The sequence below is a fragment of the Rhizobium sp. CG5 genome (assembly GCF_023701945.1).
Classification (GTDB): domain Bacteria; phylum Pseudomonadota; class Alphaproteobacteria; order Rhizobiales; family Rhizobiaceae; genus Allorhizobium.
Genome location: NZ_JABAEF010000017.1, coordinates 57672 through 114271 on the forward strand (window position 1 = coordinate 57672; position 56600 = coordinate 114271).

At 59.5% G+C, this 56600-nt stretch carries 56 protein-coding genes and 4 pseudogenes (2 of these 60 cut by a window edge); 40 read left to right on the plus strand and 20 right to left on the minus strand.

What is annotated here, in order from left to right; all coding sequences use genetic code 11:
- The 9 genes from HGO38_RS23490 to HGO38_RS23530 form a co-directional block, all read left to right on the plus strand.
- On the plus strand, nucleotides 1–837 hold the 3' end of the coding sequence (locus tag HGO38_RS23490; RefSeq protein WP_250958246.1) for a methyl-accepting chemotaxis protein. The gene continues 972 nt to the left of window position 1, outside the view; 837 of the gene's 1809 nt are visible here — the last part of the coding sequence; the start codon falls outside the window, past its left edge; it ends in the stop codon at nucleotides 835–837.
- Between the two features lie 4 nt (nucleotides 838–841).
- Complete coding sequence (locus HGO38_RS23495) at nucleotides 842–2263, plus strand: chemotaxis protein CheW (RefSeq protein WP_250958247.1); 1422 nt, start codon at nucleotides 842–844, stop codon at nucleotides 2261–2263.
- Nucleotides 2260–3345 (plus strand): chemotaxis-specific protein-glutamate methyltransferase CheB, encoded by a 1086-nt coding sequence (cheB, locus tag HGO38_RS23500; RefSeq protein WP_250958248.1) that lies wholly within the window; start codon nucleotides 2260–2262, stop codon nucleotides 3343–3345. Before HGO38_RS23495 ends, cheB begins: the two co-directional genes overlap by 4 nt.
- Nucleotides 3345–4211, plus strand: coding sequence for a CheR family methyltransferase (locus tag HGO38_RS23505; protein ID WP_250958249.1), 867 nt, complete (start codon nucleotides 3345–3347; stop codon nucleotides 4209–4211). Before cheB ends, HGO38_RS23505 begins: the two co-directional genes overlap by 1 nt.
- Nucleotides 4212–6173 (plus strand): chemotaxis protein CheA, encoded by a 1962-nt coding sequence (locus HGO38_RS23510; protein WP_250958250.1) that lies wholly within the window; start codon nucleotides 4212–4214, stop codon nucleotides 6171–6173. It begins immediately after the preceding gene.
- Entirely contained in the window at nucleotides 6170–6430 is a 261-nt protein-coding gene (locus HGO38_RS23515; protein ID WP_250958251.1) for a hypothetical protein, read from the plus strand. Before HGO38_RS23510 ends, HGO38_RS23515 begins: the two co-directional genes overlap by 4 nt.
- Before the next feature lie 89 nt (nucleotides 6431–6519).
- Complete coding sequence (locus HGO38_RS23520) at nucleotides 6520–6903, plus strand: response regulator (protein ID WP_250958252.1); 384 nt, start codon at nucleotides 6520–6522, stop codon at nucleotides 6901–6903.
- A complete protein-coding gene (locus HGO38_RS23525) occupies nucleotides 6900–7529 on the plus strand; it encodes a chemotaxis protein CheX (RefSeq protein WP_250958253.1) in 630 nt (209 codons plus the stop codon). The genes HGO38_RS23520 and HGO38_RS23525 overlap by 4 nt, the downstream gene beginning before the upstream one ends.
- A 14-nt stretch (nucleotides 7530–7543) precedes the next feature.
- Nucleotides 7544–9064 carry a sensor histidine kinase gene (locus HGO38_RS23530; protein ID WP_250958254.1) on the plus strand — a complete coding sequence of 507 codons (1521 nt, stop codon included), beginning with the start codon at nucleotides 7544–7546 and terminating at the stop codon, nucleotides 9062–9064.
- Nucleotides 9065–9218: 154 nt separating this feature from the next.
- Here the strand turns inward: HGO38_RS23530 and HGO38_RS23535 are convergent, their stop codons facing one another.
- From HGO38_RS23535 to HGO38_RS23555, 5 genes are all read right to left on the minus strand, one after another.
- Nucleotides 9219–9695: an EAL domain-containing protein gene (locus HGO38_RS23535; protein ID WP_250958255.1), complete on the minus strand. Its 477-nt coding sequence runs from the start codon at nucleotides 9693–9695 to the stop codon at nucleotides 9219–9221.
- Nucleotides 9661–10914, minus strand: coding sequence for a sensor domain-containing protein (locus HGO38_RS23540; RefSeq protein ID WP_250958256.1), 1254 nt, complete (start codon nucleotides 10912–10914; stop codon nucleotides 9661–9663). Before HGO38_RS23540 ends, HGO38_RS23535 begins: the two co-directional genes overlap by 35 nt.
- A 251-nt stretch (nucleotides 10915–11165) precedes the next feature.
- Nucleotides 11166–12080, minus strand: a complete 915-nt coding sequence (locus tag HGO38_RS23545; RefSeq protein ID WP_250958257.1) for a PhnA-like protein — start codon at nucleotides 12078–12080, stop codon at nucleotides 11166–11168.
- A gap of 142 nt (nucleotides 12081–12222) precedes the next feature.
- On the minus strand, nucleotides 12223–13104 hold the full coding sequence (locus HGO38_RS23550) for a YsnF/AvaK domain-containing protein (RefSeq protein ID WP_250958258.1): 882 nt from the start codon (nucleotides 13102–13104) through the stop codon (nucleotides 12223–12225).
- On the minus strand, nucleotides 13101–13502 hold the full coding sequence (locus HGO38_RS23555; RefSeq protein WP_250958259.1) for a YsnF/AvaK domain-containing protein: 402 nt from the start codon (nucleotides 13500–13502) through the stop codon (nucleotides 13101–13103). Before HGO38_RS23555 ends, HGO38_RS23550 begins: the two co-directional genes overlap by 4 nt.
- A gap of 158 nt (nucleotides 13503–13660) precedes the next feature.
- On the opposite strand from HGO38_RS23555, the gene HGO38_RS23560 reads away from it, so the two are divergent.
- The gene (locus HGO38_RS23560; protein WP_250958260.1) at nucleotides 13661–13939 is read left to right on the plus strand and encodes a hypothetical protein; all 279 of its coding nucleotides are present in this window, start codon (nucleotides 13661–13663) and stop codon (nucleotides 13937–13939) included.
- Between the two features lie 41 nt (nucleotides 13940–13980).
- On the opposite strand, the gene HGO38_RS23565 is transcribed toward HGO38_RS23560, so the two are convergent.
- On the minus strand, nucleotides 13981–14493 hold the full coding sequence (locus HGO38_RS23565; protein WP_284739531.1) for a divalent metal cation transporter: 513 nt from the start codon (nucleotides 14491–14493) through the stop codon (nucleotides 13981–13983).
- Between HGO38_RS23565 and HGO38_RS31065 the strand changes: the two genes are divergently transcribed.
- Entirely contained in the window at nucleotides 14477–14545 is a 69-nt protein-coding gene (locus tag HGO38_RS31065; RefSeq protein WP_502941624.1) for a DUF2274 domain-containing protein, read from the plus strand. The two genes, HGO38_RS23565 and HGO38_RS31065, sit on opposite strands and share 17 nt — an antisense overlap.
- Before the next feature lie 2 nt (nucleotides 14546–14547).
- Here HGO38_RS31065 and HGO38_RS23575 read toward each other — a convergent pair whose 3' ends face one another.
- Nucleotides 14548–15462, minus strand: a complete 915-nt coding sequence (locus HGO38_RS23575) for a LysR family transcriptional regulator (RefSeq protein WP_250958262.1) — start codon at nucleotides 15460–15462, stop codon at nucleotides 14548–14550.
- 229 nt (nucleotides 15463–15691) lie between these two features.
- Between HGO38_RS23575 and HGO38_RS23580 the strand changes: the two genes are divergently transcribed.
- The 4 genes and pseudogenes from HGO38_RS23580 to HGO38_RS23595 all read left to right on the plus strand — a co-directional run.
- Complete coding sequence (locus HGO38_RS23580) at nucleotides 15692–16723, plus strand: IS110 family RNA-guided transposase (protein WP_250958263.1); 1032 nt, start codon at nucleotides 15692–15694, stop codon at nucleotides 16721–16723.
- Nucleotides 16724–17050: 327 nt separating this feature from the next.
- Nucleotides 17051–17284 (plus strand): annotated as a pseudogene (locus tag HGO38_RS23585) (transposase); the annotation flags it as partial.
- A gap of 229 nt (nucleotides 17285–17513) precedes the next feature.
- Nucleotides 17514–18875, plus strand: a complete 1362-nt coding sequence (locus tag HGO38_RS23590; RefSeq protein ID WP_250958264.1) for an IS110 family RNA-guided transposase — start codon at nucleotides 17514–17516, stop codon at nucleotides 18873–18875.
- Nucleotides 18876–18883: 8 nt separating this feature from the next.
- Nucleotides 18884–19768, plus strand: a pseudogene (locus HGO38_RS23595) (IS3 family transposase); the annotation flags it as partial.
- A gap of 216 nt (nucleotides 19769–19984) precedes the next feature.
- On the opposite strand, the gene HGO38_RS23600 reads toward HGO38_RS23595, so the two are convergent.
- Entirely contained in the window at nucleotides 19985–21040 is a 1056-nt protein-coding gene (locus tag HGO38_RS23600; RefSeq protein WP_250958265.1) for a LacI family DNA-binding transcriptional regulator, read from the minus strand.
- Between the two features lie 276 nt (nucleotides 21041–21316).
- On the opposite strand from HGO38_RS23600, the gene HGO38_RS23605 reads away from it, so the two are divergent.
- The 6 genes from HGO38_RS23605 to HGO38_RS23630 all read left to right on the plus strand — a co-directional run bounded on the left by HGO38_RS23605 (nucleotide 21317) and on the right by HGO38_RS23630 (nucleotide 28256).
- Nucleotides 21317–22270: a sugar phosphate isomerase/epimerase family protein gene (locus HGO38_RS23605; RefSeq protein WP_250958266.1), complete on the plus strand. Its 954-nt coding sequence runs from the start codon at nucleotides 21317–21319 to the stop codon at nucleotides 22268–22270.
- 54 nt (nucleotides 22271–22324) lie between these two features.
- On the plus strand, nucleotides 22325–23554 hold the full coding sequence (locus HGO38_RS23610) for an ABC transporter substrate-binding protein (protein WP_250958267.1): 1230 nt from the start codon (nucleotides 22325–22327) through the stop codon (nucleotides 23552–23554).
- A gap of 72 nt (nucleotides 23555–23626) precedes the next feature.
- Complete coding sequence (locus HGO38_RS23615; protein WP_250958268.1) at nucleotides 23627–24517, plus strand: carbohydrate ABC transporter permease; 891 nt, start codon at nucleotides 23627–23629, stop codon at nucleotides 24515–24517.
- Complete coding sequence (locus HGO38_RS23620; protein WP_250958269.1) at nucleotides 24514–25392, plus strand: carbohydrate ABC transporter permease; 879 nt, start codon at nucleotides 24514–24516, stop codon at nucleotides 25390–25392. The genes HGO38_RS23615 and HGO38_RS23620 overlap by 4 nt, the downstream gene beginning before the upstream one ends.
- Nucleotides 25393–25397: 5 nt before the next feature.
- Nucleotides 25398–26477, plus strand: a complete 1080-nt coding sequence (locus HGO38_RS23625; protein ID WP_250958270.1) for an ABC transporter ATP-binding protein — start codon at nucleotides 25398–25400, stop codon at nucleotides 26475–26477.
- 72 nt (nucleotides 26478–26549) lie between these two features.
- On the plus strand, nucleotides 26550–28256 hold the full coding sequence (locus HGO38_RS23630) for a GMC oxidoreductase (protein ID WP_250958271.1): 1707 nt from the start codon (nucleotides 26550–26552) through the stop codon (nucleotides 28254–28256).
- Between the two features lie 79 nt (nucleotides 28257–28335).
- On the opposite strand, the pseudogene HGO38_RS23635 reads toward HGO38_RS23630, so the two are convergent.
- From HGO38_RS23635 to HGO38_RS23645, 3 genes and pseudogenes are all read right to left on the minus strand, one after another.
- Nucleotides 28336–28905: pseudogene (locus tag HGO38_RS23635) on the minus strand (alpha/beta hydrolase); the annotation flags it as partial.
- A 154-nt stretch (nucleotides 28906–29059) separates the two neighbouring features.
- Nucleotides 29060–30145, minus strand: a pseudogene (locus tag HGO38_RS23640) (alpha/beta hydrolase).
- A 121-nt stretch (nucleotides 30146–30266) separates the two neighbouring features.
- Nucleotides 30267–31160 (minus strand): LysR family transcriptional regulator, encoded by an 894-nt coding sequence (locus tag HGO38_RS23645; RefSeq protein WP_250958272.1) that lies wholly within the window; start codon nucleotides 31158–31160, stop codon nucleotides 30267–30269.
- 132 nt (nucleotides 31161–31292) lie between these two features.
- Here HGO38_RS23645 and HGO38_RS23650 point away from each other — a divergent pair, with 132 nt between their 5' ends.
- Genes HGO38_RS23650 through HGO38_RS23695 form a run of 10 tightly spaced genes read left to right on the plus strand, consistent with a single transcriptional unit; the run spans nucleotide 31293 to nucleotide 38158 of the window.
- A complete protein-coding gene (locus HGO38_RS23650; protein ID WP_250958273.1) occupies nucleotides 31293–32711 on the plus strand; it encodes an MFS transporter in 1419 nt (472 codons plus the stop codon).
- Between the two features lie 32 nt (nucleotides 32712–32743).
- Nucleotides 32744–33730, plus strand: coding sequence for an aldo/keto reductase (locus HGO38_RS23655; RefSeq protein WP_250958274.1), 987 nt, complete (start codon nucleotides 32744–32746; stop codon nucleotides 33728–33730).
- Nucleotides 33731–33777: 47 nt separating this feature from the next.
- The gene (locus HGO38_RS23660; protein ID WP_250958275.1) at nucleotides 33778–34443 is read left to right on the plus strand and encodes an aldo/keto reductase; all 666 of its coding nucleotides are present in this window, start codon (nucleotides 33778–33780) and stop codon (nucleotides 34441–34443) included.
- Nucleotides 34383–34634 carry an aldo/keto reductase gene (locus HGO38_RS23665; protein ID WP_250958276.1) on the plus strand — a complete coding sequence of 84 codons (252 nt, stop codon included), beginning with the start codon at nucleotides 34383–34385 and terminating at the stop codon, nucleotides 34632–34634. Before HGO38_RS23660 ends, HGO38_RS23665 begins: the two co-directional genes overlap by 61 nt.
- A 4-nt stretch (nucleotides 34635–34638) precedes the next feature.
- Nucleotides 34639–35001, plus strand: a complete 363-nt coding sequence (locus HGO38_RS23670; RefSeq protein ID WP_250958277.1) for an FAD:protein FMN transferase — start codon at nucleotides 34639–34641, stop codon at nucleotides 34999–35001.
- Nucleotides 35001–35522 (plus strand): FAD:protein FMN transferase, encoded by a 522-nt coding sequence (locus HGO38_RS23675; RefSeq protein WP_250958278.1) that lies wholly within the window; start codon nucleotides 35001–35003, stop codon nucleotides 35520–35522. The genes HGO38_RS23670 and HGO38_RS23675 overlap by 1 nt, the downstream gene beginning before the upstream one ends.
- Before the next feature lie 14 nt (nucleotides 35523–35536).
- The gene (locus tag HGO38_RS23680; RefSeq protein ID WP_250958279.1) at nucleotides 35537–35920 is read left to right on the plus strand and encodes a hypothetical protein; all 384 of its coding nucleotides are present in this window, start codon (nucleotides 35537–35539) and stop codon (nucleotides 35918–35920) included.
- Nucleotides 35921–35959: 39 nt separating this feature from the next.
- The gene (locus HGO38_RS23685) at nucleotides 35960–36748 is read left to right on the plus strand and encodes an alpha/beta hydrolase (RefSeq protein ID WP_250958280.1); all 789 of its coding nucleotides are present in this window, start codon (nucleotides 35960–35962) and stop codon (nucleotides 36746–36748) included.
- Nucleotides 36711–36956 carry a prolyl oligopeptidase family serine peptidase gene (locus HGO38_RS23690; protein WP_250958281.1) on the plus strand — a complete coding sequence of 82 codons (246 nt, stop codon included), beginning with the start codon at nucleotides 36711–36713 and terminating at the stop codon, nucleotides 36954–36956. The genes HGO38_RS23685 and HGO38_RS23690 overlap by 38 nt, the downstream gene beginning before the upstream one ends.
- A gap of 47 nt (nucleotides 36957–37003) precedes the next feature.
- Nucleotides 37004–38158, plus strand: a complete 1155-nt coding sequence (locus HGO38_RS23695; protein WP_250958282.1) for an aldo/keto reductase — start codon at nucleotides 37004–37006, stop codon at nucleotides 38156–38158.
- Nucleotides 38159–38449: 291 nt separating this feature from the next.
- Here the strand turns inward: HGO38_RS23695 and HGO38_RS23700 are convergent, their stop codons facing one another.
- The 4 genes from HGO38_RS23700 to HGO38_RS23715 form a co-directional block, all read right to left on the minus strand.
- Entirely contained in the window at nucleotides 38450–39955 is a 1506-nt protein-coding gene (locus HGO38_RS23700) for a tripartite tricarboxylate transporter permease (RefSeq protein ID WP_250958322.1), read from the minus strand.
- A 13-nt stretch (nucleotides 39956–39968) separates the two neighbouring features.
- A complete protein-coding gene (locus HGO38_RS23705) occupies nucleotides 39969–40436 on the minus strand; it encodes a tripartite tricarboxylate transporter TctB family protein (RefSeq protein ID WP_250958283.1) in 468 nt (155 codons plus the stop codon).
- Between the two features lie 39 nt (nucleotides 40437–40475).
- Nucleotides 40476–41552 (minus strand): tartrate dehydrogenase, encoded by a 1077-nt coding sequence (locus HGO38_RS23710; RefSeq protein WP_250958284.1) that lies wholly within the window; start codon nucleotides 41550–41552, stop codon nucleotides 40476–40478.
- 113 nt (nucleotides 41553–41665) lie between these two features.
- Complete coding sequence (locus HGO38_RS23715) at nucleotides 41666–42634, minus strand: tripartite tricarboxylate transporter substrate binding protein BugD (protein WP_250958285.1); 969 nt, start codon at nucleotides 42632–42634, stop codon at nucleotides 41666–41668.
- A 148-nt stretch (nucleotides 42635–42782) separates the two neighbouring features.
- Here HGO38_RS23715 and HGO38_RS23720 point away from each other — a divergent pair, with 148 nt between their 5' ends.
- Entirely contained in the window at nucleotides 42783–43526 is a 744-nt protein-coding gene (locus HGO38_RS23720) for a GntR family transcriptional regulator (RefSeq protein ID WP_250958286.1), read from the plus strand.
- Here HGO38_RS23720 and pyk read toward each other — a convergent pair.
- From pyk to HGO38_RS23740, 4 genes are read right to left on the minus strand one after another with little or no spacing between them, the layout of a single operon-like run.
- Entirely contained in the window at nucleotides 43512–44960 is a 1449-nt protein-coding gene (pyk, locus tag HGO38_RS23725; RefSeq protein WP_250958287.1) for a pyruvate kinase, read from the minus strand. The genes HGO38_RS23720 and pyk overlap by 15 nt on opposite strands.
- A gap of 8 nt (nucleotides 44961–44968) precedes the next feature.
- Nucleotides 44969–46237 carry a glycerate kinase type-2 family protein gene (locus HGO38_RS23730; RefSeq protein ID WP_250958288.1) on the minus strand — a complete coding sequence of 423 codons (1269 nt, stop codon included), beginning with the start codon at nucleotides 46235–46237 and terminating at the stop codon, nucleotides 44969–44971.
- Nucleotides 46237–47328: a tartrate dehydrogenase gene (locus tag HGO38_RS23735; protein ID WP_250958289.1), complete on the minus strand. Its 1092-nt coding sequence runs from the start codon at nucleotides 47326–47328 to the stop codon at nucleotides 46237–46239. Before HGO38_RS23735 ends, HGO38_RS23730 begins: the two co-directional genes overlap by 1 nt.
- Nucleotides 47329–47349: 21 nt before the next feature.
- Entirely contained in the window at nucleotides 47350–48651 is a 1302-nt protein-coding gene (locus HGO38_RS23740; RefSeq protein ID WP_250958290.1) for an MFS transporter, read from the minus strand.
- Nucleotides 48652–48773: 122 nt separating this feature from the next.
- Here HGO38_RS23740 and HGO38_RS23745 point away from each other — a divergent pair, with 122 nt between their 5' ends.
- Entirely contained in the window at nucleotides 48774–49688 is a 915-nt protein-coding gene (locus HGO38_RS23745) for a LysR family transcriptional regulator (RefSeq protein WP_250958291.1), read from the plus strand.
- A 245-nt stretch (nucleotides 49689–49933) separates the two neighbouring features.
- Here the strand turns inward: HGO38_RS23745 and HGO38_RS23750 are convergent, their stop codons facing one another.
- Nucleotides 49934–50431 (minus strand): MarR family winged helix-turn-helix transcriptional regulator, encoded by a 498-nt coding sequence (locus HGO38_RS23750; RefSeq protein WP_250958292.1) that lies wholly within the window; start codon nucleotides 50429–50431, stop codon nucleotides 49934–49936.
- 203 nt (nucleotides 50432–50634) lie between these two features.
- Here HGO38_RS23750 and HGO38_RS23755 point away from each other — a divergent pair, with 203 nt between their 5' ends.
- The 7 genes from HGO38_RS23755 to HGO38_RS23785 form a co-directional block, all read left to right on the plus strand.
- Nucleotides 50635–51165, plus strand: a complete 531-nt coding sequence (locus HGO38_RS23755; RefSeq protein ID WP_250958293.1) for a flavin reductase family protein — start codon at nucleotides 50635–50637, stop codon at nucleotides 51163–51165.
- A gap of 47 nt (nucleotides 51166–51212) precedes the next feature.
- Nucleotides 51213–52508 carry an acyl-CoA dehydrogenase family protein gene (locus HGO38_RS23760; protein WP_250958294.1) on the plus strand — a complete coding sequence of 432 codons (1296 nt, stop codon included), beginning with the start codon at nucleotides 51213–51215 and terminating at the stop codon, nucleotides 52506–52508.
- Between the two features lie 60 nt (nucleotides 52509–52568).
- Nucleotides 52569–53900 (plus strand): MFS transporter, encoded by a 1332-nt coding sequence (locus HGO38_RS23765; RefSeq protein ID WP_250958295.1) that lies wholly within the window; start codon nucleotides 52569–52571, stop codon nucleotides 53898–53900.
- A 30-nt stretch (nucleotides 53901–53930) separates the two neighbouring features.
- Nucleotides 53931–55307, plus strand: coding sequence for a carbohydrate porin (locus HGO38_RS23770; protein ID WP_250958296.1), 1377 nt, complete (start codon nucleotides 53931–53933; stop codon nucleotides 55305–55307).
- A gap of 36 nt (nucleotides 55308–55343) precedes the next feature.
- Nucleotides 55344–55757: a nuclear transport factor 2 family protein gene (locus HGO38_RS23775; protein WP_250958297.1), complete on the plus strand. Its 414-nt coding sequence runs from the start codon at nucleotides 55344–55346 to the stop codon at nucleotides 55755–55757.
- Between the two features lie 77 nt (nucleotides 55758–55834).
- Nucleotides 55835–56425, plus strand: coding sequence for a glutathione transferase GstA (gene gstA / locus HGO38_RS23780; RefSeq protein WP_250958298.1), 591 nt, complete (start codon nucleotides 55835–55837; stop codon nucleotides 56423–56425).
- An 11-nt stretch (nucleotides 56426–56436) separates the two neighbouring features.
- Nucleotides 56437–56600: the 5' end (the start) of a VOC family protein gene (locus HGO38_RS23785; RefSeq protein WP_250958299.1), read on the plus strand. It continues 736 nt past the right edge of the window; only the first 164 of its 900 coding nucleotides appear in the window; it begins with the start codon at nucleotides 56437–56439; its stop codon lies beyond the right edge, outside the window.

Genomic DNA, 56600 nt, shown 5'->3' on the forward strand with positions numbered 1-56600 from the left:
TCCGGTGCGGCTGGTGAAATTCTCATTGCGATCGAGCAGATCAGCCGCGGGGCGGAAGCGCAGGCAGCTGCCACGCAGCAGGCCAATGCGGCCATGACTCAGATCGAAAAGAGCGCTTCCCAGACGCAGGAGAGTGCCGAGCAGGCAAGCCAGCGCGCCGAGGAGATCAAGACGTTCCTCGGCAGAAACAAGGCCGGCCTGGATGCGATCGCGGCGGGTGTTTCCGATGCTCTCGGCGAAACGCGGAACGCTTTGACGGATCTGAATTCGCTCGGCGAGATCGGTTTTCAGATCGAGCGCACGGTGGACCGGATCGTGCTCGTCGCGGTGCAGACCAGCATGCTCGCGGTCAGCGGTTCGGTGGAAGCGGCAAGGGCCGGCGAGGCGGGCCGTGGTTTTGCGATCGTTTCGACCGATATCCGCAAACTCGCCCAGGATGCCGCCGAGAATATCGACGGCGTCAAGGACATCGTGCGGCAGATCCAAGTGCAGATCGCCGCCGTGCAGCGGGAACTGGAAATGATCGTCGTGGCCTCCGAGGCCGAGATCGCCAAGAACAAGCAGATCGTCGATCGGCTGATCGCGGCGGAAGCCGATGTGGACCTGATGGTGCGCGGCAACGCATCGATCCTCAATGCGACGCAGGCGATCCTCGTCGCCGCCAAGCAGGTTCAGGCCGGAACGCAGCAGATTGCCTCTGTGGCGCAGGAGGCGAGTGCCGCCTCCGAGCAGGCGGCGACCGCGGCAAGGCAGCAGTCCCGCGGGGCGGAGGACCTAGCGGCGGCGGTCGAGGAAATCGCATCGCTGGCCGACGAACTCCAGATGTCCGGAAACTGAAGCCATGGCAGGGTTACCCTCCCCGGCGGATGTCGATCGGCGGCGGCTGGTATTCCGGGTCGGAGAGCAGAGCCACGAGATCGACGCGGGCCTTGTGATCGAGGTCGTGAGGGTGCCGTATATCACCCGAGTTCCGCATGGGCCCGAGGCGCTGGCCGGCATCGCCAATCTCCGCGGTAAGCCGGTCCCGGTCCTGTCAATGGGCAAGGTCCTGAACGGCAGCCACAATGCGCGCCCGGATGGCAAGATCATCGTTTACGATCACGGTGGCGCCGTCGGCCTTCTCGTCGATGACGTGTTGCGACTTTCGGCGGATGCGACGGCCGCACCGCTTCAGGATCTGAATGGCCTGCTGGATGCCGCGTTCAAGGTGACGAGGCGCGCGCCGTCTGAACGGACCGCCCATGGCGACCGTGGTAAAGAGGTGGAGGCGAGCGCTCAGCTCATCGCCTTGCTGTCGTTTCGCGTCGCCGGGCAGCTCTATGGCCTGCCGCTCGACGATATCCGCGAGGTCGCGATGTTGACCGGCGATATCGCGGTCATTCCGAATGCGGCGTCGGCGGTGGTCGGTCTCATTCCGATGCGCGACAGTGTTCTGCCCTTGGTGTCGCTGGCATCGCTTCTCGGCCTCGAAGGCGTGCATTCGGCGGTCGAGGGCTCCCGGATCATCGTCGTCGAGCACGAGGGTGATCTGGTGGGTCTGGTCGTCGATGGCATGGATGTGATCCGCCGACTGCCCGAGGATGCCATCGGTACGGTCCCAGCCGTTCTGCAGCGCGGGCGCGGCGATGCGCACATCGAGGCGATCGGCCGGATTGCCGATGGCGGACTGCTGATTTCCATCCTGTCGCCGCAAAAACTGTTTGGTCACCACGCCGTCACCCAGGCGATCGGCCAGAATACAGGAGCCAAACCGATGGGAACGACACGTGAGAGGCAAGAGACGGTCGAACAGTTCCTGATTTTCCAGCTCGGCGACGAGAATTACGGTCTGCCCATCGGTTCGGTCGACGAAGTCGTGCGGGTTCCAAGCGAAGTCACCCGCATGCCCCGCGCGCCAGCCTTCGTGATGGGCGTCATCAACCTGCGCGGCAAGGCTATCCCGCTGATAGACCAGCGCACCCGTTTCGACACGTTGGCTTTGGCGCAGACGGCCAAGGCGCGCGCCATCATCGTGACGCTCGGCACGTTGCAGGCCGGTTTTGTGGTGGATGGCGTATCGGAAGTGAAGGCTGTTTCCTCGGCCGCATTGTCGGCCGCACCCGAGTTTTCTTCCGACCGGACGGAGGTCTTCGATCGCATCGCCCATATCGAATCCGACGGCCGGATGATCCTGCTCGTCGATCCAAAGGAGCTTCTGAGCCGGGCGGAGCGGGATATCGTGGCGGCGATCACCGAAGACAAGCCGGCGGTGGCTGTTCCGTGATCCGTCTTCTCATCGTTGAGGATTCTGCGTTGATGCGGAAGGTTCTGGGCCAGATTTTCAGCGCGGAAGGGGATTTCGAGATCGAATTCGCCCGCGACGGTGTCGAGGCTCTGAAGGCTGTTTCGAGCTTCCAGCCCCATGTGGTGACCCTCGATATCCACATGCCTTTGATGGATGGGCTCGCCTGTCTCGATCGCATCATGCTCGAACATCCGTGCCCAGTGGTGATGGTGTCGTCACTAACGGAGGAGGGCGCGGAGGAGACGTTGACTGCGCTGGAGATCGGCGCGGTCGATTTCATCGCCAAGCCTGGCGGCGCGATTTCACTTTCGATCAATGAACTGACCCCACGTCTTGTCGAAAAGGTGCGGATGGCAGCGACAGTGCGGATCCGTCGCAGCCGGCGGCTCGCCGAGCGCGTCCGGCTGACGCAGGTCGTTCCATCGCAAACCATAATCCCGTCTCGCGGTCGCGGGGCCGCCCCCCAACGACCGGTCCGGGATTCAAGTCGAGCCGGTCTCGTGCTGATCGGCACATCCACCGGCGGGCCGCCGGCGCTCGACGCGGTGCTCGCCCATCTGCCCGCGAACTTTGGCTGGCCGGTGGTCGTGGCGCAGCACATGCCGGCCTCGTTTACCGGACCTCTGGCCCGGCGGCTGGACAAGCTCTGCGCTTTGACCGTCAGCGAGGTCAGCCAGCAGACCAAACTGGAGCCGGGCAACATCTATATCGCCAAGGGGGATGCGGATATCGTCATCTCCTCGCGCGCCGGATCGCTGGTGGCGATGGCCGCTCCGAGCGCTCAGGCCTATCGGTGGCATCCGAGCGTCGACCGGATGGTGCGCTCGGCGATGAAACATGCGCCGGCAACCGATCTCGTCGGCATCCTGATGACCGGCATGGGGAATGACGGCGCCGCCGCCATGGCCGAGCTGCAGGCCGCCGGCGGTTACACGATCGCCGAATCCGAAGAGACGGCCGTCGTTTGGGGCATGCCGGGAGAGCTGGTGCGCCTGAATGGCGCGAGCGAGATTAGACGCGTCGAAGACATCGGGGCTTCATTGCTGGATCGGGTCTGCTGATGGTGATCCCTCCGGCCAATTCGGGAAATTTTGGTGCGGACCCGCTTTCGGGCGCCGATCTCGAGGAGATCTGCGCGATCATCTATCAGCGCAGCGGCATGGTGTTCGGCGAGACCAAGCGTTATTATATCGAGCGTCGCGTCACCGACCTGATCAGCCAGCGCAAGGCCCAATCGGCCAAAAACTACATTTCTATCCTGCGCGGTGACCTGCGCGAGACCGAGTTGCTGATCAACAGCTTCACCGTCAACGAGACCTATTTCTATCGCGAGCAGCACCAGCTCGCCTGCCTCAGCAATTCCATCCTGCCCGATGTGATCAAAGCAAAAGGTCCGGGCGATCGTATCCGTATCTGGTCCATGCCCTGTTCGAGCGGCGAGGAGCCCTATTCTATCGCCATCTGGCTGCTCGAAAACTGGCCTCTGGTGGATGCCTATAATATCGAGATTACCGGCTCGGATATCGATACCGCCATCCTGCGGCAGGCGGTGGACGGATACTACGGGCAGCGATCGCTTTCGAAGATCCCGAAAGATATCCTTGACCGGTATTTCGAACCGGAAAAGGATCAGCAACGTCGGCTGATCGGCGATTTGCGGGAATCCGTCACCTTTGCTAAGGGCAATATCGTCGATCGGCCAAGCCTAGCGTCACTCGGGCGTTTCGATGTGATATTCTGCCGCAACCTGCTGATCTATTTTGACGAGGCGGCCCGCGAAATCGCCGCCCGCAATATTCATGAACTGCTCTATCCCGGCGGCTATATCTGCCTCGGCCATACGGAATCCATGTCACGCATTTCGGAGACTTTCGAGCCGGTCCGCTTTTCCGACGCCATCGTCTACCGAGAGGCGGGAGACAAATGAATGGATGAATTGATCGCCCAATTCGCCATCGAGGCGCGCGAACTGGTCCAGCAGGCCTCGGAAGACCTGCTGTCGCTGGAGGCCAATCCGCGCCAACGGGAAAGCCTGGAAAGCGCCTTCCGGGCGATCCACACGCTGAAGGGCTCGGTCGGCCTTTTCGACTTCGGTCCGATGCTCAAAATATTGCACCAGGCGGAAGATCTTCTGTCGCAAGCACGCGCCGGCAAGATCGTCGTGGACGCGACGCTCATCGATCCGCTTTTCGCGGTGATCGAATGGGTTGACAGCAGCATAGAAGGCATCACCGAGACAGGGCGTCTTTCCGAAGCGCAGGAGAAGCAGGCGCCGAGGTTGGTGAGGCTGGTGAGCGGCGAAATGACCGAGCGCAACGCCGGGGAGACTGCCCTTGCACCCACGGCAGTTCCGGACTGGGCGCTGTCTCTGCATCACAAGGTTCCCACGACGGATGCGGCAGGAACCTTGATTGCCATCCGTTACGAGCCGCATCCCGAATGTTTCTTCAATGGCGACGATCCGCTGGCGACGATATCGCGGCTTTCTGACCTCAGGCATCTGGCTCTTTCGCTCAAGGAACCCCGGCCGGCGCCGCAGGATTACGATCCGTTCCGTTGCCATCTGCTGATCGAAGCCGTTTCGGGCGGTTCGCTGGCGGAGGCGGAAGGCGTGTTCCGCCTGATCCCCGATCAGGTCAAGCTTTTCACCTTGCCCGGATCAGCCGGTGAACGGGCAACCGCCCAGCCGGAGGTCGCGGCATACCGCTCGACGGATCGTCAATCGACCACCATGCGGGTCGATTCCGCGCGTATCGACAAGCTGGTCGAGATTGCCGGCGAGCTGATCACCGCCAAGAACGGCCTCGTGCCGCTGGCGGATGAAGCACGAAGCCACGGCAATGTCCAGCTCGCGAGACGCATCCTTTCTAACCACCACGCGATCGATCGTCTGGTCGCCTCGCTCTATAGCGCCGTCACCCAGGCGCGGATGATCCCGCTCGAACACACGTTTCGCCGTTTTCCGCGGCTGGTGCGGGAGACATCGGCAACTCTCGGCAAGGCGCTCGACCTGATTATCGAGGGAGAGGCCGTCGAGGCCGATCGGGAAATCGTCGAGAACCTGTTCGAACCCCTACTGCATCTCATACGAAACGGTCTCGACCATGGCATCGAGCCGGAAGCCGACCGGCTGCAGCAGTCCAAGCCCGCCAGAGGTCGTCTCCTGTTGCGCGCCCGGCAGCGTGGCGACCAGATCGAGATCGAAGTGGCCGATGATGGCCGCGGCATAGATCCGCAACGCATCCGGGCGACAACGATGGATCGCGGTCTAATATCGGAAGGCCAGGCGTCGGCTCTCTCCGACCGGGACGTTCTGCAATTCGTCTTCGCGCCCGGCTTTTCCACCGCATCCTCGGTCTCCGACCTGTCCGGCCGCGGGGTCGGCCTCGACGCTGTTCAGAGTTCCGTCAAAAGGCTTGGCGGGACGCTCGAGCTGCAAAGCACGGTCGGACGCGGCACATCCTTCGTCCTGAAGCTGCCGATCAGCTTTTCGATGACGCAGCTCATGGTCGTTCAGGTCGGCGATGAGCGTTATGGCATCCCCATTTCGGATGTCATCGAGACACACAAGCTGCCGGCGAGCGCCGTCCAGTCCGTGCGGGCGGGCAAGGCCTTCGTGCGGCGCAACCGGACGATCCCTTTGCTGCATCTCGGCGAACTCCTGCAGGTGCAATCGCCGAGCGCGCATTCCAGCGATCTCAAGGTGCTGATCGTGCAGGCTGGGGAAGACGAGATCGGGGTCGCCGTCGATGAGATTGCCGAGCGTGCCGAGACAATGACGCGGCCGCTGGTGGGCCTGCTGCAGGGCGTGCCCGGGATTGCAGGAACGACTCTGCTGGGGGATGGAAAGGTCCTGCTGGTCGTGAATATAGAGGAGTTGGTGCCATGACAGTGGCCCTTGGCAATGGTACAATCGTCCTCTCTGGAAAATGTGGTATCGAAGAAGCGGAGACGCTCGTCAGCTATCTGGAAAATCACCGCGACCTTGCCGTCGATGTGGCGGCAGCAACCGAAATTCACACGGCTCTATGGCAAGCACTACTATTATACAGCCCACAGCTCACCGGCACCCCTCAAGGGTCTACTATGGCCGACCTGTTGGTTCCCGTAATAAAAGCTTCGCTCGTGGACGCGTCAAAAACCTAGTGGCAAACTTGCGGAGTTCCCATAGGCCCTTTAAAAGAGAGGTTTATGTTGGCGTCCAAGTGGATCGCAGCCCATTGGTGGAGTTTTAGATGACGGTCATAGTCCTTATGGTTGACGACAGCAAATTAGCCAGGATCGTAGCCGGTAAGGCGATCGCGGCATTACAGCCCGATTGGACGCGCATTGAGGCAGGAAGCGCCGCCGATGCTTTGGCTGTCGTTAACTCCCAGAAGATTGACGTGGCCGTTCTGGACTTCAACATGCCTGATAAGGATGGGCTTGAACTCGCTAGAGAACTACGCGGTTTATATCCCAACATGCCGATCGCCGTCGTTACTGCCAATGTTCAGGATGAAATCATTGCAGGAGTCCGCGCGCTGAACGCGACCTTCGTGGCCAAGCCTGTCACGGAAGAAGCTTTGAGCGGCTTCATCTCCGGCGCCGCACTTCGCCTGAGGAAGGCCGCCATATGAGCAGTGGTTCGTTAGCGCTGGACGATCTCGAACGCGATGCCCTGACAGAACTCGTCAATATCGGCGTCAGCCGTGCCGCGGCGAGTTTGCGAAAGATGGTCAACAGGCAAGTCATCCTGTCTGTCCCCTCTGTCGAGGTCGTTACACGAAAGTCTGCGGCTGCCTTGATTGGTCAGCGAGAGAACGAAGATCTCATCGCCGTGCATCAGCAGTTCGAGGGCCCGTTTTCCGGGCGCGCGCTTCTCATTTTTCCTGAAAGCAATGGCCTGTCGCTCGTCCGTGCCATCATCGGCGAGGACATGGACGACGCGGGCGTCGCTGAAATTGAGGATGAAGCTCTCGCCGAAACCGGGAACGTTATCTTGAACGGCTGTCTCGGCTCGATGGCGAACATGTTGCAGCACACGTTGAAAATGTCGCTTCCCAGTGTTCGCCGCGGTAACAGCGCCGCTTTGTTCGACGTATTCGACAACACCAGTGACCAAAGCTTCGTATTGTTCCTCTACATTAACTTTTCCGTCCAAGATCGAAAGGTACGCGGGTACATCGCCATGCTGATGGACCTGCCGTCTCTGGAGAAACTGAAAAGACTTATCGCCGATTTCATCGACCGGGTGATTGCATAAACGGGGGAAACGCATTGTCGATCATCAACAGCCCTGACAATAGCGCGAAGTCCGAGCTTGAGCGTGCGCGTCGTGATATTGCAGTGGCACGTGGGCAACTTGAGCTCGCGCTCGATGTCGCGGGAGCGTCATGTACCTGGGAATGGGATATTCGAAGCGGCAGGCTTGTGGCCGACGCCCGGTTTGCGGCAATTACACGGCAGGATCCGGCTGTCCTTGCGGACGGCGCCTCTACAAACTGTTTCTTCAACTCGATCTATCCCGATGACCTGAAGCGGGTGAAGCTCGCTGTCGCAGGGATCATGGCCGGCTCGGAACTCTTCTCCAAAGACTACAGGCTGTTGAAAGACGATGGCGGGTATCGGTGGGTGCACGCCAGGGGCCGCGCGATATTCGATCAGGACGACGAGCCGACCATGTTCGTCGGTTATCTGGTCGACATTACGGAGCAAAAGCGGATCACCGAAGAGCTTCGTATTGCTCAGTCGGCGGGGGGCATTGGTACGTTCGAACACAGAGTGGGGTGGGCGACGATCACTGTTTCGGAACAGTTCTGCCGTCTGTTCGGCCTTCATCCCGCTCGGGTAATCGCGGTCACCACCTTGAACGAGCTCATCCATCCAGACGATAGAAAGCTAATCGACCTCAGCTTTCCCGATGAACACCAGGACGTCAGCAGCATCGAATTCCGCATAAGACGGGCGGATAACGACCAAGAACGGTGGCTGACGCGTCGTGGCGAATACGTCGATGATGTTGATTCCGGAGGGCATCGCTATGTCGGGGTCATTTTTGACGTGACCGAGGCCAAACAGATCCAAGAAAGATTGCAGGAGGCTAACGAGGAACTGGCCGGCATTGCCCACGAACGAGAACAGTTCATTGCTGTGCTCGGCCACGATTTGCGCAATCCTCTCTCGTCAATGTCCGCTGGTTTGCGAGTGATTTCGAAAGACGTGACCGATCAGCGTACGATACGGATCCTGCGCCTTATGGGCGAAAGCGTACAGCGTATGAGCAGCCTGATAGACGATCTACTGGACCTCGCCCGCGGCCGTCTCGGAGACGGTATCTCTCTTAGTATAACGAAGGCAGAGCCTATCGAACCGCTTCTCGCAAGGATCGTCAACGAAATTCTGGTCGCGCATCCCGAGCGTATCATCGAAACCGACTTTGATGTGCATCGGCCTGTCGATGTGGATCACGCACGGCTGGAGCAATTGGTTTCCAATCTCCTCGGGAACGCGATTACGCATGGCGCGAGCGACAGGCCTATAACGCTTTCTGCAAAAGTAGAGGGTAACCTGTTTCAGCTTGCGATTAGAAATGGTGGCACGAAAATTTCAGAGGTCACCATGAAGCGCTTGTTTCAGCCGTTCTCTCGAGGTGAAGGAAACGCGAGCAAGCAGGGTCTTGGGCTCGGACTCTACATCGCAAGTGAAATCGCAAAAGCTCACGGTGGAACCCTCAGTGCGACATCCGACGACACATCGACCTGCTTTATCTTCCGAATGCCACTAAACACCGCAAGGTAAAACTCGCGTTGTCGGGGTCAGATCTCTATTGAGGCGTTATCATCTGCTCCAAGTATTGCTTGTTGAGCCAGTTTGCTCGGTTGTTCCGAACTGTGCTTGGGCAAACGCCGTGGGCATTCCGGCGCAGGGAATGATATCCGAACAGACGTAACCATCATTCGAGCGATCGCACAAGTAGCCGAGGCAAATCAGCGACCCCGCTCTCATAGTGGCCGCGGTCGTGGCTACTCTCAATAACCTTGGCCGACTGGACAGCCCATCGCGCGCAGGGCTGCTTCCTGCTCCGGGGTTTCGATCCCTCAGCGATCGTCTGCAAACCGAGATCCTGGCTCATTGCGATCAATGCTCTGGTGATGGCCGCGTCCGAAGGGTTGGTATCTATGTCCCGTATGAACGCGCGGTCGATCTTGAGGGTCGTCAGCGGGAAGCGCTGCAGGGAACTCAGAGAAGCGTAGCCAGTCCCGAAGTCGTCGAAGACGACACCGACGCCAAGGTCGCGCAATTGCAGGAGTGTGCGCATCGATCGCTCGTCGTCGCCCAAGGCCACCTCCTCGGTGATTTCAAGCTCGATTGATGCGGGCCTGATGGCGTGCCTTCTAAGAGCGTCGAGGACTTTGTCCGGGAAGTTCAATGCTCGGAACTGAGTCGGAAACAGGTTTCACGCCGATCTTGTATGTGTCGCCGCGCGAATTCAGCCAGGCGCTCACCCGGCAGGCCTCGTCCAGTGTCCACCAACCGATGTCCAGGGCGAGCGTGCTCTGCTCGAGCGCGGGAAGGAACGCACCAGGGGCAAGGACGCCTCTTTCCGGATGATGCCATCTGATCAGCGCCTCAAAGCCGATTGGCTGAGCGGTATCCAGTCGCACCTGCGGCTGATAGTAGAGCCGGAGTTGTCCATCCTGAAGCGCCTGGCGCAATTCGTCTCTTATCGCTCGGCGCGCCTGGGCCTCGCTGCGCATCGAATGATAGAACAGGCGACAGCATCCACCTCCGGAAGCCTTGGCGCGATAGAGAGCGAAGTCGGCGCTCGCGACGAGCTCGTCGGCGTCTGCGCCATGCTGCGGAGCGATCGCGATGCCAATGCTTGCGCCGAGATCCAGCACAAGACCGCCGAGATGAAATGGCTTTCTGAAAGCCCCCAGTATTTCAGTTGCTTCCGCATGTGCTTTCAGCGGGTCGACGCTCCCCGGAAGGAGCACTGCAAATTCGTCCCCGCCCAACCGCGCCACAATAGCGTCTTGCCGCAGCAGGTATTGCAGGCGGACACCAACCGCTTGCAGGAGCGCATCACCGGTCGCATGACCATGCGTGTCGTTGACTTCCTTGAAGCCGTCGAGATCCACAAATATGACGGTCGCGGGTTCACGCGAGGACAGGTGGTCGCCGACATGGCTCAAGAACTGGTGTCTGTTGTGCAGGCCGGTCAACGTGTCCTGCGAGGCCAAACGCATCAACTTGTTGTCGCGTTCGCGCCGTTCGGAAATATCCTTGATGATGGCGCCGGCGCAGAACCCGCGCGGGCCGGACCAAACCGAGAGCGTTATTTCAATCGGGAATTCGCTCCCATCCTTCTTAACTGCAGGGACTTCCACGGTTTTGCCAGCCAAGTTTGGCTTTTCTCCCGCGGCGACCCTGGCAAGGCCCGCCATGTGAGCGCCCCGCATGCGTTCCGGAATAATGATCGTGATCGGTTGACCAACCATTTCGTCAGAGTCATATCCAAACAGGGTACACACGGAGGGATTGGCAAATTCGATGTTGCCATCACTGCCGACGGAGATCAATGTCAGGTTCGCGGCCTTGGCAAAGTGGCTTAGCGCGACGGATTGATAGTTTGCGTCAATCACCATGTGTTCCAATTGTTCGAACCTCTCAGTTCTCCCAACTCTATCGTAGGTGTATTAGTAAAAAATAAAAGTTGAATCCTCGAGAAACCATTTTTGGCAAAGATGATGCCCGCAAAGTCCTTGGGATTGAATTGACAAAGCGCATTGAGCCCCACAGCTCCTCGCTAGAGACACCGGCTGTCAAATCTTCGTTTGGTAGCGTTGGTGCGTCCGCGACTTTTGACTAGAAATGTCGCACACGTGGGCGGGCAATGTCAGTGGACGTGGCGAACGGAGGTCTCGGTGGCATAAAGGTTATGCTTGGTGCCGTAGACCCCACCGAACCAGGCGGCGATCGCACCGATCAGCAGAGCGATAAAGCCGAGGATCGCGCCAGCTGACACGGCTTTTGTTGCGGTCTGCGCCGCTTCGAGCGCCTGCGCCTTGGCGGCTTGCACATTGTCATTATAAGCCTTCATGTACTGATCGACCTGCGTGCGGGCCTGATCGACCGGGATGTTCTGGGCTTTGGCGATCGCATCCGCAGCGCGGTTACGGGCATCGTCGGCCTTTGCTTTGTCGCCGGTGACCGCGGCCTGAACGGCGGAAATGGCAGCATTGCGCAACGCTTCCGGATCATTGCCGCCCGAGGCGTCGCGGATCTGCTGTTCGATGCCCGCCATCGGGTTTGCCGAGTTGGCCATCGCTGGTGCTGCGGCCGTCACTGCTGTCGCCGCCGTGCTGCCAACGCCGCTGACAATGCTCGACAGACCGCTGAACGCACCGCCGACAAGGGCGCCGACGGACGTGGTCAGCAGGTAGAGAATAACCAGCGTGGTGACAGCCCAGGTGGTCAGGCCCTGGTAGCCGCCGGTCGAATTGCTGGGACGGCCGGAAAGACGGCTGGCGATGTAGCCACCGACAAACGAGGCGATCAGACCGGCGACAACAAACCACAGGCCGCCGGCGATGGAGAATGTACTCGCATCGGGATTATCGTAACGCGCCGGGTCGATAACCGCTGCGCCGATACCGACGCCAAGGAGGTTGAAAAGAAACTGGACAGCCAATCCAACGAAAACGCCGGCAAAGATAGCGCCCCACGAGACTGTGTAGAGAGCAGCGGTCGATCCGCCATCGACGCCATAGGCGACATCGCGCGGGAGGTGAGTAGAAACAGGTTCGGTCATGGTGGCCCCTTAGGTGTTCACGGGATCGTGAGTGCCACAATAACTCGCAGTAGCCGTCGATGTTCCGCCTGTGCTGCCGCGTGCCGGAAATGAGAACGGCGATGTCGATGACACCGCCGTTCGCATGCAACTAATGGATAGATCAGTCCCGACGGATGCCGAGAGTTCCGTCCTTGCGGGCAGTGCCTTCGCCGCGTTCGTCCTCGATCTCGACGTCGGTCTTGCGGACCGTATCGGACACTGTTTCATCGCGCTGCTCGGATGTCTTGCGAAGAGAGATTTCCTCGACGACGCGGGCCTCCTTGGAGACGACAGCTTCTTCGTGATGCTCTTCGGCCTCGATGGTGCGATCGACGAACGCATTCTCGGTTCCAGTCAGCGGACGATCGACAGTGCGGCGCGTGACCTCGACACTCTCGTCGCGAAGCGAGAGATTTTCGCTCACAGGAGTCTCGGTCACGTAGGAACGAACCCGGACACGACCGTTGTTGACGTCACGCTTACCGACGCGAAGCTCTTCCTGGACCACCGGGATGACTTCCTCGCCATCGGCGCCGAGACGCGAGGGCTGCGCAGCCGCAGTCTGGGCGCTGTCGAGGCGCGTTGCGGCAGGCGTTTCGATGTTGCCGGTGCGCGACCAGCCCTCGGATTCCCAGGCCTGTGCGCGTTCATCAAGGTCGATGCTGCCCTCGTCGTCGAGAATATCGAGGGCGATATCGTGCATGTCGAAGGCGTAGCCAGACACCGTGACGAGATAGCCGCCGCGACGAAGGCCCTCGGCATATGTGTGGCGATCTTCGTCGGGGAAGAAGAAGTTTTCCAGCGACGCCCAGAAGCCAGTGGATTCCGATGTCGACGAGGAAGCCGTGGGGGCGGATCCACCTTCGATCACACTGACAGAGCTTCTGGAGATGCCCGCTTCCACCAGCCGCTCGACGGCGCTGTCGGCGTCCGCGCGGCTGTCGAAGAAAGCTGTGATGGTGTTGGAGTTGGTCGTCGTGGCAGTCTGGTCTGTATAGGTCATGGCAGTTTCTCCTCGTTGGGGATGTTGTTTCCAAGTCTTTCGACCGTGGCACTTTGCTTGCGGAGCGTGACCGGAATGGATACCTCGTCCGTAGTGGCAATTTTGCGGATGCGGATCTCTTCGACCAGCATCAGCCGCTTCTCGACCACGACGATTTCTTCCAGCACCAGGATGATTGTGACGTCACCCTCGATCCGCATTGGCGGCGCCTCGCTGACTTCGCGGCCGATTGCCTCGCGTGTCACCTCGACCCGTTCACCGGCAAGTGAAGTGTGGGCAACTTCTGCGGTGAGGTCGCTACGCGTTGTGACCCGCACGCGTTCAGTGACGACCCGTTCGGCCTCCACGCGGAGGCTCTCTTCGACGAGCTCAAGTTTGTGTTCGTCACTTGCGACCATCTTCACCGTTTCCTAGATTGGACTGGGAACGCCAACGCCGATGGAATGTTCCGCCGATGGAGTGTTGACGCCAGGGTATCCCCACAAAACGCTTCTCGGGCGTTAAGAACTTATTCACCACATCGCGTCACACTCGCTCCCGGGTGAAGGGCGAACGGATGCGCAAGATCGAAATCATCGACGACCTGAGAATGCGGTTTCCTTGCCGCGAGGCGGAATTTGACATTGGCGTCGAGGTCGGAGCCATAAGCGTCCTTCTTGCGCAAGGCGCGCCGACGATCGAACGTCAAATCTCGAAGGATGCGCTCGAGCAACTGAGACCAATCGCGGAACGATTTGGATACGTCGTCATCGCTAAGGAAGATGAAGACAGCCTGATGAGCGTCTGCCTCTCACGCTGGCCTCAAAGGCCCCAGCTTTGGGTCGTAAAGGGCTGAGGACGGCGACCGCTGCTTCGTGAACAAATAAAGCCCTATGCTTAGACGACGAGCATGGCAACCGCCGCGACGCCCATCACTGCCGTTGCCCCCCAGCCGAAGATGCGCATCGACATCGGCGCGGTAAATTCCTTCATATGCTTCTTGCTGCTGACGATCATCATCACCGCCACCATGATCGGCACCGCCACGAAGCCATTGATCACCGCGCTCCAGAAGAGGGCCTTGACCGGGTCGAGCGGCACGAACTCGAGAGTGAGGCCGAACGTGGTCGCTGCGGCAATCACCCCGTAGAAGCCGACAGCTTCCCAGGGCTTATGATCGAGCCCTGCTTTCCAATCCTGGGTCTCGTTGAAGGCGTAGGCCGCCGATCCGGCCAGGACCGGTATCGACAAAAGCCCGGTGCCGACAATCCCGAGACTGAAGAGCGCGAAGGCAAAGTTGCCGGCGATCGGCTTGAGGGCTTCGGCGACGTCGGCGGCGGAGTTGATGTCGGTCTTGCCGCTCGCATGTAAACCAGCGAGACTTATAGTGCCGATGCTGACGCGCTTCATTGCGACCGATCGAGGATTTGCCAAATTGCGGCGTGTCGATCCGAACACATAATACTATTGCCGTTTGTCGCGGTCGGTGGACATTTTTCGTGCCATACTCGAAAAGCGACGAAATGCAGGATTGTCGTTCTCTGCCTTCCAGACGCCGTAAAAGTCTAAGACGTAATCCTTTATCGGAATCATTGCTACGCCGGCAAATGGGCTACCCAGTGCTGCTTCATTCGCGAACGTCACGCCCCTGCCGATACGAACAGGGTCCATCAGCGTTTCCCGGCTTACATCCTGGGTCTCAATTTCGAGCGGATACCCTAGGTTTGAAAAGAGTGCCGACAGTTCTGCAGCAATCTGAGGCCCTGATCCTGTTGATCGCACGACAAAGTGTTGTTGCTGAATATCTGCCCAGCTCACTTCCATGCGTCGTGCCAATTGGTTCTGCTCTGGAGCACATAAAAGAAGCCGTTCCGTCCATAACTGGCGGACCTCGCAATCGCTAAATTCGTGCTTCTGAACAATGAACGCGACGTCCAATTCCCTTTTGCGAATTCGACTAATAAGCCCACCAACATCGGCTTCAAAGAGTTCGATAGATACTCCTGAATTTTCCTTCGAGAAACTCTCGAGGAGGTCATGGAGAAATCCTTCTGCCAGAAAAATATAGAGTCCTATCCTAATCAGACCGACTTTTGCGCGCCCCGCTGCCGCCGCGCCGGCGGTCGCGTCCTTAAGGATTTCAAGGGCCGTCTTGGCTTGACCGATAAATACCTGGCCTGCCCGAGTCGGCTGCGCCCCATTCGATGTCCGCTCGAACAGAGAGACGCCCACCTCATCCTCAAAATCTCTGATCCTTCTGCTGGCAACGGATGGATCGAGCCCAGAGGTGTGCACCGCCTTCCGAAAGCTTCGGAGGTCTGCCGCTTTAATGAGCAAGTCAACATCGCAAAGAAAGGTGTGAAAGCTATTTCTAACCATTGTGCAGTCGACATCCGCTTGTAGACAAATGGTCGGATTGCGGTCTCAGCACCTCACATGAAACCTGACGATCCAAGGGCTCTTGCGAAGACCGCGGCCCGGTCGCTTCCGGTTCGAGGAGATGACAATCTATCCCACTGAATAGATGGCGTGGTTGCCGCCCTACCGACCCGGCATGTTTTGTCAGAGGATGGTCGGGTTAAAATCCAACGGGTGGAAGGATGGCGGCATGACACACAACACGATGATTGGGGTGGATCTGGCGAAAAACGTTTTCCAGGTCCATGGAGCGTCTCTTTCCGGAGAGGTTAAGTTCCGTCGGAAGCTATCCCGGCAGCATTTTCGCAAATTCATGGCCGAGCAGGTTCCTTCGATCGTCGTGATGGAGGCTTGCGGCAGTGCTCACTACTGGGCGCGTGAGATGATCAAGCTGGGCCATCAAGTAAGGCTGATCGCACCACAGTACGTGCGCCCATTCGTGAAGCGCCAGAAGAACGACGCGGCGGATGCCGAAGCGATTGTCATCGCCGCGCAGCGACCCGAGATGCGCTTCATCACGCCGAAGCTGGAGGAGCAGCAGGCACAGGCGCTTCTCTTCCGCGGAAGAGAACGGCTTGTACGTCAGCGTACTGAGTTGGTGAACGCATTGCGATCCGCCCTCTACGAGTTCGGGCATCCAATTCCTCCGGGCATTGGGCACCTAAAGCGGATTGAGGCGATGGTTGAGGCTGAGAACAGCGATCTGCCAGAACTGTTTCGCGACGAATGCCGTGATCTTCTGCTGCAGATCGCCGAGAAGACGCAACGGATCGAGGGGAAGACAAAACAGATCGGCGCTCTGGCATCACTGACTGACACAGCGCGCCGTTTGCAAACGATGCCGGGCGTTGGACCAATGAGCGCGTTGGCCGTTGAAGCGTTTGCTCCACCCATGGGGAGTTTTCGGCGTGGACGAGACTTCGCGGCTTGGTTAGGCCTGGTGCCGCGGCAGCATTCGTCAGGAGGAAAAGAGCGGCTCGGACGAATATCAAAGGCCGGGCAAGCCGACATACGCCGGCTCTTGATCATGGGAGCGATGTCGCGCTTGAACTGGCTCGGGCGGAGGACGATCCCGGAAAGGTCTTGGCTATCTGGAATGTTGGCCAGGAAACCGAGAATGCTTGTGGCTATCGCGCTTGCGAACAAAATGGCCAGAGCAATCTGGGCGATGCTGACAACAGGCAAGGATTATGAGGACCCGGCAAAGACTGTCGCTGCATGACAGAGGTGCGGCGCGAGGTAGTTTAGAGCCGGTGACGGAGGTGTGAGAACGTCGACGACCCATATGGGCAAAATGATCGAACAGATCTGGATCAGGAAAACCAGTTAGGGGCATAGAGCCATTCAGCTCGCTGAATAGATTTGGACCTGATCCGCTGATCACCATATCGGCCCGCGGCTTCCAAAGTGCCGCATTTGAAGGCCTGACAGAAGACCGCACTCGATCACGCCCAATGGTTCAGAAACTTCTTGCATTATGAGCGGCAACCACAGAAGCCCCGAGATTTGTAGACGCCTTCTTTCCTAATTTTGAGGCAAGAAGAGCATCATGAGCAAATCGAATTTCAGTGAAGAGTTTAAGCGTGACGCGGTGCGCCAGATCACGGAGCGAGGCTATCCGGTTGCTGAGGTTTCGCAGCGGCTCGGGGTCAGCCAGCATTCGCTCTACGAATGGAAGAAGAAGTTTGCTGCGTCGAACGCCAAGGGCAACGACGAGGCCGAGGAGATCAGGCGACTGAAGAAGGAGCTGGCTCGCGTTACCGAGGAGCGAGACATCCTAAAAAACGATCACGGGCTTTGGTCCGCCTGTGCGCGGTAGAAACAGGCTGTGCTACGCTGACCGCCGGAGGGGAGTTGCCGACTGCTTATTGGAGGCATTCGACCCCGTTAAAAAACGTGGCACATGGGCTGTTGCGGACTTGAGAGTGGTGACGCCGTCTTGGCGGCGATCCCGGTTAGGAAAATGACGAACTTGCGCGGCCCAGCCCCTCCCATCGATAGGAGGAGAAGGTATGCCGACATCAATCCCCACCAACGCTAAAAACCTCACCCGCATCAACCCCGGAGCAGCGGCCATCGACATCGGGTCCACGATGCACATGGCCGCAGTCAATCCGGACAGTGACGATTTGCCGATACGCGCCTTCGGCACCTTCACGCACGATCTGCATGATTTAGCCGCCTGGTTCAGATCTTGTGGCGTCACAAGCGTGGCGATGGAGTCGACCGGCGTCTACTGGATACCGGCTTACGAGATTCTGGAGCAGCACGGTTTTGAGGTGATCCTGGTCAACGCACGTTATGCGAAGAACGTCCCAGGCCGGAAGACCGACGTCAGCGATGCGGCGTGGCTTCGTCAGTTGCATTCCTATGGCCTGCTGCGCGGGAGCTTTCGCCCGAATGCACAGGTCGCAACATTGCGTGCTTATCTGCGGCAACGAGAACGGCTGGTCGAGTATGCGGCAGCTCATATCCAGCACATGCAGAAAGCTCTGATGGAGATGAACCTGCAGCTCCACCATGTGGTCTCCGACATCATCGGCGTGACAGGCATGAAGATCATCCGGGCGATTGTCTCCGGCGAGCGTGACCCCGACGTCCTGGCATCAATGCGCGATGTTCGCTGCCACTCGTCTGTCGAGACAATCAGAGCATCCCTGATCGGCAACGATCGTGATGAGCACGTGTTTGCGCTTTCCCAATCACTGGAGCTTTACGACTTCTACCAAGTGAAGATGATCGAATGCGACCGCAAGCTTGAGGCGTCTATTGCATCCATGACGGCCGATCTTGAAGCGCCGCTCGCGCCGCTACCAAAGGTCCGGACTAAGACCAAGCAGACGAATGCGCCGTCGTTTAATGTACGGTCTGCACTATACGGTCTCACGGGGACAGACTTGACCCAGATTCACGGCCTCGGCTCCTCGCTCGCCCTCAAGCTCATTGGCGAGTGCGGAACGGATCTGCAGGCATGGCCGACCGCCAAGCACTTTACATCGTGGCTCTGCCTCGCACCTGGCAACAAGATCTCGGGAGGCAAAGTGCTATCATCGCGAACTCGTCGGTCGTCCAGTCGAGCGGCAGCATTGTTGCGATTGGCCGCAACCACGATTGGGCGAAGTGACACTGCCCTTGGCGCGTTTTACCGGCGGTTGGCCGGGCGCATCGGAAAGCAGAAAGCAGTGACAGCGACAGCGCGGAAGATTGCAGTCCTCTTCTACAATGCACTGCGGTTTGGGATGGTCTACCGGGACCCAGGTGCTGCTGCCTACGACGAACGGCATCGTGGCCGCGTCATAGCCAACCTCCAGCGGCGGGTTCGGTCTATGGGCTACGAGCTGGCAGCCATGACTGCTGGAGAATGTGTTTCTTAGGAAGCGGCCGCGTACTTCGCCAGGGATGCAAAGTGAAGTACGCGTTCATTGCCCTGCATCGCCTGCGGTTTTCAGTGCGGACGATGTGCCGCCTTCTGCAGGTTCATCCGAGCGGGTTTTACGCCTGGCTGAAGAATCCGCTGAGCAGGCGAGCCAACGACGACCAGCGACAGACCGATCTGCTCCTGAAGGCTTGGGAGGAAAGCGGCAAGGTCTACGGCTATCGAAAGCTGCATGACGACCTTCTCGATCAGGGAGAGATGTGCTGCTCGAACCGGGTTGCGCGTCTGACCCGCCTTGCCGGGATCAAGGCGCAAATTGGCTACAAACGCCGTCCCGGCATCTATGGCGGCAGGCCTGCCGTCGCTATCGACAACACGCTCGACCGGCAATTTAACGTGGCGGCTCCGGACAAGGCCTGGGTGACAGACATCACCTACATCCGAACCTGCGAGGGCTTCGCCTATCTCGCCGTCGTCATCGATCTTTATTCCCGCCGGGTGATCGGTTGGGCAATGCAGAGCCGCCAGACGACCGATGTCGTATTGCAGGCTCTGCTCATGGCCGTGTGGCGACGCAAGCCGAAGGAAAAGGTGCTGATCCACTCGGACCAGGGCTCGCAGTTCACCAGCATGGACTGGGCATCGTTCCTGAACCACCACAATCTGGTTCACTCGATGAGCCGAAGGGGCAACTGCCACGACAATGCGGTCGCCGAAAGCTTCTTCAATCTTCTGAAGCGAGAGAGGATACGCCGCAGGCTCTACCGTTCACGCGATGAAGCTCGCCAGGACGTGTTCGATTACATCGAAATGTTCTACAATCCGAAACGCAAGCATGTCAGGAACGGCATGCTGTCGCCCGTCGAGTTCGAAAAGCAGAAGAAAATCTAACCCGAGGGTGTCTACGAAACTCGGGGCTATTCACAGATTCACCGCGTTGGAAAGGCCAAAGAGTCGAAATCAGCAAGGATGCGTATAATTGCCAATTGAACCAGAAACCTCTTGCATCACGGGCGGCAACCAAGACGAATCATCGCTACGTTAAGCTCAAAAATTTGAGAAAGGTCCTGGTCGCACACAAGCAGTGACGAGGTGTATAAGCAATTTCTATGACGAGGGCGTTCGACGTGGCATCGGCGCATTTGGCCTTTGATCGCCGATGCTTTCGCGGCGAATAAGCCGGCTCGGGATGACGATGCGGCTATTGCCATCATGACCGGAATTTTCCATGAGTGCGATCAACAATTCAGTTGCCGCTTTGCCAAGCTGTTCCATCGGCTGCTCGATGGTTGAGAGCGGCGGCGCGCAAAATGCGCAGACAGGCGATCCATCGAAGGAGATGATAGAGACGTCTTGCGGGACGCGCCATCCCATTTTTTGAATCTGGCTCATGAAGGAGATGGCCATATCATCACTCGTTGCGACAACGGCAGTCGGCTTTCTCTCGAGAGCGGCGAAATCATCCGCGGCCTGCAGACCTGTCTGAAACCCGAACTGATAGGACAAATCGCCCCCGGAGCGGATGACGTCGCTCTCGGATAGCCCGGCCTCTTGCAAGGCCTCGACCAAGCCGCCAAATCGCTCGACGTCATGATAATTGCCGCTCGGGCCGGCGATATAAAAGAACCGGGTGTGCCCCAGCGCTATCAGCTGCCGGGTCGCATCCCTCACCGCCTGGCGATCGTTGGTCACCACGCTCGGGACTGACGAATCGCTCATGTCGAGCAACAGCGAAACGATCGGCAGGCCGGCTTCTCCGAGCGACCTGTTGGCCACGACGGGCAGTTGCGACGACAGGATCAGCGCACCGCGTATCGTGCCGCCGAAGGCGAGGTCGAGGATGTGCCTTTCGGAGCTTTCGTCGCGATCGAGGTTGGCAATCATCAGGTTGTAACCGCTCCTGATGACCGTCCGGTTCACCGCCTCCAAAACCTGCGGAATAATTTGGGAGGCGCCGTAATGCAGCGATCCCGGCAGTACGATCATGATGACATTGGATTTGCCGACACGCAGATTGCGCGCGGCCGCATTCGGCGTGTAACCGAGCTGTTCGACGGCAGCGGCAATTCGCGCCCGGGTTTTCTCATTGACCCGGCCGGGATTGGCAAGCGCCCTGCTGACGGTCGAGGTCGCGACACCGGCGAGGCGGGCCACGTCAGCCATCAGAGTCCCCACCCCTTCCAAAGACGGCTTTTCATCGTATTTCTTCATTTTTCATCCAATGGTTCGAAAATGAGAGCATTCTGCCGTCAACCGATCCTCTTATAGCAAACGATTGCCAAAAATTGTCATAAAACGATTGCAAAATTTTTGGCTTTGTCTAATATCCAGCCATGGCAATCGTTTGCCAAAATTCAAGCCATTGAAATATATACATATTCTAATTGTGGGAATTTGTTTCCGTGCAGACTGACAATGAGAGTGAGACGGGATTGACAAATGGCTTCTCCTGAAAATCTTCAATTTGGCGTCGACCTTGTGACCTTTTCTCACCCAGGTTTCTGGGGCGTGGACAGTGACGACGCGATCACGGATTATGCGAAATCCAATCCGCGGGCGTTCTGGGACAAGATACTCGACAGCGTCCAGGCATCGGGCGTGACCGGCGTCGAATTGACCTTCTCGCCATTCAACTGGCAAGACGCGATCGAGACCTACGGATCGGTCCAAGCCTTCGCTGCCGAGCTTGCGGCCCGCGGCCTTCGGCTGGCCTCCGGCTTTTTTGCCGAGCTCGAAGCATCCGGAGATTTCACCCTGGCCTCAGCACAGGCGGCCATCATCGACAAGGCCGAACGCTATGCGGACTTCATCAAGGCCTGCGGCGGCGACATCATGGTCATCGGCGCGCCGATGCGCAAAACGCCCGGTGAACAGCCCATCCGCTTCCACGATTTCGACCGGGCAAAGACCATAGCCGATTTTCTCAATCGCCTCGGCGCGACCCTCCACACGAAAGGCGTGAAGCTCGCGCTCCACACCGAAGCGCACTCGATCTTTGCCGCCGCCCGGGACGTCGATCTGATGATGATGCTGACGGACCCGGCCTATGTCCACATGTGCCCGGACACGGCCCACATCATTCTCGAGGGCTCGGACCCGATCCAGCTCGTCGATCGCCATCACGAGCGGATGGTCATCGCGCACTGGAAGGATGCGATCGGCAGGATGCCGGCCGACACTCCGATCGGCGCGGACATTCACGAGCGCCACCGTGCGTATTTCTGCCGCTTCGGTCTCGGCCGCGTCGATTGGCAGGCCTGGATCCGCCTGCTGCGCGATCGCCAGTTCTCCGGCTGGGCCATTCTGGAACTCGACGCGGCACCCGACCCCGTCGCCGACATAGCCGACGGCCTGACGCTGGTGCGCCAGGCGCTGACGCCGATCTATCGTTAATCATCCATGCAACCAAATGGCCCCGAAAAGAGGGTCTATTCAAGAGGTGGAACCATGAAGAAAACAATGATCCTGCTTGCCGGCACCGTGTTGCTCGGCTCGATTGGCCTCGCGCAGGCAGCCGAAAAGTTGAAAGCGGAGGTCTTCACGTCCTGGACATCGGGCGGGGAAGGTCGGGCGCTAGAGGCCATCAAGAAAGAGTTCGAAAAGCGCGGTGGCGTCTGGGAAAGCTCGACCATCGCCGGCTTTGAAAATGCCAATGCCGCGTTCCAGAACCGGCTCGTCGCGGGCGACCCGCCGACCGCAAAACAGGTGGTCGTCGGCAAGGACCCGGCCGAGTTCATCGAGCAGGGTCTGATGAACCCGATCGACGACGTTGGCGCGGCCGGAAAATGGAAAGACGTTCTTCCCAAGGCGCTTTACGATTACATGACCTATGACGGCAAAGTCTATCTGACCCCGACCGGCATTCATGGCGAGAGCTGGATGTTCTATTCCAAGGACGTCTTCAGCAAGGCAGGCATTGCCGAAGAGCCGAAGGACTGGGATGCCTTCTTTGCCGACATGGACAAGCTGAAAGCCGCGGGGCTGATCCCGATCGCCTGGGGTGGCCAGGCCTGGCAGGAGGCCAAGGTCTTCAACATGATCCTGCTTTCCCAGGTGGGCATGGATGGCTTCATGAAGATCTATGCCGACCAGGACAAGACGGTTCTCGCCTCCGATGGGATCAAGAAGACGCTCGAGATTTTCGGCAAAATGCGCGGCTATGTCGATGAGGGAGCGCCCGGCCGCAACTGGAACGACGCAACCGCCATGGTGATCACAGGCAAGGCTGGCGTGCAGTTCATGGGCGATTGGGCCAAAGGCGAATTCACGGCGGCGGGCAAGGTGGCCGGCAAGGACTTTGGCTGCGCGATCTCGCCGGCCTCGCCTGGCCTGATCTATATCGCCGACGCCTTCGGCTATCTCAAGACGAATGATCCGAACCAGGACGCCGCACAAAAGCTGCTGGCCGAAGTGGTGATGGGCCCGGCCGTCCAGGTCGAATTCTCGCTGAACAAGGGATCGATTCCGACGCGGACCGATATCGACAAGTCGAAGTTCGACATCTGCACACAAAAGGGCATGACCTACCTCTCCGAAGGCAAGATCGTTCCCGAGCAGGCGATCACCATCACGCCGCAGCAGGTCGGCACGCTGACCGACTTCATCGATGAGTTCTGGGCCAATCCGTCGGCCGATATCGATGCATCCGCAGCGCAGTTCGCCGCCGCATTCGAATAATCCCGAATGGCCGATCCGCGCGTGTCCTTGCCACGCGCGGATGGACGCAAGTCACTTCGAAAAGGCGACCTGATGAAACGGAAGCACACCCGCTCCAAGGCGGCGCGCATTGCACTCGTCCCGACATGGGCCGCGGTGATTGTCGTCTATATCGGAACCATGGTCTGGTCGGTGACGCTGTCTTTCACCAATTCCCGGCTGTTCCCGTCCTCGACCTTTGTCGGGTTCGAGCAATATTCAAAGCTGCTCCACTCCGCGAAGTGGCTGATCTCCTTCGAGAACCTGATTATCTTCGGGGTGCTCTACGTCGTCGGCTGTCTCGCTCTCGGCTTCCTGCTTGCCGCGGCGCTTGATCGCAAGGTCCGCTTCGAAAGCGCCTTTCGGACGATTTTTCTCTACCCCTATGCCATGTCCTTCGTGGTCACCGGCCTGATCTGGCAATGGATGATGAACCCGACGCTCGGAATTCAGGCGAGTGTGCGTGCGTTCGGATGGCAGAGCTTCACCTTCGACTGGATCATCAATCGCGACCTGGCGATCTATGCCGTGGTGATCGCCGCCCTCTGGCAGGGCGCGGGCCTGGTGATGATCCTGGTGCTCGCGGGCATGCGCGGCATCGATGGCGAGCAATGGCGCGCGGCGCGGATCGATGGCATTCCCGTCTGGCGCATCTACGTCTCGATCATCCTGCCGCAGCTGACGCCGGCTTTCGCGGCCGCCGGCACCTTGCTCTCCATGGGCGTGATCAAGACCTACGACATCGTCGTTGCGCTCACCAATGGCGGCCCCGGATCGGCGACCGAAGTGCCGGCAAAATTTATCATGGACAATCTTTTCCAAAGACAGAATCTCGGCCTGGCGACGGCGGCCGCAACTGTGCTGTTGCTGACGGTGCTGATCATCGTCGCGCCAATCCGCTACGCCCAGCATATCCGCGCTCGCCGTCTGGCAGGTGCGCTATGACCCATCCCCGCGGCCCGCGGCCGACCAAAATCACCGCAGCGCGCATCGGCCTCTATGCGTTCCTTCTGTCGGCGGCCCTGTTTTTCGCCGTCCCGCTCTATGTGATGGTCGTCACGTCGCTGAAGACCATGGACGAGATCAGGCTTGGACAGATCTTCGCGCTGCCGCTCCACATCGACTTCACCGCATGGAAGACCGCCTGGGCAGGCGCCTGCGCCGGAAGTGATTGTGGCGGGGTTCGCATGGGCTTCTGGAATTCGGTTAAGATCACCGTCCCAGCCGTTGCCATCTCCGTCTTCATTGGCGCCATCAACGGCTATGCCCTGTCGTTCTGGCGCCCCGCGGCTGGTCGACTGATGTTCGGATTGCTCATGGCCGGCGCGCTGGTGCCCTATCAGATCTTTCTCTATCCGCTGGTCCGCGCCATGGCGATCATGGGCTTTTATAACACGCTTGGCGGCATCGTTCTCGTCCACGTCCTGTTCGGCCTGCCACTTGTGACGCTTCTCTTCCGCAACTACTTCGTGACGATCCCCGAGGAACTGTTCAAGGCGGCGCGTGTCGATGGCGCCGGTTTCTGGCGAATATTCATCGAGATCATGCTGCCCATGGCGCTGCCGATGATCGTCGTCGCCTCGATGTTCCAGTTTACCGGCATCTGGAACGATTTCCTGCTCGGCGTGGTATTCGCAGGGCGCGACAACCTCCCGATGACGGTTCAGCTCAACAACATCGTCAACACGACGATGGGTGAGCGCAACTACAACGTCAACATGGCGGCCACTATCCTCACCGCCCTCATCCCACTCGCCATCTATTTCCTGTCCGGACGCTGGTTTGTCCGCGGGATCGCGGCCGGCGCCGTCAAAGGGTAAGTCGAATGCAATCTGCCGTTTCCATCAAGGATCTGAAGATCACCTATGGCGATCATACGGTGATCGAAAAGCTGTCGCTCGATATCGCGCCCAAGGAATTCCTGGTGCTCCTCGGCCCGTCAGGCTGTGGCAAGTCGACCTTGCTGAACGCCATTGCCGGGCTGGCTGACATCACAGATGGCGAGATATGGATCTCGGGTGAGAACATGACCTGGGAGGAGCCGAAGGATCGCGGCATCGGCATGGTGTTCCAGTCCTATGCGCTCTACCCCCGCATGACGGTGCGCAGGAACCTGTCCTTCGGATTGCGCGTCGCCGGCCTGCCGAGAGCCGAGATCGACAGCCGTGTCGGGCGTGCCGCATCCCTGCTCCACCTCGACAATTTGCTGGACCGTCGTCCCGCCGAACTGTCCGGGGGGCAGCGCCAACGTGTCGCAATCGGCCGCGCGCTTGTGCGCGAGGTCGATGTCTTCCTGTTCGACGAGCCGCTGTCGAACCTCGACGCCAAGCTGCGCAACGAGTTGCGCGTCGAGATCAAAAAGCTGCACCAGCAGCTCGGCAACACGATGATCTACGTGACCCACGATCAGATCGAAGCGCTGACGCTGGCCGATCGCATCGCCATCATGAGGGACGGCGTCATCCAGCAACTGGATACGCCGGCGGAAATCTACCATTGCCCGGCAAACCTCTTCGTCGCCGGCTTTATCGGCGCACCATCGATGAACTTCTTCGAAGGCAAAATCGAGAAGGGCGACGGCGCGCTGCTGTTCAGAGCAGCGGATCTCGTGGTCGACCTTTCAGCCTATGCCTTCAAAAGCGAGCCGCAGCCCGGGCCCGCGACCTTCGGGATTCGCCCCGAGCATCTCGCCATCGCGCCGAAGCCAGATTGGCCGCGCATCACCCCCACCGTTTCGGTGATCGAGCCCATGGGTTCGGAAACCATTGCCTGGCTCAACTGGGAAATGACGAACCTTTCACTGAGGGTCATGGGCGATCTCGATCTGCTGCCGAACAATCCGGTCACCGTCGGTCTTTATGTATCAAAGGCATCGCTGTTTGGCGCCGACGGCGATCGCCTTTGACACACACTCTCACTGCGGCCGGAATCGGCGCCGCGAACCGATATATGGATGAAGTCAGGATACGGAAATTATATGTCTGAGAAAGTGTATGACGCGCTGGTGATCGGCTCGGGCGCGGCAGGCTCATTTGCCGCCAAGGAATTGACTGCCAACGGCCTTACCGTCCTACTGCTCGAGGCCGGAGCGGAAATTGGCAAAAAGGACTTCGATCCGTCCCGCAAGAAGCCGCCCACCAGCGCGATCAATATATGGGAGCGCGCACGCGCGACGCTGAAGGGACAGCCGATCCAGGCCCGGGCCGCATTCTTCAGCGAGCGTTTTAGCCGCTTCTTCGTCAACGATCGCAAGAACCCCTATACCACGCCGCGCAGCGCGCCGTACCTCTGGATCAGGGGCCGTCAGGCCGGCGGTCGCCTGCACAGCTTCGGACGCGTGCTGATGCGCTGGAGCGATGACGATTTCAAGATCCAGAGCCGCACCGGAAGAGGCGCCGATTGGCCTGTTTCCTACGACGAGCTGGCGCCCTTCTATGCCGAGGCCGAGAGCTACCTCAATCTCTATGGCAACGAGGACCACGTCTCGTCGCTGCCCGATGGAGTCTATTCGCATCCGGCGAAGCTGACGCCCGCCGAACAGCTGTTCAAGAAGACCGTCGAGACCGGATCGCCCGAGCGGCATGTCGTCTCCTGGCGTTATATCGCGCCGGATGCGGAGCGGGTGCCACGCCCGCTTCGCGAGGCGCTGGCAAGCGGCAAGCTGACGATCACCTACGATGCCGTCGTGCGCCGTATCCTCACCGATAACAACACCGGGCACGCCACCGGCGCGGAATTCGTCGACCGCATCTCGGGAGCGATCAGGACCGTCAGCGCTGCAAACGTCGTGCTGTGCGCGTCACCGATCGAGAGCGTGCGGCTGTTGCTCAACTCCGCATCGCCCGCTCATCCGAACGGGCTGGCCAACAGCTCGGGCACGCTTGGCCGTTACTTCATGGACCAGCTGCCCTGCCTCGCATTCGGCAGGTTCGCGCCGGCGCCCGGCTGGTCGCACGACGATTCAGCGCCACAGGATCCATTCTACAACCCATCGGGCGGCATCTTCATCCCCCGCTTCGACAATGTGGAGGGAAAAGCGCCGCGAGGCGACTTTGCCTTCCAGGGCAGCGTCGGACGCGCGCCCGTCGCCGATACGGCACCATCGAGCCTCGCATTCTTCGGTTTTGGCCTCATGCTCCCCTACGCGGACAACCGCATCACGCTTGATCCGCATAAGAAAGACGCCTGGGGCATATCGGTGCCGCACATCCGATGCGTCATGGACGAGGCGGAACAAGAACTGCTCAAGAAGCAGGAGGAGACGCTGATTGACATGGTGAGGACCGCCGGCGGTGAACTGGAATTCATCGGCTCGCCGCGCGGCTTCACGGAAATGGGACGCGGCGCCTTTCCCGAGGCGGATGCCTTCAGCCGGTTTCTGTTCCGCAAGTGGTTTCGCAAGACCATGTGCATGGGCGCGGCGATCCACGAAAGCGGCGGGGCGCGCATGGGTGCGTCGAAGGATACATCCGTCCTCGACAGCTGGAACCGGACCTGGGACGTGCCGAACCTGCTGGTGACCGACGCCAGCGCATTCCCCGGCGGCGGGATCTCCGGCACCACATTGACGGTCATGGCGCTGACACTGCGTGCGTGCCGCAACCTGGCGCAAAAATATTGTCATACGGCGCACAAGCCGCCGGCGAGCGCTTTGACAGCCAGGCATTCCGCACCTCCGGCCTAACCTTATGTTTCGGCCAGTAAGTGCGATCTCTCGACAAAACTTTGAAAATCCTCTCGAAAACGCCGCTTTCACACCACCGGCGCTGCTGGATCGTGTCCATCTGGCTATCCTGGAAGCCGTTGCGGCGCACGCGCCCGGAGTTGAACATGCTGAGCGTCGCCACGGCCTTGAAGCGCTTGTCCGTCTTGGCGGCCGACAGCGAGTACCCACCGCCGCCGCAAATGCCGAACAGGCCAAGACGGGCTGTATCGACACCGGGGAAGCCGCTTATAAAATCAGCCATGCCGTGGATATCTTCGACACGGTACTGCGGTTTGTCGATGCTGCGCGGCTCGCCGCCGCTTCCGCCCTGATAGGCGGCGTCGGCGGTGATGGTGATGAAGCCCTGCTCCGCGAGGCGTTGGGCATAGAGACCCGTCGTCTGCTCTTTCACGCCGCCATTCGGGTGCGCCAGCACGAGGGCTGGATACGTCTTCGACGGATCGTATCCGGCCGGGGTATAGACATTGGCGACGATATCGAGACCGTTCAGCTTATATTTCACTAGATAGATGTTCACTTTGCCCGGCTCGTTCGCGGTGATCGCACCGTCATAGACGAGCGTGAACGGATTCTGCTTGTAGTCGGCGGCGACGGTTCTGGTCGTCATTGCTGACACGCCAAGCAGTGCACCGGAGACGACGAGCGCGGAGGCTCCGAGGAACTCGCGGCGTCTTGTGTTGATGATCTCGTTAGCCATTGTCTGGCTCCTTTTAAGTTCGGGGAAAGCGCGCAGCGGCTATTGCTCAAAGCGCGGCCATTGATCAGTCGAGCTTCTTGTCGGTGAGGAATTTGGATACGACGTCCGCGATCTCGACATTGTTCAGGTCCGACATCAGGAAGTGGGTGCCACCCTTGATGCCGATCTCCGGCAGGTGAACGAGCGTCGCGTCGCCGCCATGCTTGTTGACGGTGTCGACCCAGAGCTTCGCCATGGCGAGACGAACCCGCCAGTTGTCCTGGCCACGCTCTACCGTCGGTTCAACGGGGAAATTGTCGCCGTAGTAGATGACGATCGGCAGCTTGGTCAGTTTCTCGAAATTGGCGACGGGAACCGCTTCACCCTTGAGCGTGCCGGCAGCGCTCGCCATGTCGGCTGGCACTTCGCCTTCCGGAAAGATGAAGCCGCTACCGGGCTCAAACGCCACGATGCCCTTGACGTTCGGGTTCTTGATCGCCGTCAGCCAGCCGGGTCCACCTGCTTGCGAATGGGTGAACAGGATGCCCGGTCCAGTCTTCTCGAACAGGGCCGACATCGCGTCCGAGATCACGTTTGTATCGAAGGGCCCAGTGTTCGGTGTCACTGAGCGGAAGAACTGGTCAAGGGCTGCTGGGCTACGATCGACCTGGACGTTCTCGAAGTAGTCGGGCCATTTCCCGAGGCGGAACTGGTCGAAGAACAGCTGATCATAGGGCGTCGGCTCGATCGTCGTCGCCACCGTGCTCTTGCCAGCTCAACCACGACGCGGCTGGTCAACGATGTAGGTGGAGAAACCCTTGCGCAGGAAAATGGTCTGGAAACCTTCACGGCCATCCGGTGTGGTCTCCCAACTACGGCCGGACTGATATGCTCCGTGCAGCATGATGATCGGCAGAGGCTTGGGGTCCTGCGGAACCTGGTAGAAGACGTACGCGTGGTCGCCGTGAAGCGACTGTCCCTCAGGAGTCGGGGCATTGTTGTTGTAGGTGCCAGCGGTCTGCGAGACGGTACCGCCCACCGCAAAGCTGCCCTGATCCTGGATAACGAGCGGTTCAGGCTTGGAAGAGGATTGGGCAAACGCCACGCTGGTGAGCGCGAGGGCGCTTGAGAAAGCGAGGACGGATAGGGTTTTAGCGAGTGTGCGGGGCATATCGATCTCACAATCATTAAGTTGCGAGCAGGGTACGCGGGCATCACTCAGATGATTAGCTGCCCATTTCCGATTGAAGCCATTAGCCTTTCTTATTAATCACAAACGGTTGATTAGCGGGTTATCCGCGATAGCGGAGGGCTTCGACGACCAAGGCAAACGCAGGGGAGGTGTGCCTGCGGTTCGGGTAGTAGAGATGATATCCTGGGAATGGCGCGCACCAGTCTTCCAGCACCCGCACTACCTCGCCACTGGCAATCAACTCCGCGACCTGATCCTCAGGCATGTAGGCCAGGCCAAGTCCTCTTCTCACAGCGTCGAGGCGCATCGCGATGTTGTTGAACACCAGTTGCCCTTCCACCCTCACCTTGAGCTCGTGTCCGTCCTTCTCGAACTCCCACGAGAGGATGTTGCCGTGAGTGGGCATCCTGATCTGAATACAGTTGTGTCCCGTCAGGTCCTGTGGGACTTCGGGCCACGGGTTCTGCCGGAAATAGGAGGGTGCGCCCACGACAGCCATGCGCATTTCCGGGCCGATCCGAATAGCGATCATGTCCTTGGCCAGTTGCTCGCCAAGCCGCACACCTGCGTCATAGCGCTCGGCGACGATGTCCGTAAGACCGTAGTCGACAGTGATCTCGACGTTGACATCAGGATTGTCTGGCAGGATCTTTTCGAGCGCGGGTGCGAGGACCGAAATTGCCGCATGCTCGCCGGAAGTAATACGAACGGTTCCGGCAGGCGTGTCACGCATTTCGGCGAGCGCTGCCAATTCCGTCTGGATTTCCTCAAACCTCGGACCCGCTATTCTGAGCAAGCGTTCGCCCGCTGCTGTGGGAGACACGCGGCGTGTCGTTCTCGTCAGCAGCCGAAGCCCCAGTCTCTCTTCAAGCCCGCGAACGGTCTGACTGAGTGCCGACTGCGACACGCCCAGTTTGACCGCCGCTTTCGTGAAGCTTTCTTCGCGCGCCACCATCACGAAGGCGACCAGATCGTTGAAGTTCTCCTGCGGCATTCATTAGACATCCTTATAGCTTCATCCCGATTACTGCCCCTAATCCAAAGGGTCGGCAAGCGATATCTCTGTCTTATCGAAACAGGCACCGCCGTGGAGGACGGCGGGCTCTACCCTGAACGGAACACGGAAATGCCAATCGGCCCTGATGAAAAACCCTCCGCGAACAAGACGGCCATTCGCGCGATCATCCTGATCAGCTACGTGATGATCGTCCTCGACATCTCCATCGTGCTGACGGGGCTGCCAAGGATTCATGTCGAACTGGGCTTCAGCGATGCGGGCCTCGCCTGGGTCTCCACCGGCTACACGCTGACCTTCGGTGGCTGCCTGCTGCTCGGTGCGCGTGCGGGCGACATCTTCGGGCGACGCCGCATGTTCCTCATCGGGCTAACGATCTTTTCGCTTGCGTCACTCGTGATCGGCGTGTCGCAGACACCGGGGGTCATGATTGCCGCAAGAGCCCTGCAGGGTCTCGGTTCTGCTATCCTCGCTCCTTCGACGCTCGCTCTCCTGCAGACCAATTTCGAGCCGGGTCCAGAGCGCACGCGTGCCGTGTCCTACTATGCTGCTGCGGCAGGGGTATCGGCCGCGTTCGGCCTGGTGGTCGGCGGTCTTCTTGCCGACTGGCTGTCCTGGCGCGTCGGCTTCTTCATCAACCTGCCCATCGGCATTGCGATGATGATCGCCGCGAAACGCTACGTTGGTGAAACGGAGAGAACCCCCGGTACCTTCGATATCGCGGGTGCGATCATATCGACGCTAGGGATCGTGGCGCTCGTCTACGGTGTCATCCGATCCGCGTCGACCGGATGGGCCGACTTGGAAACCCAGGCTTGCGTCGGTTTTGGCATTGCCATGCTGATCCTGTTTGCGTTCGTCGAATTGCGTGCGAGCCAACCGATCATGCCGCTATCGCTGTTCGCTGACCGGGAACGGTCAGCCGCATACGGGGCCCGCGCCCTGTTCCTTGGTGCGAATGTCGGATTTTACTTCTTTGTCGCCCAGTTCCTTCAGAGCGTCGTCGGTCTGAGCTCCTCGGAAGCGGGCATCGCCTTTCTTCCAACGACGGTGGTCAACTTCATCGTCGCCATGTCGGCACCACGTCTGATCGGACGATACGGCGCTGGCAAAGTCCTGGTTACCAGCGTCGTGACGGGCCTGATCGGCATGATCTGGCTCAGCTTCGCCATGCAGCAGGCATCGATTGCCGCACTCGTCATTCCGATGATGCTGATCGGTGCTGGCCAAGGTGGCGCACTCGGACCGCTGACGGCCTGCGGGATCGTGCGGGTGCCGTCGGAGCGTGCAGGAGCAGCCTCGGGTGTCGTCAACGTTGCCCATCAGCTTGGCAGTTCGCTCGGTCTCGGCGTTCTCGTCGCCGTCGCGGCAATTGGCTCGCAAGGCCTGCAGGGGACGGAGCTTCTGGCCAGACGTGCGAGCGTGGCGATGGAAACCGGATCGGTCCTCGTCGCAATAACCCTGATCCTCGCTGTCCTGTTTATGGCGCGTCCCCGTGCCCGCCTGGAAAAGGCATCGACCACGGCGTGACCAACCCGAAATACATTCGAAAGGACTGACACATGGAAAAGCGCAGACTTGGAAAACACCTCGAAGTTTCGGCTCTCGGCCTTGGCTGCATGGGACTGAGCCATGGTTACGGTGCGGCGACCGACACCGAGGATGCGGTTGCCCTGATCCGGGCCGCCCACGACCGTGGTGTTACCTTCTTCGACACCGCGCAGGTCTATGGGCCCTTCGTCAACGAGGATGTGGTCGGCGAGGCACTCGAACCGATCCGCGACAAGGTCGTGATCGCCACCAAATTCGGCTTCGAGCTTCCGAGTGCCGATGGCGGCCAGCACTTGAACAGCCGTCCGGACTATGTCCGCCAATCGGTCGAGGCCTCTTTGAAGCGGCTGCGCACCGACGTGATCGATCTCCTCTACCAGAATCGCGTCGATCCGAACGTGCCTATTGAGGATGTGGCGGGAACCGTCAAGGACCTCATCGCCGAAGGCAAGGTCAAACACTTCGGCCTCTCCGAGGCCGGTGCGCAGACGATCCGCAAGGCACATGCGATCCAGCCCGTCGCCGCGCTGCAGAGCGAATATTCCCTGTTCTGGCGCGAGCCGGAGAAGGAAATCATTCCGACGCTTGAGGAGCTGAGCATCGGCTTCGTGCCGTTCAGCCCGCTCGGCAAGGGTTTTCTGACGGGCAAGATCGATGAGAGCGCAACGTTCGGCCCCGGTGACTTCCGCAGCGTCGTTCCCCGGTTCCAGGCGGAAAACCTGAAGGCAAACCACGCACTCGTTACCGCGCTGACGCAGATCGCGGAATCGAAGGGTGTGACACCCGCTCAGATCGCGCTTGCATGGCTGCTAGCGCAGAAGCCCTGGATCGTGCCGATCCCCGGCACCACCAAACTTCATCGCCTCGAAGAGAACCTCGGTGCGGCGGGTGTTGAACTCTCACCGGAAGACGCCACGGAAATCGCCATGGCACTCGCGAAGATCGACATCGTCGGCGACCGATATCCCGCTCACCTTCAGGCCCGTGTGGGCAAATGACATCAGCGGTGAGCCTCGCGCTCGCGCCTCCATGAAAGGAAATCGACATGACCAGCACAGTTCCAACAGTGACGCTCAACAATGGGGTCGAGATGCCGATCCTCGGCTTCGGTGTCTTCCAGGTACCCGACCCCGCCGAGTGCGAGCGTAGCGTCCGCGACGCGATCGATGTCGGCTATCGCCTGCTCGATACCGCCACCTCCTATGGCAACGAAGAGGCCGTCGGCAACGCCATTCGCAATCACGGCATTCAACGAAGTGAACTCTTCGTCACGACCAAACTCTGGATCGAAGACGTGACCTATGAAGGAGCGAAGGCCGCCTTCGAACGAACCTTGAACAAGCTGCAGCTCGACTATCTCGACCTCTGGCTCATCCACCAGCCCTATAATGACGTCTATGGCGCCTGGCGTGCGATGGAGGAACTCTACAAGGCAGGTCGCATTCGCGCGATCGGTATCAGCAACTTCTATCCCGACCGACTGCTGGACTTCGTGCTTCACAACGAGGTGGTGCCGGCGGTCAATCAGATCGAAATCCACCCGTTCCATCAGCAGGAGGATGCTCGGACGCTGCTCGAGGAGTACAATGTCCAGCCCGAAGATGGGGGCCGTTCGCGGAGGGCAAGAACGGCCTGTTCACGAACGAGCTCTTGCAGTCGATCGGCAGGAAACACGGCAAAAGCGTTGCCCAGGTCGTGCTGCGCTGGCTGATCCAGCGCAACATCGTCGCCATCCCGAAGTCGGTGCGCAAGGAACGGATGGCCGAGAACTTTTCGGTGTTCGACTTCGAGCTTGATCAGGAAGACGTCGCAGCGATCGCCTCTCTTGACCAGAAGTCCAGCAGCTTCTTCGACCATCGCGATCCGACCATGGTCAAGTGGCTCGGCACGCGAAAGCTCTAAGCTGATGGCAGTCGGTGACGGTGTGGCGACCTCCTCCTTTCAGTTCGATGCCATCGGCACGTCCTGGCAGATCGACACGCCTGCGCCGCTTCCAGCCGAGACCAGAGCGGAGGTCGTTGATCTGGTGGAGCGTTTCGACAGCATCTATTCGCGGTCCCGGCATGATTCCATTGTGACGCGGATCGCCAATGCTGCCGATGGCGGAAGGTTCAGCTTTCCGTCGGACGCAGCCCTGATCTTCGACCTCTGTGACCGCCTCCATGTCGCGACGGACGGGGCGGTCGATCCGCTCGTCGGCCGCGATCTGGAGCTTCTCGGCTATGACCGCGACTATACGCTGGAGCTGACGACGGGGCCATCACGTTGATGGCGGCCCAACGTCCGGTCTGGCATCGAGACGTGCAGCGCGAGGTCAATTCGATCACGACGCAAAGGCCGCTGGTCATCGATATCGGAGCCGTCGGCAAAGGCAGACTGATCGATCTGATCTCCGACCTGCTTGCGGCTGACGGTTTGAAAGACTTCGTCGTCGATGGCGGCGGCGATATCCTCCATCGCGGAGATGCCGCACTCGATGTCGGCCTCGAACATCCGCTTGATCCGGACATGGTGATTGGGGTCGCAAACCTGATCAACCGCTCCCTCTGCGCGTCCGCATCCAATCGGAGAGCGTGGGGTGACGGTCTCCATCACGTCATCGACGGCCGCACCGGGCGACCGACGAGTGAGGTCATTGCCACCTGGGCGATCGCGGCAGACACGGCGACCGCGCTCTTCTTCGGCTCCTCCGCGCGACTGATGGCAACCTTCGACTTCTCTTATCTGCGCATGTTCGCCGACGGGCGCGTCGAAGTCTCGGACAATTTCGATGGCGAAGTCTTCACCTGAGACAGGAAAACACGATGCAAAACCAGACAAGAAACCTTCTTTTGGCCAGTGCCCTGACATTCACGTTTGCCGGTGCTGCGGAAGCACAAAGCGCAAGGTCCGCCAGATTTGTGGATGGCGTCTACACAGCGACTGGAGAGTACGGCGGGCAGCCATCGCACATCACGGTCAAGGCGGCGCTCAAGGACGGTATTGTTACTGCCGTGAGCGTAACCACGCATGCCTATGTCCCCCGATCCCTTGAGCTGCAGCGCGCATTTGCAGCCGCCGTACCGAAGGTCGTCGTCGGCAAGCGTATCGATCAGGTCAGGGTCGGCAAGCTTGCAGGCCCCAGCAGCACCCCGAAGGGCTTCAACGATGCCATCCGACAGACCAGGGCGCAGGCCGCACGTGGCTGATCGACCTGAAAACCGACGTTTGGTGAAAGGAGCGCACCGTTGAACAGCCTCAGGACCGTCCTTCTCGCTTCGTTGCCATTCCTGTTCGATCCCGTCGCAGGGAGAACGGAATCCACCATGCCGCAGTCAGAGCAAGCCCAGAGCACTGAGCGCCGGCTCCTATCCGCGACGAGCACGGTCGGAGACATCCTGCGTCATCCGGCATTCTCCGGATACGCCGGTCGCATCCTGCCTTGGGACGATCGTCCCTATGACGAGTCGATGAAGTTGAGCGAAATCGGCGGGCTTCTTCCGTATCACAGTGCCGTCGACACCGGGACGGTGCTTGGCGGACTGAACCGGATGATCGAGGATGTCGCAGCGGGCCACCAGGTGTTTTACGACATCTATACCGAGGCCGATAAACGTGCAGACCCGAGCAAAGAGGACACGGGTCTGTTCTACTTCCGCGGCCGACCTGGCGCGCCCTTCGCGATCGTCTCCCCCGGCGGCGGGTTCGCCTATGTCGGTTCCGTCCACGAGGGGTTTCCCTATGCGGTTGGGATCAACCGACAGGGCTATAACGTCTTCGTCCTGAAATACCGTGTTGGCCAGGGCGGCAGGGTCGCAACACAGGACCTTGCGGCGGCCATTTCCTATGTCTTCCGGAACAGCGAAACGCTTGATGTCGCGACGAAAAGGTATTCCGTCTGGGGAAGCTCAGCGGGCGCGCGCATGGCAGCATTTATCGGATCAGCACGGGGTCGCCGCGTTCGGAGGGGATGTCTTGCCCAAGCCTGCGGCGGTTGTCATGGCCTATACCGCGCATTCCGACCATTCCGACAGTGAACCGCCGACCTTTGCGGTCGTGGGATCGGACGACCGGATCGCTCCGCCCGCTTCCATGGAAAGTCGGATCGCCGACCTGAAGCGCCTCGGTGCCACCGTCGAATACAAAGAATTCCCGTCAGTCGGCCATGGTTTCGGCACGGGAGCAGGCACCAGCGCCGAAGGCTGGATCACCGACGCCACCCTGTTCTGGGAACGGTCACAATGACCGCCGGCACCTTCAACACATCCACCATCAACACAAGGAAAGCGGATATGACAACGAAACACGGACCTGAACTGAACCGGCGTGGCTTGTTGCTGGCGGCCGGGGGACTGGCCGCTGCGGCAACCGTCGATGTGGCAAACGCGCAGACAGCCACGCAGGCGACCGCTCCTGTGACGGCTTCCACATCCTCGATCGGACGGCGCAAACTCGGAACGCTGGAGGTCTCCAGTGTCGGCCTCGGCGTCCAGAACATGAGCCGCACCTACCAGCAGACGATCCCGACGCGCCCCGAGATGCACAACATCATCCGCGCCGCCTTCGACAACGGCCTGACCTTTTACGATGCTGCGGAAGCCTATGGTCCGCATGAGGTCGAGCGCATCCTTGGCGAAGGCGTCGAACCGTTCCGCGACCAGATCGTCATCGCCACCAAGTTCGGCTGGAACATCGATCTCGAGACGGGTGAACGTAAGCCGGGGCTGAACAGCCGCCCGGAGCACATCAAGGCTGTAGTGGAGGGTATGCTCAAGCGCCTGCGCACCGACCGGATCGATCTGCTCTATCAGCACCGCGTTGATCCTCAGATTCCGATCGAAGATGTTGCGGGCTCGGTCAAGGACCTGATGGATCAGGGCAAGGTCCTTCATTGGGGCCTATCCGAAATGGGGCTGAACACACTTCGCCGCGCACATGCGGCCGTTCCCCTCACAGCCGTCCAAAGCGAATACTCGATGCTGTGGCGTGGACCCGAAACCGGGGCAATTCCGGTCTGCGAAGAACTCGGCATTGGCTTTGTGCCGTGGAGCCCGCTCGGTGTTGCGTTCCTCAATGGCGCGATCGACGCAAAGACCCGCTTCGCTCCAGGCGATATCCGAGGCATCGAGGGTCGCTTCGCACCGGATAACCTTCCGAATAACCTAGCGCTTGTGGAACTGTTGAAGACCTGGGCCGACCGCAAACAGGCTCGTCTTGGTCAGATCGCCCTTGCTTGGCTGCTGGCCCAGAAGCCCTTCATCGTGCCGATCCCAGGCACCACCCAAATGGCTCACATGATCGAGAATATCGGTGCAGCGTCCCTCCGGCTCGATAGTTCTGAACTCGCCGAACTCAATGCGGCCGTTTCGGCGATCAAGATCAAGGGTGCCAGGCTGCCAGATGCGGTTCAGGTGTTTTCGGATGTGGAAGCGCCCATGAAGTCGTAGCTGCCTGCCCGTACCGCTCGCGGCTAGTCGCCGCGAGCGGTACTTTCATAAGGGTATTTCGCCTTGATGGAATCGGAACCCGTGATGCCATCAAGGCGATAGAGGGTCCGATTGCAGACATCGTACAATGGCGTCAGTTGGCTGCTCCGTGGCTCTCTTCATAAACCAGCGCGGTTTTGGATGCCGCATAGCTGGCCGACCAACTCTAGAAGCAAGCATCAGAACAGCCGCAAACAGACGCTGAGAAATTCCGGATCTGTTTGCACGGGCTATTCTGACGCCTTGTTGCTTTCAGTCATCCTCCACAAACACCTGGTCCCGCTTTGAACGTATCGAGGGCAAAAGAGCGAGGACGACACAGAGCAGACCCACACCCAGCAGCGAGGCAGCGATCGGGTTTGTGACGAATACCGTCGCGTCACCACGAGAGATGATCATCGCCCTCCGTAGATGCTCCTCAAGCAAAGGCCCCAGCACAAAGCCCAGCAAAAGCGGAGCGGGTTCGCAGCCGACCCTGATCAGGACGTAGCCGAGTATGCCGGAGACGATGATCGCATAGACGTCAAAGGGATTGTTGTTGATAGAATAGCACCCGATGGAGGCAAAAATGACGATGGCTGGAAACAGCATTCGGTAGGGTATGCTCAGCATCTTCACCCAAAGGCCAATCAGCGGCAGGTTGAGGATCACCAGCAACAGGTTGCCGATCCACATCGATGCGATGATGCCCCAGAACAGCGCCGGCTGGCTGGTAATGACGTCCGGCCCCGGCGTGATCCCCTGTAGGATGAAGGCGCCGACGATGAGGGCCATGACCGGATGCGCCGGGATCCCGAGGGTAAGCAACGGAATGAAGGACGTTTGTGCCGCTGCGTTGTTGGCGCTTTCGGGGCCAGCTACACCCTCGATAGCCCCGTGACCAAACTCTGACGGATTTTTCGACAGGTTCTTCTCGACCGAGTAACTTGCAAAGGACGCCAGTACATGACCGCCGCCCGGCAATACGCCAAGAAGCGAGCCAAGTGCAGTTCCCCGAAAGACAGGACCTATAATCCGCCGGAAATCATCCTTCGTCAGCCAAAGGTTCGTGACGCGCTTCACGCCGACTTCGCGCGCGTGTTCATTTTGTAGGTTGCGGAAGATTTCAGAGACACCGAAGATGCCGACGGCGATCGAGACAAAATTGACTCCTTGCGACAATTCCAGCCGACCGAAGGTAAAGCGCTCCTCGCCCGTATAGATGTCCTGCCCCACCGTTCCGAGCAACAGGCCGATGACGATCATTCCCAGCGCCTTGAGCACGGAGCCATGGGCAAGCGAGATCGAAACCAGGAGGCCGAGGACGATCAGGGCGAAATATTCCGGCGCACCAAACTGGAGCGCGATCGAGGCAAGGGGTGGAGCAGCGATTGCGACCAGGAGAGTTGCCACGCAGCCTGCGAAGAACGATCCAAGCGCGGCCGTTGCCAGCGCTTGGCCAGCTCGTCCTTTTCGCGCCATCTGGTAGCCGTCGATCGCCGTCACGGCCGACGAACTCTCCCCCGGCAGGTTGATGAGGATTGCCGTCGTGGACCCGCCATATTGGGCACCGTAGTAGATGCCCGACAGCATGATCAGCGATGTGACTGGAGAGAAGGTAAAGGTGATTGGCAGAAGCATTGCGATCGTCGCAGTCGGTCCAATGCCTGGCAACACGCCAACGAGTGTGCCCAGCAGGACGCCGACGAAACACCAGACAATGTTTATCGGCGTCAGCGCGGTTTCGAAGCCGAGAGCAAGATGCGAGATCAGATCCATCATGGTAGGCACCTCATAGTCCGAAAACCGGCCCGAAAGTCGGAATGGCAACTGCCAGCCCGACCTTGAAGACCAGATAGCAAAGAGTGGCGATGACAGCGGCCATCATAGCCGCCGATACCAGTGAATTTCGGCGGGATGCGAGTGCCGTCATGAACGTGCAAAGCAGGACGACGGGTACGAGCCCAAGATCGCGCGCTCCGGCTGCAAAGATGGCAAGTGCGAGACAGATGAGGACGAGTCCGCGCCAGGGGACGGAACCATCGGTCGGCTCCGGCTCGCTGCGCAAGCCATCCAGGCCGATGACGGCACCGAGTGCACCCAATACGAAAGCAAGAACCACCGGGAAAAAGCCCGGCCCCATCTGTGTCGCGGTCCCGAATTCATACCGTAGACCCTGCACGGCGAAAGCGGCTGCGATGGCAACGAATATGCCACCGGCAATCAGATTTTTCCGGGTGTGCTTTTCAAGTGTAGCCATGGTCTCCTCCCCTTTGGCCTCCTCTGACGATGTTCCCGTTCAGATAATGTTCGACCCTGCGATGGCGTCGCAGACGGCGTCGGTGACCTGTTTCGTGTTTGCGGTACCCCCGACATCCGGCGTCAGGATGCCCGCTTCGGTGACCCGCTCGACGGCGCCCATCAGCCGGGCCGCGGCCTCGCGTTCGCCGAGATGCTCGAGCATCTGCGCCGCCGTCCAGAAGGTTGCGATCGGGTTGGCAATGCCCTTGCCGGTGATGTCGAAGGCAGACCCGTGGATCGGTTCGAACATGGACGGGAAACGGCGTTCCGGATCGATATTGGCGGTCGGCGCCACACCGAGCGAGCCGGCCAGCGCGCCGGCCAGATCCGACAGGATGTCGGCATGCAGATTGGTCGCCACGATCGTGTCGAGCGTCTCCGGCTTCAGCGTCATGCGGACTGTCATCGCATCGACCAGCATCTTGTCCCAAGTGACATCCGGGAATTCCGCCGATACTTCGGCCGCGATCTCATCCCACATCACCATGCCATGGCGCTGGGCGTTCGACTTGGTGACGACCGTCAGCAGCTTGCGCGGACGCGCCTGGGCCAGCTTGAAGGCGTAGCGCATGATGCGGGTGACGCCGACACGGGTGAAGATCGCCACTTCCGTGCCCACCTCTTCCGGCAGGCCGCGATGAGCGCGGCCGCCATGGCCGGAATATTCGCCTTCGGAGTTCTCACGCACGATCACCCAGTCGAGGTCGCCTGGGCCGCAATTGCGAAGCGGCGGCGTGATGCCCGGCAGGATCTTCGTCGGGCGCACATTGGCGTACTGGTCGAACCCTTGGCAGATCGGCAGGCGCAGCCCCCACAGCGTGATGTGGTCGGGCACATCAGGCGCGCCAACCGCACCGAAGAAGATCGCATCGAACTTCTTAAGCTTCTCCAGTCCGTCGGCCGGCATCATCACGCCATGCTTCTTGTAGTAGTCCGAACCCCAGTCGAAGGTCTCGGTATGGATCTTGAAATCCCCACTGCGCTGTTCCAGCGCTTCCAGAACCTGAAGTCCAGCCGCTATCACCTCGGGGCCAATCCCATCCGCGGGGATCGCTGCAATTTTGTATTCACGCATGGGTAGTTCGCTCCTGTTGAGTATACCGCGCTCAGCATCAAGCGCAGGCTGCATGGCTCGCTGCCATGGCGAGTTGGGTCGGCGGGCGTTTGAAGACGCCGACCCAACTGAGCTTATTTGCCGCTCTCGCTGATCAGTTTCGTCAGTCGCTCGACTTCAGACGCGAACTTCTGGTCAAGTGCTGCCGGTGTTGCCAGATCTTCGGAAACCGGTGCTGTTCCGAGGCTCGCAAATCGCTCAATTACGACCGGATCCTTCAGCGCGGCACGCAGCGCTTCTGCGAGCTTGTTGCGGACGGCCTCAGGCGTTTCCTTGGGAGCCCACAACGCATGCCAGGCTGAGAGTTCGAACCCTTGCAGACCGCTCTCCTCCACGGTTGGAAGATCCGGCAGCACATCGATCCGGGCCTTTGTCGTAACAGCATAAGGATGAACCTCGCCGGCCTTGATCTGGGTTGTGGTATTGGTGGTCTGATCGCAAGCGAGATCTATGCGGCCGCCGATGAGATCGGTCATCGCCGGGCCCATGCCCTTGTAGGGCACCAATGTTATCTTTGTGTCGAGCGCATCCTGCAACAACCTGCCGCAGAGATCGGAAACGGCACCCGTGCCAGCGGTGCCGAAGGTGACGGCGGGGCCGTTTGCCTTCACATAGGTAACGAGATCTGCGAAGGTCTTAGGCTCGAAGTCCTTTCTGCCGACGACGGTCATCGGAACCTCGGTAATCAGCCCGACGCTGGAAAAGTCTTCGCTCGGTACATAGGTCAGGTTGGGATAAAGTGCTGCGAAGGTTGCTACGCCGATATGATAGAGCAACAGTCGGTAGCCGTCGGGGTCCGCCTGCGCCACTGTCCCGGCACCAAGAGAGCCGCCGGCGCCACCCATGTTCTCGATCAGCACCTGCTGACCCAGCGTGGTTGACATCGACTGGGCCACCAGACGCGCGACGGTGTCACTTGGACCACCGGCTGCGGCAGGCACCACAATTGTGATGGGTCGGTCAGGATAGTTCTCCTGCGCCAGAACCAGATGGCTGGACATGGCAAACAGGACACCCGTGAGGGACAATAGTACCTTTTTCATCGCGCTTTCCTCCCTGAGATCGCGAAGGATGCCTCCACACCCTTTTCCATCCTACCTTGCATGCAAGCTTACATTTGTTGATGCGTGACCCTTTGTCAAGTGTTGTAAGAGCGGCTATAACGCGCGTTGAAACAACGTCAGGCAGCTCATGATCAAGACGATCGACATTCCCGGAGCCGCACCACGCGATCCGGTCACAGAACAGAATTCAGCAAACGCCGACAGCAACGGTTCGGGTCGGGTTTCTGCCGCCTATCTCGCCATCAAGGAGGCGATACGCTCCAACGCGTTTCCCCCCGGATACCAGGCTGCGGAAATTGAAATCGCCCGTCAGCTCGGCATGAGCCGAACCCCGGTGCACGAAGCCATGGCGCGACTGCAGGAAGACGGACTGGTCCGGATACTTCCCAAGAAGGGCATCATAATCTGCGCCCTGTCTCCCGCGGATATCGAGGAAATCTACGAAGTCATCACCGCGCTCGAGGGTGCAGCGGCGGCACGGCTCGCCCGGTTGCCGATGGAGGAACGCGCGCCCGTCTTCCAGCTTCTGAAGGCTGCCACAAAGCGGATGATTGAGGCATTGGCGGACAACGACCTTCCACGATGGGCTGTCGCCGACGAGGATTTTCATCAGACCCTCGTAACAGAGAGCGGAAACAGCCGCCTGATGCGAATGGCGGGGACTGTCGCCGATCAATTGCATCGCGCCCGCATGTTCACCCTCAACCTACGCCCCTTGCCGCTGCACTCGGCCGGTGAGCATGCGGAAATCATAGAGGCAATCGAGCAGAGTGATGCGGAGGCGGCAAGCCGCGCCGCACGGCTGCACCGCAAACACGCGCATGACGCACTGATCCCCCTTATTGCCAGGTACAATCTACGCAATCTCTAGGTTATCGGTTGCGGCGATCTGCACAACACGGAGATTGTTGGTGCTGCCCCGTTGCGCGAATGGGAATCCCGCCACGATAACAATGTGATCGGAGGGACTTGCCAGCTTTGCTTCCTGCACCGCCCGTTGCGCATGAAGCAGCGACGCCTCATAGGTGTGGACATCTTGTGATCGCACGCCGACCACTCCCCAGAACATGTTGAGCCGGCGCGCGACTTGTTCGGACGGAGTGAGAGCCAGAATTGGCAAGGCCAGCCTCGCGCGCGAAATCCTTGCCGCCGTTGTTCCGCTCGAAGTGTATGCAACCACAACCGGCGAGCCAAGGGCCACCGCGACATTGGCGGCCGCAGTGGCGACCGCATGCGGAGGGGACTGAACGACGTCGGGTTCTGTCGCTTCCAGGATTGGCCGATAGTGCTTGTGCTTCTCCGTCTTTTCTATGACCCGGCTCATCATTTCGACCGCCTCTACCGGATAGGCACCTGTCGCGGATTCCGCCGACAGCATGACGGCATCCGCCCCATCGTAGATGGCGCCGGCCACGTCGGAGGCCTCCGCCCGCGTCGGCGTGGGCGAACTCACCATAGAGTCAAGCATCTGCGTGGCAACAATCACAGGCTTGGCCGCGACCCGGCATGCACGGATGATGTCCTTCTGCTTGGCCGGGACATCCTCCGGCGGGATCTCGACACCGAGATCACCGCGCGCCACCATGACGCCGTCCGAAAGCCCTACAATATCCTCGATATCATCAAGAGCAGACGGCTTCTCGATCTTGGCGATAAGGCCAGCCCTATCTCCAACGAGGGATCGTGCTTCGATCATGTCGCGTGCCCGCTGAACGAAAGAGAGCGCGACCCAATCGACGCCCAGCTCAAGGCCGAATTCCAGATCTTCACGATCCTTCGCCGTGAGCGGGGAGATGTCGAGGACCGCTCCGGGCACGTTAACCCCCTTGCGGTTCAACAGGGTGCCGCCGTTGATAACCTCGCAGACGAGCCGCCCCTCCATCACCTCCCTGATCCGGACCCTTATCCTGCCATCATCGATCAGCAGATGCATGCCGGGCACGGCCACGTCGAAGATCTCCGGATGCGGGAGTGGAATGTCGTTCATTCCTTCGCCACCCTCCCGCCCAAGGACAAATCCGATCGTCGCCCCGCGCGCCAGATCAAGCCTGCCATGCGCCAGCACTCCGATCCTGATCTTCGGACCCTGAAGATCCTGCAGGACGGCGATGCCGGCATCCTGTTCCTTTTCAAGAGCCCGGATGCTCCGGTAGACCTCGGCATGATCCGCCCGGTCGCCATGACTGAAGTTCAGGCGGAACGTGTCGACACCGGCGCGGAACAGCGAGCGAAGCATGCCGGGCGAACTGGAAGCCGGGCCGACTGTCGCGATGATCTTCGACCTCCGATTGTTGCGGATGAACATGATGAAACCTAACCTATGAGGATTGCGCGGATATCGTTGACATTCGTGAGCGTGGGACCGGTGACCACGAGATCGCCGATGGCCTTGAACGCCGTATAGCTGTCGTGGACCGCCAGGGTAGCGCGGGGATCGATGCCAGCTTCGTGCATGCGAGCAATGCTGTCCGGCGCCACCAGCGCCCCGGCAGCATCCTCGACGCCGTCGATGCCATCGCTATCGCCGGCGATGGCCCAGATGCCCTCAGCTCCCTTGAGAGCGACAGCAAGACTGAGAAGGAATTCCGTGTTTCGCCCCCCGCGGCCTTCGGTCGTGACCCCGAGTGAAACGGTTCCCTCACCGCCGGAGAGGATCACGGCAGGCCCCGCGACAGGCAGGCCCTTGTCACGGGCGGATAGCGCAATACCCGCCATGACACGCCCCATCTCGCGCGCTTCGCCTTCCAGGGCATCACCGAGGATCAGCGGACGCAGTCCGGCCTTGTGTGCCGCCGCCGCCGCCGCGTCGAGCGCGATCGAGGGGGCCGCAATCAGACGAATTTCACCTTCAACGTCCCCTGCCTTGGGCGTCTCCTTGCCGTGTGTCAGAACTGACCGCGCAGCCTGCGGCAAATCGATACCATAGCGGGCGACGATCGCGCGGGCCTCTGCCATTGTGGAGGGATCCGCCACCGTCGGGCCGGACGCGATCTCCGATGGATCATCTCCTGGTACATCAGAGATAACCAGTGTCAGCAGCCTCGCGGGTCGAGCAGCGCGCGCCAGGTGCCCACCCTTGATGGCCGAAAGATGCTTGCGTACGGTGTTCATATCGGAAATCGTGGCGCCGCTGGCAAGCAGCGCCTGGTTGACCGCCTTCTTGTCCGCCAAGGTCATCTGGCCGGCGGGCGCGACCAGCAATGAAGAGCCTCCGCCGGAGATGAGAGCCACCACGAGATCCTCCGGTCCAAGGCCCTGGACCGCAGCGAAGATCCTTTCTGCGGCCATGACGCTCATCGCATCCGGGACGGGATGGGAGGCTTCCAGGATTTCGATGCGTCCTGCCGGGACCGCGTGGCCGTAACGGGTTACTACCACGCCTGAAAGATCGACATCAGGCCAGGCCACATCGATCGCGGCCGCCATCGCGGCCGACGCCTTGCCTGCCCCCACAACGATGCAGCGACCTCTTGGACGCTCCGGGAGGTTGTTGATCACCGCTGCCCGCGGATCCGCACGGGCAACGGCTGCGTCGAAGATCCGACGCAGCACCTGGCGAGCGGACACATCGTTCCAGGTCATTAGGCCGCAGCCATCTTCGGGATATTCGACCCTGCGATGGCGTCGCAGACGGCATCGGTGACCTGCTTCGTGTTGGCGGTGCCGCCGACGTCCGGCGTTAGGATGCCTGCTTCGGTGACACGCTCGACGGCGCTCATCAGCCGCGCAGCAGCCTCGCGTTCGCCGAGATGCTCGAGCATCTGCGCGGCCGTCCAGAAGGTCGCGATCGGATTGGCAATGCCCTTGCCCGTGATATCGAAGGCGGACCCGTGGATCGGCTCGAACATCGACGGGAAACGGCGCTCCGGGTCGATGTTGGCGGTCGGCGCGACCCCGAGCGAGCCGGCCAGCGCACCGGCCAGATCCGACAGGATGTCGGCATGCAGGTTGGTCGCCACGATCGTGTCGAGCGTCTCCGGCTTCAGCGTCATGCGCACCGTCATCGCATCGACCAGCATCTTGTCCCAGGTGACGTCCGGGAATTCCTTCGACACTTCGGCCGCGATCTCGTCCCACATGACCATGCCATGACGCTGGGCGTTCGACTTGGTGACGACGGTCAGCAGCTTGCGCGGACGCGCCTGGGCCAGCTTGAAGGCATAGCGCATGATGCGGGTGACCCCGACGCGGGTGAAGATCGCCACTTCCGTGCCGACCTCTTCCGGAAGGCCGCGATGGGCGCGGCCGCCATGGCCGGAATATTCGCCTTCGGAGTTCTCCCGCACGATCACCCAGTCGAGGTCGCCCGGACCGCAATTGCGCAAGGGCGGCGTGATGCCGGGCAGGATCTTCGTCGGGCGCACATTGGCGTACTGGTCGAACCCCTGGCAGATCGGCAGGCGCAGGCCCCACAGCGTGATGTGGTCGGGAACGTCCGGAGCGCCGACCGCACCGAAAAAGATCGCGTCGAACTTCTTCAGCTTCTCAAGCCCATCGGCCGGCATCATCACGCCATGCTTCTTATAATAGTCCGAACCCCAGTCAAAGGTCTCGGTATGGATCTTGAAGTCGCCGCTGCGCTGTTCCAACGCCTCCAGAACCTGAAGTCCGGCGGCAATGACTTCCGGGCCAATCCCATCCGCAGGGATCGCTGCTATCTTGTATTCACGCATGTCTGTGCTCCACCTTGAGATTTAACGATTTTGGACCGGGGCGACTTTGGTCCCGTTTTCCGGCGCGGTGCGCGACAAGACGAGCGTCACGATCGCGGACACGACCAGCAATGCGGCGACGAAGTAGAGGCCGCCCGCAAAGCTGCCGGTGACGTCCTTGATCCAGCCGATCATCGAGGGACCAACGAAGCCACCGAGGTTGCCGATCGAATTGATGGTGGCGATCCCCGCCGCGGCGGCCGGCCCGGAAAGGAACAGCGTTGGCATGCTCCACAGCGGTGGCTTCGAGCAGCTGATGCCGATGTTGACCAGCGTCAGCGCAATGAGGACTGTGAAGACGCTCATGGCACCTGTTGCGAATGCAAGCCCGGCGGCAGCAAGCAGGCAGGCGCCGACGACATGCCAGGTCCGTTCACCGGTCTTGTCGGAATGACGTGCCCAGAGGACCATGGCGACCACCGCGAAGATACCGGGCACGGCGTTGATGAAGCCGACCTGCAGAGATGACAGACCAAACTCTTTGATGATCTGTGGCGCCCAGATACCCAGAGTGTAAAGACCGGCGGATGTTCCGAAGTAAACAAGAGCTAGCGCAATGACACGGATGTCGGCCAGACCTGCCAGGATGCTGTGGCTTGCCCCACCCTTGGTGGTCTGCTCGGCATTCATCGTTTTCACAAGCCAGTTCCGCTCATCTTCCGAGAGCCACTTTGCCTTTTCCGGGCGATCGGTCAGGTAGAAGAGGACAACGAAGCCGAGTATTATCGCTGGTGCTGCCTCGATCAGGAACATCCACTGCCATCCGGCAAGACCGAGGAAGCCGTGCATTTCCATGAGTGCACCTGAGATCGGCGATCCGAGGACAGTAGAGAGCGGCGCTGCTGCCATGAACATCGCGGTCACTGCCGCACGTCGGCGAGCCGGAAACCAGAAGCTCAGATAGAGAATAATGCCGGGAAAGAAGCCCGCTTCTGCGACGCCGAGGAGGAAGCGCAACGCATAGAAAGTGGTCGTTCCCTGCACGAACGCCATCAGGCCGGACACGATCCCCCAGGTGATCATGACGCGGGCGATCCAGATGCGCGCTCCTACCTTGTTGAGAATGAGATTGGACGGGACCTCGAACAGGAAGTAGCCGACGAAGAAGATGCCTGCACCGATGCCGAAGACGGTCGACGAGAAGCCGAGGTCCTGGTTCATGGTCAATGCGGCAAAGCCGATGTTCACGCGGTCCAGGAACGCGATGAAATACAGCAGCATGATGAATGGTACGATGCGCAGAGTGATTTTGCGCAGGACGCGCGTCTCCAGGTCGCTGTTCATAGCGAACTCCTCCCAATGATCCGTTCGACGCACCTCCTGCGTCGTCGGAAGAAGGCTATGTCGCCCTTTCCTTCCAGGCCATACTGCTCTAATTATATAATTAAACGATACAATGAGGCGTCATGGAACTGGAACAGTTGAGGTGCTTCGTCGCTGTTGCAGAAGAACTGCATTTCGGCCGAGCGGCGCAGAAGATGGGTCTGCTCCCGGCGTCCCTGGGACGGCATGTGAGACTGCTGGAGGAGTCCTTGGGCACTCGCCTCATGTCCCGGACAACGCGTAGCGTCTCTCTGACGGAAGACGGCGCCGCCCTGCTTGAGGAGGTGCGGCCCCTTCTCCATCGCCTGCAGACACTCGCCGAGGAGTTTCGATCTAGGAAAACCCAGCAGGCGACCGTGCTGCGCATCGGCGCGATCGACAGTGCTGCCGCAGGCCTCATACCGGCGTTGTTGCACGATTTCCGTGAGCGATGCCCGGGCATCGTCACTCAACTGGTTGAGGACAAATCCATCCGTCTCATTCCAAAATTGATTGCCGGGCGACTGGATGTCGTCTTCATTCGGCCCCGCGACGGACTAAGCCGCAATCTGGCTGTTCGCATCCTGACCCACGAAACACCCGTGATTGCCCTGCCCGTCACGCATCCTCTGGCCGCCTGCGACCGTGTCTCGGTAGATGAACTGGGAGACGAGCCCCTCATCGTGCCCGACCGTCGCTCTCGACCGCACAGCTACGATCTGACGATGAAACTCTTCGAAGACGCGGGACTGCACCCGCGCATAGCGCAGATTGCTGACGAAAAGCAAACGATCATAAACCTCGTTGCAGCAGGCATCGGGTCCGCCATCGTTCCGCGCTGGACTTCGAAACTCGCAGTATCCGGGGTGACCTTCGTTTCTCTGGTGAACGCCGACAACACACCATTGCGAAAACTGCCGCTTGCTGTCGCCTGGATCAAAGCTGTCCGCGATCCCGGTCGGGATCAGTTGCTGGAACTGCTGGACAAAAACATCGGTCGATACGCAGAGCAGGCATAGGTTTGGCCACTCTCCGATTGCGGCAGATATCCCCCTCGTCTGGGTGGTTAGGTTTCTACTTTTCGTTCTTGAGATCCCATCTGGGGTGAGTAGCGGCCAGCACTGTGGCATGGTGATACCTGATGTCGGCATCGCCGAAAATTATGCGCAACCCGACAGCCAAGCAACCGCATGCCGATTAACGTGACAACACCGCTTTGGCTCCTCGGCCGTCGCCAAAGATATCATGGAATACGAATGTCGGCTCAGAAGGCGCTTATAAGTTTGCTTAAGAGACTGTTCAGACAGTCTCTTTCAGACGTAGAGAGTGTCCGAACGACTTTCAAGAAGCGAGATGACCGCGCAACCTGTATCCGGCTTGCCTGCAAAAGTTTCTCACCACTGTCAGTCATCTGCACAAAAACGGTGCGTTTGTCCGAACTTGACGGGACACGCAGGACAAGTCCCTTTTGTTCCAACCTCGCAATTCGGCCAGTGATAGCTCCCGTGGTCACCATGCAAAGCTCGGCGAGATCGCTTGGCCGCAAACGATGCGGCGCCGGTTGATGGCGAAGATAGTTGAGCACGTCAATCTCGCCAATGCCGACATCGAACGCCATAAGTATCTCAGATAGCGAATCCTGATCCAGCATATGCAGGTGACGGAGATGCATCGCGATCGCGACAGGCGTGCTGTCCTCACCCGGAAAATCCGTCTCCCATTGACTGATAAGATCCGAAAATATGCCCTTGGTTTCAGACATCACTGCTTCATATCTATCTTGGAGCTAACAAAAAAAGCGGAGAAAGACTCTCACGTCTTTCATAAATCTTTGATTCCATTCACGCAATCGCTTTCGCGCAAAAATAGCCCGAAATCGGAAACGGGATTGACCAAAGTTAGTTTAGTAGTAAGATAGTGCTAAGGTAGTTTGAGGGAACCTATACGATGATACGAGCATCGACAATGCAGCATTTTGTCGCAGAGGAAAACCGCTTGGAGAGATCTCCAGACATTGAAGATCTCAAAGGCGCTTTCAGCCGCCTTCCATCCGGTGTGGTCGTGATAACAAGCACGAGTGCATGCGGCGAATTTGCCGGAGCAACCGTCAGCAGCTTCACCTCGTTGTCGTTCAAGCCCCCTCTTGTCGTTTTCGGTCTGGCGCAGAGTTCGGCAACGCTTTCAGCCATCCTCAGCCATGGGCATTTCGCAGCGCATGTGGTTGCCGAACCACATCAGGATCTGGCAATGCGTTTCGCATCCAGCGGCACCGACAAATTCAATGGCGTTGATTTTAAGTTGTCTCCCTTCGGGGTGCCGCTGTTAACGCAGTTCGATACGTATTTTCAGTGCACGTTGGAACGTGCACAACCAACCGGCGATCATCAGCTTCTTGTCGGTCGCGTTCTTGACGTGTCCCTTGCGGGGCGGAACGCCACGCCGGTCGCCTGGCTTCAGCGAAGCTTTCACGTCTGCGAGCGTGTTACGGCGCTCTAGCTGCATCGCACATCTGACCACACAACTTAAAAAAATGAGGAAATGCCATGGAAATGAGCGTTAAGCAATTCGAGTATTCAGCGCCGGCGCGGCTCGACTCGCCCTACAGCACAGAGGCAGGCCGCAAGATTCGCGACAAAGCCAAAGCACTTGTGCCCTTGCTGCGTAAAAACGCCGGAGACGGAGAAAAGCTCGGTGCGCTCAATACAGAGAGCCTGAAAGCATTGAGCGACATCGGCGCATTCAAGCTGACCTTGCCGACCGATTTCGGCGGATATGCGCTCGGAGCCCGCGATGTTGTCGAAATCGTTGCCGAGCTTGGTAGGGGCGATGGTGCAGCGGGCTGGATGGCATTTGTCGCGGGAGGCCTGCGCAACATCCTCGCCTTTCCGGATCGGGCGGTACAGGAGATCTTTGCCAATGGCGACGATTGGGTTGGCCCGCTGGCGGCCGGCGCCTCGGTCTTCGCCACGAAAGTAGGTTCCGCGCGCCGCGTGGATGGCGGCTGGATGGTCAGTGGCTCCTGGCATTTCGGCAGCGGCTGCAAGCATGCCAAATGGATCCTGGTCGGTGTCGAATACCAGAACAATTCGGGCATGGCTGGCCGAGCAATGACGATATTGAAGGCCGACCAGGTGGAAATCATCGACAATTGGCACGTCATGGGGATGAAGGCGACCTCTTCCAATAGCTTGACAGTGCGCGAAGAACAGTTCGTTCCGGACCATCGCTTCATGGACATGGCGGAATTCCCGCCCAGAATGGACGAAACTCGTACGCGTTATCAGGGTTCCGCCAGCAAGTTCGACGGCCGCGGGCTGATGCTAGTGACCAATCTTACGCATTTGGCGATTGTCCTGGGCATGGCGCGCGGTGTGCTGGAAACCTACATCGAAATGGCGAAAAAGCAGCAGCCTTTCAACCTGCCTTATCCTCGTGTCGCCGAGATGGCGTCGACCCAGATTTGTGCGGCAAAGGCCTATGGCGCAATCAAGATAGTCGAAACAGCGGCCCTTAGCGCGGCTGATGTTCTCGACCGTCACGCACTTGAGGGACGCGATATCTCGGCCGAGCAAGAGCAGGCAATGATAATGGAGAGCGTCTACGCAGCCCACACACTTGACGGCGCCGTCGGTCAACTCCAGCTCAGCATCGGTTCGGCCACCGCACATGAGAACAATGCCATCCAGCGATTTGTCCGCGATATCCGCGTGGCGATGCTGCATGGCGCGGTGAGGCTCGATCCTACAGCCGAAATCTTCGGACGGCAGCTTATGGGCCTCCCCCCCTTCCCAATGTTTGCGGGAGGGTTGCCTGATCGAACGGCTCAGCCAGCGATCTGACTGAGCCGGAAGCGTGCGGTTGGAGGCCGCGCGCCGTACTTACAAGAGGAGGAGGAAGCCTTGGAACAAGGAAAGAAGACGCGTGCCGTCGCCAATCCTGAGACCAACAGAGGATTCGAATACAGCGCCCATGCAGTGAAAGTGCTCGGTGCATTGTGGTTGATCGTACTGTTGGTCGTTGCGATACCGAGCATTGGCACAACTGTCATTAACGCTCGAATGATCGACGACCTCAACATGGACCGAGCGGTGTTCGGTACGGGGTTTGGCATCTTCGTTATGATGATGGGCTTTCAGGGGCCCATCGTTGCTATGCTGGTCCGGAAATTCGGCTATCGTGCAACAGTCACCGCTGGATGTTTCGTGCTGTTTGCCGGTGCGCTTGCGATGGCAACCGTTGTTCAGACGGGATGGCAATATGCTCTCGCATTCGGATTGATGGTTGGGACAGGTGTCTGTGTTGCCGGGATGTTGCCCGCACAAACGGTCGTCACGAATTGGTTTCATGCGCGCCGTGCTCTGGCCGTATCAATCGTGTTCTCGGCTGTCGAGGTGGGCGGTTTTGTCCCCCCGCCTGCACTTGAAAAGCTCGTTGCCATGTCTGACGACAACTGGCGCGCAGCTTGGTGGGTGATTGCCGGGGCGGCGATCGTCGCCATGGTAACGGCCTATACCGCTTTGAATGAGCGCCATGTCGACCGGTTCATTGCGGAGAGCCCGACCACGTTGCCGCTGCACGAGCGCGGCAAAGTGTTCAAGAGCACAACTCATTGGACACTCAGGGAAGCCGTTCGGACCAGGGCATACTGGCTGATCCTGATCTACATGAGTATTGCTGGAGTAGCCTGGATCTTCCTCATGGCCCATGGCGCCGTGCACCTGCGGGACGTCGGATATTCGCCGGCTGAAGCCGCAAATGCCATGGCGATCATTATCGTCGCGTCGTTTATCGGCAACATGACGGCCGGCCTCCTGGGAGACCACGTCTCACCTTCGATAATCGCGGCTGTGAGCATGGGTTTGATCGCTCTGGGCTTCTGCATGGTGGTCAAGCCGGAAGGGTTTACCGGAATCTTGCTGTACGCCCTTCCCGCAGGCATCGGATACGGAGCCTCGCAGGTCTGCCTGATGGCGCTTCTTGGCAACTACTTCGGCAAAGAATCCTTCTCGATCATCTTGGGTTCGATGATGCCGGTATCAACACTTTGTGCGGCAATCGGCGCCGGATCAGCAGGAGCCGTCTTTGATCGAACGGGAACATATGGAGGGGTGTTCCTGATCGTCACTGCGCTTTGCGTCATCGCATTGCTCGCCATCTTGGCTGCCTCGCCGCCGCACAGTCGCAGACCGAAGGAGGAGGAGCCATCGGTCAATCCAGTCGCAGCGGAGTGAACAAATTCTATTCTTAGGGGGAGGACAACAATGCGAATTCTATACATCACCGTGCCGTTGATGCTGGGAACTGCCATTCCGGCGTCTGCTGCAGGCCCTGCCATCCTGTTGGAGGAAGAACCGCCTATCATAGTCGGCCCTCCTGTGCCGACCTACTCTGGTCCGTTGGCAGACATTGGCAGATCGCTCCATGACAACGGAATTGATCTCCGCCTAGACTACCTCAACATCTATCAGAACGCACCCACCTTTGGTTTCGCGGGTGGCTCGTCGGCCAACTATGGCATGTTCATCTTCGACGCTACCGGCTACCTGTCTCCTGATCTTCGCGTGAAGTTCACGGAGACGATCAACGCTCCATCCTACAATGTCGACGGCTATCTCTTTGACACGTCAAACGCCTTCTTTCCGGTACCGGTTGTCGACTCCGACACGGATCTCACACGCTTGACATTGGAGGCCGACTTTTTCGATGACCGCCTCCAAGTCGAGGCCGGCCGCATGGGACTGGCTCGCGACTTCATGACAAAGGGCTTTTGCGGTGGCCTTGGCTGCCTCAACTCGACGCAGGCGAACACTCTCAATGTGCCAGGCGAGTCGCTTGCCGTTTGGGGTGGTCGCGTCGCCTACAAGCTAAAACCAGACACCACATTGGGCTTCGGCATCATCGAGGACAATCCCGACAATTGGCAAAACGGCAGTGGTTGGGATTGGCAAGCCGGGAGCAGCGAAGGCTATATCGCCATTGCCAATATCCGTCATGATGAGACATTCCGGGACAGCCTCAATCCGTTGCAATTTGAAGTCGGAGCCTATCATCGTTCCGCGCCCTATGAAGATGCTCTCTACAACGACGGTTGGGGGAATCCGACCTTCGGCGCGAGCCCAACGATCGTTACCCACGAGAATGGAACGACCGGTGTTTACGCTCAGGCGCGTAAGGTGATCTGGAGCAACCCTTCCGGCGGCATGATCCCGGAAAATCTGGCGATCTACGGCGGCATTTTTCACACCTTTGGCGAGGGCCAGGCTTATCCATGGGAGGCATACGCGGGTCTTGAATATTCGGGGTTCTGGGCAGAAAACCCGCTCGCGACGATCGGTGCTTCGGTTCATTACATCGGCCTCAGCGACGAACGAGCCCAATACGAGCGCAATGCCCGGCTGTTCTTCTCGGGACTTGATGAGGCGCAGCCGAAAGACACCTTCATGTTCGATGTGCACGCAACCACTGGGGTGTTCGACATCGGCATTCTCGACGTGGGCGCCGCCTATCTCGTCAATCCCAACACGTCCGTTATGGCCGATTATTCAACCGGAAGGATGAAGGATGACTTCGTCTTTTACGCCGCACTGGCGTTCGACTTGAGCGGTGGCCTGGGCCTTTCGCCCCGCAGAGGTCCCTAAGCAATTTTGTCCCACAGCAAGCAGGAGAACTCAGTAATGCATGCCACTGAAAGCCGTGTTCGGCTTGAACGAAACAAGCACCTGGTCCGGGAATTCTACCGTCGTGTTTTCGACGGCCAGAACGCGGAAGCCGTCAAGGACTTCGTCACCGAAGATTACAAGCAGCACAACAGCCATATTCCAAGCGGCCGGCAAGGCTTGGAGGGGTTCGTTCGGTCGGTGTTCCCGAACGGGCCGGTTCCCGAGCCGAGCGAGATGCGCATTCCCCCGTCCTTGATCGTGGCCGAGGGCGACATGGTCGTGGTGGCAGCGTCCCTGCCCCAGCCCGATCCCGATAATCCCGGGACCACATACGATTACTTTATCTTCGATGCCTACCGCATCCGGGATGATCGGTTGTCCGAACATTGGAGCGGTGTGAACAAGATTGCTCCGCCGAAACACGCTTGACGACGTCGCTTAGGTCTCGCCTGATCCAGGCAAGGCACGAGCGAACGTCCACCCACCATCACTTGGAGATCCATTACATGAAACTTTATCACGCGCCCGGCGCCTGCTCTAACGCATCCCGCATTGTCCTTGAGGAAGCCGGCATTGCCGTCGAGCCGGTGGAAGTCAACTTGAGGGACAAGACGCTTCCTGACGGGACAAGTTTTCTAAACATCACTCCCAAGGGCCAGGTCCCGGCACTTGTTCTCGACGATGGCCAGGTGCTGACCGAAGGGGCGGTCATCATGCAATATATCGCCGACCAGGCGCCTGCATCCGGATTGCTGCCAGCACCTGGCAACATGGCGCGCTACCGCGTGCTGGAATGGACCAATTACATCGCCACCGAACTGCACAAGACCTTCTCACCGCTGAACCGGCCGAACACGCCGCCGGAGTTTCGGGAGATCACGAGGACCGCGCTGCTGCCGCGGGTTTTCGGGGTGCTGAATGACCGTCTGGCCGTCAGCGAATATCTTGCCGGCGACACTTTCTCGATCGCGGACGCCTACGCGTTTGTCGTTCTCGGCTGGACGAAGCGGCAGGACATTGACCTGTCCGCCTGGCCAAATATCCAAACCTATCTCACACGGGTTGAAGACCGCCCTTCGGTCAAAGCGGCACTGTAGAGAGGATAATCATGACTTATCTCATTCGACAAATGGGCCACGTAATTATCTCGTCGCCCGATCCCCTGGGCGCGGCAAAGGATCTTTGCGAGGTTGTGGGATTACGGATCACCGAAGTTGACGGCGACACCGTATATCTCACCAGCAATGACCGCCATCACGAAGTGACTTACAT

Coding starts and splice junctions, on each gene's coding strand:
- HGO38_RS23560 (WP_250958260.1), top strand. CDS start 13,661: ATGCGCAAGATCGAAATCATCGACGACCTGAGAATGCGGTTTCCTTGC.
- HGO38_RS23600 (WP_250958265.1), bottom strand. CDS start 21,040: ATGGCTGACGTGGCCCGCCTCGCCGGTGTCGCGACCTCGACCGTCAGC.
- HGO38_RS23710 (WP_250958284.1), bottom strand. CDS start 41,552: ATGCGTGAATACAAAATTGCAGCGATCCCCGCGGATGGGATTGGCCCC.
- HGO38_RS23655 (WP_250958274.1), top strand. CDS start 32,744: ATGGAAAAGCGCAGACTTGGAAAACACCTCGAAGTTTCGGCTCTCGGC.
- HGO38_RS23695 (WP_250958282.1), top strand. CDS start 37,004: ATGACAACGAAACACGGACCTGAACTGAACCGGCGTGGCTTGTTGCTG.
- HGO38_RS23525 (WP_250958253.1), top strand. CDS start 6,900: ATGAGCAGTGGTTCGTTAGCGCTGGACGATCTCGAACGCGATGCCCTG.
- HGO38_RS23675 (WP_250958278.1), top strand. CDS start 35,001: ATGGCGGCCCAACGTCCGGTCTGGCATCGAGACGTGCAGCGCGAGGTC.
- HGO38_RS23775 (WP_250958297.1), top strand. CDS start 55,344: ATGCATGCCACTGAAAGCCGTGTTCGGCTTGAACGAAACAAGCACCTG.
- HGO38_RS23770 (WP_250958296.1), top strand. CDS start 53,931: ATGCGAATTCTATACATCACCGTGCCGTTGATGCTGGGAACTGCCATT.
- HGO38_RS23610 (WP_250958267.1), top strand. CDS start 22,325: ATGAAGAAAACAATGATCCTGCTTGCCGGCACCGTGTTGCTCGGCTCG.
- gstA (WP_250958298.1), top strand. CDS start 55,835: ATGAAACTTTATCACGCGCCCGGCGCCTGCTCTAACGCATCCCGCATT.
- HGO38_RS23650 (WP_250958273.1), top strand. CDS start 31,293: ATGCCAATCGGCCCTGATGAAAAACCCTCCGCGAACAAGACGGCCATT.
- HGO38_RS23555 (WP_250958259.1), bottom strand. CDS start 13,502: ATGGTCGCAAGTGACGAACACAAACTTGAGCTCGTCGAAGAGAGCCTC.
- HGO38_RS23745 (WP_250958291.1), top strand. CDS start 48,774: ATGGAACTGGAACAGTTGAGGTGCTTCGTCGCTGTTGCAGAAGAACTG.
- HGO38_RS23670 (WP_250958277.1), top strand. CDS start 34,639: ATGGCAGTCGGTGACGGTGTGGCGACCTCCTCCTTTCAGTTCGATGCC.
- HGO38_RS23755 (WP_250958293.1), top strand. CDS start 50,635: ATGCAGCATTTTGTCGCAGAGGAAAACCGCTTGGAGAGATCTCCAGAC.
- HGO38_RS23590 (WP_250958264.1), top strand. CDS start 17,514: ATGCCGACATCAATCCCCACCAACGCTAAAAACCTCACCCGCATCAAC.
- HGO38_RS23495 (WP_250958247.1), top strand. CDS start 842: ATGGCAGGGTTACCCTCCCCGGCGGATGTCGATCGGCGGCGGCTGGTA.
- HGO38_RS23660 (WP_250958275.1), top strand. CDS start 33,778: ATGACCAGCACAGTTCCAACAGTGACGCTCAACAATGGGGTCGAGATG.
- HGO38_RS23515 (WP_250958251.1), top strand. CDS start 6,170: ATGACAGTGGCCCTTGGCAATGGTACAATCGTCCTCTCTGGAAAATGT.
- HGO38_RS23620 (WP_250958269.1), top strand. CDS start 24,514: ATGACCCATCCCCGCGGCCCGCGGCCGACCAAAATCACCGCAGCGCGC.
- HGO38_RS23545 (WP_250958257.1), bottom strand. CDS start 12,080: ATGACCGAACCTGTTTCTACTCACCTCCCGCGCGATGTCGCCTATGGC.
- HGO38_RS23565 (WP_284739531.1), bottom strand. CDS start 14,493: ATGAAGCGCGTCAGCATCGGCACTATAAGTCTCGCTGGTTTACATGCG.
- HGO38_RS23715 (WP_250958285.1), bottom strand. CDS start 42,634: ATGAAAAAGGTACTATTGTCCCTCACGGGTGTCCTGTTTGCCATGTCC.
- HGO38_RS23705 (WP_250958283.1), bottom strand. CDS start 40,436: ATGGCTACACTTGAAAAGCACACCCGGAAAAATCTGATTGCCGGTGGC.
- HGO38_RS23735 (WP_250958289.1), bottom strand. CDS start 47,328: ATGCGTGAATACAAGATAGCAGCGATCCCTGCGGATGGGATTGGCCCG.
- HGO38_RS23740 (WP_250958290.1), bottom strand. CDS start 48,651: ATGAACAGCGACCTGGAGACGCGCGTCCTGCGCAAAATCACTCTGCGC.
- HGO38_RS23540 (WP_250958256.1), bottom strand. CDS start 10,914: ATGGTGATTGACGCAAACTATCAATCCGTCGCGCTAAGCCACTTTGCC.
- HGO38_RS23605 (WP_250958266.1), top strand. CDS start 21,317: ATGGCTTCTCCTGAAAATCTTCAATTTGGCGTCGACCTTGTGACCTTT.
- HGO38_RS23690 (WP_250958281.1), top strand. CDS start 36,711: ATGGCCTATACCGCGCATTCCGACCATTCCGACAGTGAACCGCCGACC.
- HGO38_RS23550 (WP_250958258.1), bottom strand. CDS start 13,104: ATGACCTATACAGACCAGACTGCCACGACGACCAACTCCAACACCATC.
- HGO38_RS23575 (WP_250958262.1), bottom strand. CDS start 15,462: ATGGTTAGAAATAGCTTTCACACCTTTCTTTGCGATGTTGACTTGCTC.
- HGO38_RS23760 (WP_250958294.1), top strand. CDS start 51,213: ATGGAAATGAGCGTTAAGCAATTCGAGTATTCAGCGCCGGCGCGGCTC.
- HGO38_RS23700 (WP_250958322.1), bottom strand. CDS start 39,955: ATGGATCTGATCTCGCATCTTGCTCTCGGCTTCGAAACCGCGCTGACG.
- HGO38_RS23720 (WP_250958286.1), top strand. CDS start 42,783: ATGATCAAGACGATCGACATTCCCGGAGCCGCACCACGCGATCCGGTC.
- HGO38_RS23645 (WP_250958272.1), bottom strand. CDS start 31,160: ATGCCGCAGGAGAACTTCAACGATCTGGTCGCCTTCGTGATGGTGGCG.
- HGO38_RS23680 (WP_250958279.1), top strand. CDS start 35,537: ATGCAAAACCAGACAAGAAACCTTCTTTTGGCCAGTGCCCTGACATTC.
- HGO38_RS23510 (WP_250958250.1), top strand. CDS start 4,212: ATGGATGAATTGATCGCCCAATTCGCCATCGAGGCGCGCGAACTGGTC.
- HGO38_RS23615 (WP_250958268.1), top strand. CDS start 23,627: ATGAAACGGAAGCACACCCGCTCCAAGGCGGCGCGCATTGCACTCGTC.
- HGO38_RS23505 (WP_250958249.1), top strand. CDS start 3,345: ATGGTGATCCCTCCGGCCAATTCGGGAAATTTTGGTGCGGACCCGCTT.
- HGO38_RS23730 (WP_250958288.1), bottom strand. CDS start 46,237: ATGACCTGGAACGATGTGTCCGCTCGCCAGGTGCTGCGTCGGATCTTC.
- HGO38_RS23625 (WP_250958270.1), top strand. CDS start 25,398: ATGCAATCTGCCGTTTCCATCAAGGATCTGAAGATCACCTATGGCGAT.
- HGO38_RS23630 (WP_250958271.1), top strand. CDS start 26,550: ATGTCTGAGAAAGTGTATGACGCGCTGGTGATCGGCTCGGGCGCGGCA.
- HGO38_RS23580 (WP_250958263.1), top strand. CDS start 15,692: ATGACACACAACACGATGATTGGGGTGGATCTGGCGAAAAACGTTTTC.
- HGO38_RS23750 (WP_250958292.1), bottom strand. CDS start 50,431: ATGTCTGAAACCAAGGGCATATTTTCGGATCTTATCAGTCAATGGGAG.
- pyk (WP_250958287.1), bottom strand. CDS start 44,960: ATGTTCATCCGCAACAATCGGAGGTCGAAGATCATCGCGACAGTCGGC.
- HGO38_RS23520 (WP_250958252.1), top strand. CDS start 6,520: ATGACGGTCATAGTCCTTATGGTTGACGACAGCAAATTAGCCAGGATC.